Below are 57,671 nucleotides of genomic sequence, written 5' to 3'. Positions count from 1 at the left end.
ATCCTCAACGACATCACCAAGGAAACGCCCGCCTGCTTCGAGCCCACCCTGGACTACGTGGTGGTCAAGGCGCCGCGCTTCGCGTTCGAGAAGTTCCCCGGCGCCGATCCCACCCTGACCACCACCATGAAATCGGTCGGCGAGGCAATGTCGCTGGGCCGCAACTTCATTGAGGCGCTCGGCAAGGTGATGCGGTCGCTGGAGACCACCCGCGCCGGTTTCTGGACCAAGCCCGACGGCCCGGAGGGGACGCAAGAAAACGTAGCGGAGGTGCTGAGCCGGCTGCAGACGCCGACCGAGGGCCGCCTCTACGACATCGAACTGGCGCTGCGGCTGGGTGCGTCGGTGGACCAGGTCGCCGAGGCCAGCGGTGTGGACCCGTGGTTCGTCGCGCAGATCGGCGGGCTGATCGACCTGCGTGCCGAGCTGATCGCCGCCCCGGTGCTCGATGCCGACCTGTTGCGCCGCGGCAAGCACAGCGGGCTGTCGGATCGCCAGATCGCCGCGCTGCGACCCGAATTGGCCGGCGAGAACGGTGTGCGCTCGCTGCGCGAGCGCCTGGGTGTGCACCCGGTGTACAAGACCGTCGACACCTGCGCGGCGGAGTTCGAGGCCAAGACGCCGTACCACTACAGCAGCTACGAGCTGGATCCCGCGGCCGAGACCGAGGTGGCGCCGCAGACCGAGAGGCCCAAGGTGCTGATCCTGGGGTCGGGACCCAACCGCATCGGCCAGGGCATCGAATTCGACTACAGCTGTGTGCACGCGGCAACGACGTTGTCGCAGGCGGGTTTTGAGACCGTGATGGTCAACTGCAACCCGGAGACGGTGTCCACCGACTACGACACCGCCGACCGGCTCTATTTCGAGCCGCTGACCTTCGAGGACGTCCTGGAGGTGTTTCGCGCCGAGCGACAGTCCGCGGGCGACGGCCCGGGCGTGGCGGGAGTGATCGTGCAGCTGGGCGGCCAGACCCCGCTGGGGCTGGCCCAGCGCCTGGCCGATGCGGGGGTGCCGATCGTCGGAACCCCGCCCGAGGCGATCGACCTGGCCGAGGACCGCGGCGCATTCGGCGACGTGCTCACCGCGGCCGGCCTGCCGGCGCCGAAGTACGGCACCGCAACCACTTTCGCGCAGGCCCGGCGGATCGCCGAGGACATCGGCTACCCGGTGCTGGTGCGGCCGTCGTACGTGCTGGGCGGCCGGGGCATGGAGATCGTCTACGACGAGGAGACGCTGCGCGACTACATCGCCCGCGCCACCGAGCTCTCACCCGAGCACCCGGTGCTCGTCGACCGCTTCCTCGAGGACGCGGTGGAGATCGACGTGGACGCGCTGTGCGATGGCACCGAGGTGTACATCGGCGGCATTATGGAACACATCGAGGAAGCCGGCATCCACTCCGGTGACTCGGCGTGCGCACTGCCGCCGGTCACGCTGGGCCGCAGCGACATCGAGAAGGTGCGTCGCGCGACCGAGGCCATCGCCCACGGCATCGGCGTGGTGGGCCTGCTCAACGTGCAGTATGCGCTCAAGGACGACGTGCTCTACGTCCTGGAGGCCAACCCGCGCGCCAGTCGCACGGTGCCGTTCGTCTCGAAGGCCACCGCGATCCCGCTCGCCAAGGCGTGTGCCCGGGTCATGTTGGGCGCCAGCATCTCCCGGCTTCGCGAGGAGGGAATATTGTCGGCGTCCGGCGACGGCGCGCATGCCGCGCTGGACGCCCCCATCGCGGTCAAGGAGGCCGTGCTGCCCTTCCATCGCTTCCGCCGCGTCGACGGCGCCGCCATCGACTCGCTGCTGGGTCCGGAGATGAAATCCACCGGCGAGGTGATGGGCATCGACCGCGACTTCGGCAGCGCCTTCGCCAAGAGCCAGACCGCCGCCTACGGATCGCTGCCCGCGGAAGGCACCATCTTCGTGTCGGTGGCCAACCGGGACAAGCGCTCGCTGGTGTTCCCCGTCAAGCGGCTGGCCGACCTGGGATTCCGCGTGCTGGCCACCGAGGGCACCGCGGAGATGTTGCGCCGCAACGGAATTCCCTGCGACGAGGTGCGCAAGCACTTCGAGGATCCGCAGCCCGGCCGCCCCGCGATGTCGGCGGTCGACGCGATCAGGGCCGGCGAGGTCGACCTGGTGATCAATACGCCCTACGGCAACTCCGGGCCGCGCATCGACGGATATGAGATCCGTTCGGCCGCGGTGTCGGTCAACATCCCCTGTGTCACCACGGTGCAGGGCGCCGCTGCCGCCGTGCAGGGGATCGAAGCCGGGATCCGCGGCGACATCGGCGTGCGCAGCCTGCAGGAACTGCACAGCCAGATCGGCCAGGGCGGACCGGAAAAGGCACGGCGATGACAGGGTTCGGCGTCCGGCTGGCGGGCGCGAAAGCCGAACGCGGGCCGCTGTGCGTGGGCATCGACCCCCACCCGGAGCTGCTGCGGGCCTGGGACCTGCCCACCACCGCCGAGGGGCTGGCCAGGTTCAGTGACATCTGCGTCGAGGCGTTCTCCGGACTGGCCGTCGTCAAACCTCAGGTCGCGTTCTTCGAGGCCTACGGCAGCGCGGGATTCGCGGTGCTGGAACGCACCATCGCGGCGCTGCGCGAGGCCGGGGTGCTGGTGCTGGCCGACGCCAAACGCGGCGACATCGGCACCACGATGGCGGCCTACGCCGCCGCCTGGGCCGGTGACTCGCCGCTGGCCGCCGACGCCGTGACGGCGACCCCGTACCTCGGCTTCGGCTCGCTGCGGCCGCTGCTGGAGGCCGCCGCGGCGCACGACCGCGGGGTGTTCGTGCTGGCGGCCACCTCCAACCCCGAGGGCGCCACCGTGCAGCGTGCCGCCTTCGACGGCCGCACGGTGGCCCAGCTGGTCGTCGACCAGGCGGCGGTGGTGAACCGGTCGACGACCCCGTCCGGGCCCGGGTACGTCGGCGTGGTGGTCGGCGCGACGGTGTTGCAGGCTCCCGACCTCGGCGCGCTGGGCGGTCCCGTCCTGGTGCCCGGGCTCGGCGTACAGGGTGGGCGGCCCGAGGCGCTCGGCGGGCTGGGCGGTGCGGAACCCGGGCAGCTGTTGCCGGCGGTGGCCCGTGAGGTGCTGCGGGCCGGGCCCGGCGTGACGGAGCTGCGCGCGGCGGCCGACCGCATGCTGGACGCGGTCGCCTACCTGGCGGTGTGAGCCGGCGCCTAGTCGGATGGTGGCGACCCGCTGCGATCGCCGCGGCCGCGCTTGCGACCGCCCCTAGTCCGACGCCAGCGCGTTGCTGGGCCGCGCGGTTTCGACGATGACGGTGGTGGCCTTGACGACGGCCACCGCGACGCTGCCGGGACGCAGCTGCAATTCCTCGGCGGCCTCGGTGCTCATCAGCGACACGACGGTGAACGGACCGCACTGCATCTCCACCTGGGTCATCACCTTGTCGCTGACCACCGACGTGACCAGACCGACGAAGCGGTTCCGCGCCGAGCTGCCGATGCTCAGTGGGTCCGCCGGCGGGGCGGGCGCATTGGTGCGGGAGAAGTGCGCCAGGTCCTCGCTGGCGACCACCTTGCGCCCCGCGGCGTCTTGACTGACCGCCAAAGTGCCCTGGTTGATCCAGCGCCGCACGGTGTCGTCACTGACCCCAAGCAACTCGGCTGCCTGGCGAATTCGCAGGTAGGACACCCGTCGATGGTATCGGATTCCATCACACCGACTAGCTGAAACAACGCCGCGCGGGACCTGCCTCCCGCAACTACGGAAGCACACGAATTTTCGGTCCGCTTCTGCGGAGAATCGTGCGGCGCTCACCCGGATCTCGGTGACAACGCATCCTCGTCATCAGCCCTGCGGGTCCGCCGCAGCGGCGGGCTCCGGCGGTCAACGACGCTGGGCCCCTTTGTGGTTGGTGACGTTGCGCCACGTTCACCGGTGGCGCGCCGCCGATAGCGGACCTCGCGGCGGCTCGATCGGTTGCTGGACGGCGCCCGACCGTGCGGGGCTGCGGGTCAACGCGGGCGCCCGAACCTGCCCGCGGGCCCGTGCGCCGCGATGAACGCGGCGTTGGCCTGGCCTTTGACCGGCGCGCGACACGCGCGACACGCCGCGACAAATCCGTGATCCCTCGCACTGGGCCCCGGGGCCGCCCGGCGGGGCGTCCCGCGACCGCACGGCCGGCGCCGCCCGCGTCGCCGCCACGGGCTGAAGCTGCAGCTAGAGGCCCTGAAGAAGCAATGAAATGGGGCCGGTGCCGACACCCGGACGGCGCCGCACGCGATCGTCGTCAACACCTGTCGAGGCGCCGGTTCGGCCGGCCACACGCGGGTCCATGCTGGGACTTTGCCCCCGCAACCAGGGGGTCGGGTTAGATTTCGTCAGAAGGCCTGAGTACGGTCGTCTGCGCTGGCAGAAGTGCCGGCGAGACACAATGAGATCGATTGAAATTGATTGATCAGATACGGAGGAATCGTGGCCCTTCCCCAGTTGACCGACGAGCAGCGCGCGGCCGCGTTGGAGAAGGCGGCTGCCGCACGTCGAGCGCGAGCAGAGCTCAAGGACCGGCTCAAGCGCGGCGGCACCAACCTCACGCAGGTGCTCAAGGACGCCGAGACCGACGAAGTCCTCGGCAAGATGAAGGTTTCCGCGCTTCTCGAGGCGTTGCCCAAGGTGGGCAAGGTCAAGGCGCAGGAAATCATGACTGAGCTGGAGATCGCACCCACCCGCCGGCTGCGCGGTCTCGGCGATCGCCAGCGCAAGGCCCTGCTGGAAAAGTTCGGCTCCTAACCCACCCGCCGACGATGCAGGCCGAACGGCCTGAGCAGACGGCGGGCAACCCGATCCCAGTCGTGGGCTCACCGGCCCGGGAGCGCCGGTGAGCACCGGCGGGGGACCGGACATCCGGCACGGCACACGTCCCGAACCATCAGGTAACGGACGTGTGGTCGTGCTGTCCGGTCCCTCAGCGGTGGGCAAGTCGACTGTGGTCCGGTGCCTGCGCGAGCGGGTCCCGGACCTGCATTTCAGCGTCTCCGCCACCACGCGGGCGCCGCGGCCCGGCGAGGTCGACGGCGTCGACTACCACTTCGTCACCGCCGCCCGCTTCCAGCAACTCATCGACGAAGGCGAGCTGCTGGAGTGGGCCGAGATCCACGGGGGACTGCACCGATCGGGCACCCTCGCCGAGCCGGTCCGGGCCGCCACCGCGCACGGAACCCCCGTCCTGATCGAGGTCGACCTGGCCGGGGCCAGGGCCGTCAAGCGGGCGATGCCCGAGGCCCTGGCGGTCTTTTTGGCCCCGCCCAGCTGGGAGGATCTCGAGGCCAGGCTGATCGGCCGCGGCACCGAGACGCCCGAGGACATGCGGCGACGTCTGGAGACCGCGCGCATCGAGATGGCGGCCCGAAACGACTTCGACCGGGTGGTCGTGAACAGCGAATTGGAGTCAGCGTGCTCCGAATTGGTATCCTTGCTGGTGGGAACTGCGCCGGACCGGCATGACCCATCGAGCCACACCACATCGCAGCACGATTAGCACCGAGTTTTCGAACACCTTCCAGCGGCTTTGCAGCAAACCAGAGCCGCTCCAATCCGCCAGGAGATCGACCTAAGTGAGTATTCCGCAGTCCGACGCGACTCTGGCCGCCGTCCCCGACCGGTTCGACCCGTCCGCCGGGGCACCGGGCGCCTACGACACCCCGCTGGGCATCACCAACCCACCCATCGACGAGCTGCTGGACCGCGTTTCGAGCAAGTACGCCCTGGTGATCTACGCCGCCAAGCGGGCCCGCCAGATCAATGACTACTACAACCAGCTCGGTGAGGGCATCCTCGAATACGTCGGTCCGCTGGTCGAGCCGGGGCTGCAGGAAAAGCCGCTGTCGATCGCGATGCGCGAGATCCACGGCGATCTGCTCGAGCACACCGAGGGCGAGTAACCGGGCCGGGCCGGGCGCGCTGTGGACAACCGCGAGCGGGTGGCGAAAAGAGTCATCGTCGGCGTGTCCGGCGGCATCGCCGCCTATAAGGCGTGCACCGTCGTCCGTCAGCTCGCCGAGGCCGGTCATTCGGTCCGCGTCATCCCGACCGAGTCCGCGCTGCGGTTCGTCGGGGCCGCCACGTTCGAGGCGCTCTCCGGCCAGCCGGTGCACACCGGCGTCTTCGACGACGTGCCCGAGGTTCCGCACGTCCAGCTCGGTAAGCAGGCCGACCTGGTGGTCGTGGCGCCGGCCACGGCGGACCTGCTGGCCCGCGCGGTGCACGGTCGGGCCGACGACCTGCTGACCGCCACCCTGCTCACCGCGCGATGTCCGGTGCTGTTCGCCCCGGCAATGCACACCGAGATGTGGTTACACCCGGCCACCGTGGACAACGTGGCCACCCTGCGCCGCCGGGGAGCCATCGTGCTCGAACCCGCCGCCGGGCGGCTCACCGGAACGGACAGCGGGGCCGGCCGGCTCCCCGAAGCCGAGGAGATCACCACCCTGGCTCATCTGCTGCTGGAACGCCAGGATGCGCTGCCTTACGACCTGGCCGGCTGCAAAGTGCTGGTGACGGCCGGCGGCACTCGCGAACCGGTCGACCCGGTGCGCTTCATCGGCAACCGCAGCAGCGGCAAGCAGGGCTACGCGGTGGCGCGGGTGGCCGCCCAGCGCGGCGCGGAGGTCACGCTGATCGCGGGGCATACCGCCGGGCTGATCGACCCGGCCGGCGTGGAGGTGGTCCACGTCAGTTCGGCCGAGCAACTGGGCGACGCCGTCGCCAAGCACGCGGCCGAGGTGGACGTGCTGGTGATGGCCGCCGCGGTCGCCGACTTCCGGCCGGCCCGGGTTGCGGCCGCCAAGATCAAAAAGGGTGTCGAGGGCCCGCCCACGATCGAACTGGTCCGCAACGACGACGTGCTGGCCGGCGCGGTGCGTGCCCGCGCCAACGGCGAGCTGCCCAATATGCGTGCCATCGTCGGATTCGCCGCCGAGACCGGCGACGCCAACGGTGACGTGCTGTTTCACGCCCGGGCGAAGCTACGCAACAAGGGTTGTGATCTGCTGGTGGTCAATGCGGTGGGCGACGGCAGGGCTTTCGAGGTGGACAACAACGACGGCTGGCTGCTGGCGGCCGACGGCACCGAGTCGGCGCTGCAGCACGGCTCCAAGACGTTGATGGCCAGTCGTATCGTGGATGCGATCGCCGCCTTCCTGCACGGCGGCGGGTAATACGGTTCGGCTTTCCTGTGGCGTCCGGTCAGGTGCCGGCTCGTCCGATGCGGACCGATATAATTCGGCTAACTAACTATTCGGAAGGATTGGCATTGTGAGCGAAAAGGGTCGCCTGTTTACCAGTGAGTCGGTGACGGAGGGGCATCCCGACAAGATCTGTGACGCGATCAGCGACTCGGTCCTCGACGCCTTGCTGGCGCAGGACCCCGGCTCACGTGTGGCGGTCGAGACGCTGGTCACCACCGGGCAGGTGCACGTGGTCGGCGAGGTGACGACGACGGCCAAAGAGGCGTTCGCCGACATCACCAACACCGTGCGTGCGCGCATCCTCGACATCGGGTACGACTCGTCGGACAAGGGCTTCGACGGGGCGTCGTGCGGGGTGAACATCGGGATCGGCGCACAGTCGCCCGACATCGCTCAGGGGGTGGACACCGCCCATGAGGCGCGGGTGGAGGGTGCCGCGGACCCGCTGGACGCCCAGGGCGCCGGCGATCAGGGTCTGATGTTCGGCTACGCGATCAACGACACCCCGGAGTTGATGCCGCTGCCGATCGCGTTGGCCCACCGGCTGTCCCGCAAGCTGACCGAGGTCCGCAAGAACGGGACCCTGCCCTACCTGCGCCCGGACGGCAAGACGCAGGTCACCATCGCCTACGAGGACGACGTTCCGGTCCGGCTGGACACCGTGGTGGTCTCCACCCAGCACGCCGACGGCATCGACCTGGACAAGACGCTGGACCCCGACATCCGCCGGCACGTGCTGGACACGGTGCTCGACGAGCTCGCGCACGACACCCTGGACTCCTCGTCGACGCGGGTGCTGGTCAACCCGACCGGCAAGTTCGTGCTCGGTGGCCCGATGGGCGACGCGGGCCTGACCGGCCGCAAGATCATCGTCGACACCTACGGCGGGTGGGCCCGCCACGGCGGTGGCGCGTTTTCGGGCAAGGATCCTTCCAAGGTGGACCGGTCGGCGGCCTACGCGATGCGTTGGGTGGCCAAGAACATCGTCGCGGCCGGGCTCGCGGAGCGAGTCGAGGTGCAGGTGGCCTACGCCATTGGCAAGGCGGCCCCGGTCGGACTGTTCATCGAGACGTTCGGCACAGCGACGGTCGACCCGGTCAAAATCGAAAAGATCGTCCCTGAGGTGTTCGACCTGCGGCCCGGCGCGATCATCCGCGACCTCGACCTGCTGCGCCCGATCTACGCGCAGACCGCCGCGTACGGGCACTTCGGCCGCACCGATGTCGAACTGCCCTGGGAGCAGCTGAACAAGGTCGACGACCTCAAACGCGCGATCTAGGGGCCGGGTGGTCGGGATCCAGCGCGGGTAATCCGTCGATGCTGCGCTGGTTGCGATCGAGCAGCCGGCCGTACTGGTCATCGGTGGCCTTACGGTGCGCGGCGTCGAGCACCGGCCGTTCGTCCACCAGATCGTAGTAGGGCACCGCGAATCCGCAGGCGTCGGCGATCCGCTCCACAGCCACCACGATGATGGTGCGGATTCCCACATGCTGGTCGCCGAAACGCCATATCAGCTCGGGGAATTCGTCGTCGTCCGGGCGGACGACGCGGCCGGTGCCGAACAGGCGCAGGATCCGCGAGTTGCGGGTGAACGAGCAGAACATCACGGTGATGCGGCCGTCGTCACGCAGATGAGCGATGGTCTCCGCCCCGCTGCCGAACAGATCCAGATAGGCGACGGTGTGCTCGTCAAGGACCGCGAATGTATCGCGATACCCCTTGGGGGACAGATTGATCCGGCCGCCATCGGACGGGGCCGTGGCGACGAAGAACACGGCCTGCTCGGCAATGAAGTCGCGCAGCGACTCGTCGATGCCCGGAAATTCCTTCGCCACGTGTGCAGCGTAGCCGCTAACCGGTGAACCGGTAGTCGTCCAGGTTGAACCGGCGGCTGCGCCAGTACACCTCCGGGGTGGTGCCCGGCCGCAGCGGAACGTCGCCGTTCTTGTCGAAGTAGTAGCTGTTGGCCTGCCTGCAGCTGTCCTGCCAGAAGATCTGCCGGTGCCTGCGGCGCATCATCTCGGCGAAGTAGCGGTCGTTGGCTTCCTCGCTGACCTCGACGCGGGATGCGCCGACGCGCTCGGCCCGCTTGAGGCAGCGCACGATGTGGTGGGTCTGCGCCTCGATCAGCGCGAAGTACGAAGAGCCGACGTAACCGTACGGGCCGAACACGGTGAACAGGTTGGGGAAGCCGGGCACGGTGACGCCCTCGTAGGCCTGTAGCCGGTGCTCGTCCCAGAACCGGCTCAACGACTTGCCACCGCTTCCGGTCACGGCGAAAGTGGGCACGTTGTCGGTATCCATCACCTTGAAGCCGGTCGCCAGGATCAGCACGTCGATCTCGTGGTTCTCGCCGTCGGTGGTGGCCACCGTGTCGGGCGTGATCTTGTCGATCGGCTCGGTGACCAGTCGCACGTTGTCGCGGTTGAACGTGGCGAGGTACCCGTTGTGGAAACCGGGCCGTTTGCAGCCGACGGCATACTTCGGCGTGAGCTGCTCGCGCACAGCCGGGTCCTGAACCTGTTGGCGCAGATAGGATTTCCCCAATGACGCCATCCTCTTGGCCAGCGGGATCACCGTGAAGTAGTGCGCCGAGATGGGGAACGTGAGCTCCACGTAGGCCTGGCTGAGCAGGCGCTGCACGAACGTGCCGCCGGGGACGCGCATCGCCCAGCGCGCCGCAGCGGGCAGCGGGACGTCGAACTTCGGGAAACACCAGATCGGTGTGCGCTGAAATACGGTGAGCGAGGCCACGATTGGTGCGATCTCAGGAATCACCTGAACTGCCGACGCGCCGGTGCCGATCACCGCGACCCGCTTGCCGCGCAAGTCCTGCGTGTGATCCCACCGGGCGGTGTGCATGGTGATGCCGGAGAACGAGTCCACGCCGTCGATGTCGGGCAGGTTGGGCACCGTCAGCACGCCGCAGGCGCTGATCAGGAACCGCGCCGTGATCGTTCCCCCCGGGTCGGTGTGCACGCGCCACAGGCCGCACTCGTCGTCGAACTCGGCGGCCTGCACCTTGGTGTTGAAGCGGATCCGCGACCGGATGCCGTACTTGTCGGCGCAGCATTCGGCGTAGGCCTTGAGCTCCCGGCCCGGCGCGTAGGTGCGCGACCAGTGCCGGCTCTGCTCGAAGGAGAACTGGTAGGAGAACGACGGAATATCCACGGCGATACCGGGATACGTATTCCAGTGCCAGGTGCCACCGACCCCGTCGCCCGCCTCGATCACCAGATAGTCCGCCAGCCCGGCCCGATCGAGGTTGATGGCCGCGCCGATGCCGGAGAATCCGGCGCCGATGATCAGCGTGTGATAGTCGGGGGTTTCGTCGTCGTGCGTGACCATCGTTGCCTGTCTAGGGTGCCGCCAGGCCGCGCGCGGTGGCCTCGGCGGGAAGGGTGGGCTCGCTCATGCGTTTACCGTACGCCGGGGGTCACCGGTGCAGGGCGCCGCGCAGCGCGGTCAGCCCGCGCTCGAGCGCCGCGGTGGCGGCGGGCACCACGCCGGCATATCCCAGGTAGCCGTGCACCAGCGTCTGGGCGTTGTGCACCTCGGCGGCGACGCCCGCGGCGCTCAGCAGTTCCCCGTAGCGGATGCCGTCGTCGCGCAGGGGGTCGTGGCCGGCGACGGCGATGTAGGCCGGCGCCAGGTTGCTCAGGTCCTTCGCGCGCCCCGGCGCCATGCCCGATGGCGGATCGGACATGTCGACTTCGCCCGCGTACCAGCGGGAGAACGCCGCGACGGCCTTGGCGTCCAGGACCGGCGCGGCGGCGTTCTCGGCGAACGACCGCAGCGACGCGTCCCACATGGTCGACGGATACCACAACAGCTGGAACGCGAGTCGCGGAGCGCCGTCGTCGCGCGCCCGCTGTGCCACCGCCGCCGAAATGGTGCCGCCGGCCGAATCCCCGGCCACCGCGATCCGGCCCGGGTCGCCGTGCAGTTCTTCCTCCGCGTGGTCGGCCACCCAACGCATTGCGGCCCAAGCGTCTTCGACGGCGGCGGGGTAGGGGTGCTCGGGGGCGAGCCGGTAGTCGACGTTCACCACGATCGCCTCGGCGCCCACCGCATGCTGGCGCGCCGTGCCGTCGTGGGTGTCGAGGTCGCCGATGACGAAGCCGCCGCCGTGGAAATACAGCACCACGGGCACCGCGTTGTGACGCCGCTGACTGTCGGAATAGCTTGGCGGCCAATAGATCCGAATCGCGATAGATCCCGCGGGCCCGGGAATCGTACGGTCCTCGACCCGCAGCTCGGGATGCAGCGGCCGGCGCGGCAGATCGCGGAACCGCTGGCGTGCGGCGCCGATTCCGTCCTCGGCGGATAGCCGGAACGGAACCGCATCCAGTACCTTCTGCAGGATGGGGTCGATAGCGGGTTTCTCGTCGGCTGTGTTGTCCAAGCTGGGCATGGACGTACCGTACGCACCTCGTCTGGTGGCCGGCGCGTGGGTGGTGGCGGGCTGGCTGGCCCTCGGCTACGGCATCTTCCTGACCGTGCTGGCGCTGCGCTCCCCGCCGGGGATGGAACTGACCGGTCACTGGGTGCTGCAGCCGGCGTTCAAGGCCTCGATGGCGTTGCTGCTGATGCTGGCCGCGGCGGCGCACGCCAAGGTCGGTGAGCGTCGGTGGCTGATGCTGGCGCTGCTGCTCTCGGCGGTCGGCGACTGGGTGCTGGCGATCCCGTGGTGGTCGTTGTCCTTCGAGGTGGGTCTAGGGGCATTCCTGTTGGCGCACATGTGTTTTGTGCTCGCGCTGCTGCCGCTGGTTCCGGCTTACGCCGGCGGCTCGCAGGACGCGCGCCCGTCGACGGTGCGCATCGTCGCGGTCGCCCTGATGTGTGCGGCGTCGATCGGGTTGCTGGTCTGGTTCTGGCCCCACCTGGGCGCGCAGCGGCTGACGTTTCCGGTGACCCTCTACATCGTGGTGCTGACCGCGATGGTGTGCACCGCCCTGCTGGCCAAGCTGCCGACGATCTGGACGGCGGTCGGGGCGCTGTGTTTTGCGGCCTCGGACTCGATGATCGCGATCGGGCGTTTCATCCTGGGCAACGAGGCTCTCGCGGTGCCGGTCTGGTGGTCCTACGCGGCGGCCCAGATACTGATCACGGCCGGCTTCTTCTTCGGCCGCGACCTTCCCGCCGACCCCGCTGAGCCCGCCGACCCCGGCGATCTAGACGGGGACGCGGCACCGCCCGTCGGGAACTGATTGTCACCGCTGCCCGCTACACTGCGGCCCGGACGGTAAGGCATTGGATGACAACATGATTCGGCGGTCGCGGTGAGCACCGGCGCGCGCACGCCCGTCGAGGTGGAGCCCATCGCCCGGGTGCTGCCGATGCTGTCGGTGCCACATCTGGACCGGGAATTCGACTACCTGGTGTCGGCCGAGCAGTCCGACGACGCCCAGCCCGGGGTGCGGGTGCGGGTGCGCTTCCACGGCCGCCTGGTCGACGGGTTCGTACTGGAGCGCCGCAACGACACCGACCATCCCGGCAAGCTGGGCTGGCTGGATCGCGTCGTGTCGGCCGAACCGGTGCTCACCCCGGAAATCCGCCGGCTGGTCGACGCGGTGGCCGCGCACTACGCCGGCACGCGCCCCGACGTGTTGCGGCTGGCGGTGCCGGCCCGCCACGCCAGGGTGGAGCGGGAACCCCCGGTGGGCCGGGATGCCGCGGTCCCGGGGCCCGTCGATCCGTCGGCCTGGGAGGGCTACGGCCGGGGCGCTCAGTTCCTGGCCGCCCTGGCCGAGTCGCGGGCCGCGCGGGCCGTCTGGCAGGCACTTCCCGGCGAGTCGTGGACGGACCGCTTCGCCGAGGCCGCCGCGCAAACGGTGCGCAGCGGCCGCTCGGCGCTGGCCATCGTCCCCGACCAACGCGACCTCGACGCGCTGCGGCGGGCCGCGACGGCGCGGATCGACGAGGCCAGCGTGGTGGCCCTGTCGGCCGGCCTGGGGCCGGCGGCCCGGTACCGGCGCTGGCTGGCGGCGTTGCGCGGCTCCGCGCGGTTGGTGATCGGCACCCGCAGCGCGGTGTTCGCGCCGCTGAGCGATCTGGGCCTGGTGATGGTGTGGGCCGACGCCGACGACAGCCTGGCCGAGCCGCGCGCGCCGTATCCGCACGCCCGCGAGGTGGCGATGCTGCGCGCGCACCAGGCCCGGTGTGCGGCGCTGATCGGCGGCTATGCGCGCACGGCCGAGGCCCATGCGCTGGTGCGCAGCGGCTGGGCGCACGACATCGTCGCGCCCCGGCCGGTGGTGCGCGCCCGCACGCCACGGGTGACCGCCCTCGACGACACCGGCTACGCCGACGAGCGCGACCCGGCGGCGCGCACGGCGCGCATCCCGTCCATCGCGCTGCGCGCGGCCCGCTCGGCGCTGCAGGCGGGGTCGGCGGTGCTGGTGCAGGTGCCGCGCCGGGGGTATGTCCCGTCGCTGGCCTGCGCGCGGTGCCGCGCGATCGCCCGTTGCCGGCACTGCACCGGCCCGTTGTCGTTGCAGGAGGGTGGCGCCGCGCTGCTGTGCCGCTGGTGCGGCCGCGTCGACCCGACGCGACGGTGCGTGCGCTGCGGGTCCGACGCGGTGCGCGCCGTCGTCGTCGGTGCGCGCCGCACCGCGGAGGAGCTCGGCCGCGCGTTTCCGGGCACGGCGGTGATCGTGTCGTCGGGCGACGGCGTGGTCCCCGAGGTCGGCGCAGGCCCGACCCTGGTGGTGGCCACGCCGGGCGCCGAGCCGGAGGCGTCCGGCGGCTACGGGGCGGCGCTGCTGCTGGACACCTGGGCGCTGCTGGGCCGCCAAGACCTGCGCGCGGCGGAGGACGCGTTGTGGCGCTGGATGACCGCCGCGGCGCTGGTGCGGGCCCGGGGCGATGGCGGCGTGGTGCTGGTGGTCGCCGAGTCGTCCCTTCCGACGGTGCAATCGCTGATCCGCTGGGATCCCGTGGGGCATGCGGAGGCCGAGCTGATTGCCCGGGCTGAGGTCGGTCTGCCGCCCAGCGTGCACATTGCGGCCGTCGACGGGACGGCCGGTGCCGTGACGGCGCTGCTCGACGAGGCCCGGCTGACCGACCGGGAATCCTTGCACGCGGATTTGCTTGGGCCGGTTGATCTTCCGGTCGGCGTGCGCCGCCCGGCCGGAACGCCGGCCGACGCCGCGGTGACGCGAATGCTGGTGCGCGTGCCCCGGCAACAGGGTCTGGCGCTGGCGGCGGCGCTGCGGCGTGGCATCGGTGTGCTCAGTGCCCGGCAAACCCATGAACCGGCCCGGGTGCAGATTGACCCGCTGCACATCGGGTGACCCCTGACCATTACCATAGGAGATAATATTCGCGTGCAATAATCCCGTGGTACGACATTAGAGTGTTGCTACACTTTCTAATCCTTGGCCGCCAACAGGCCGGGAACATCCGGGGAGGGGCGATATGGCAGCGGACCACACCTCGGTTGACGAGTCCTTGGACGCCATCACCGACGCGCTACTGACGGCGTCGCGTTTGCTGATGGCCATCTCGGCTCGCTCCGTCGGTCAGGTCGACGAGACCATCACCATCCCGCAGTTCCGGACGCTGGTGATCCTGTCCAACCGCGGCCCCGTCAACCTGGCAACCTTGGCCGGTCTTCTGGGCGTGCAGCCGTCGGCCACCGGTCGGATGGTCGACCGGTTGGTCGCCGCAGGACTGATCGACCGACTGCCGCACCCGACGTCGCGGCGCGAGCTGCTCGCCGCGCTCACCGCCCGCGGCCGCGACGTCGTCCATCAGGTCACCACGCACCGGCGCACCGAGATCGCGGCCATCGTGGCGAAGATGCCGCCGCCGGAGCGGCACGGGCTGGTGCGGGCCCTGACGGCCTTTACCGCTGCCGGCGGCGAGCCCGACGTCCACCTGGACGCCGACCTCGACCTGTAGGGCTAGCTAGGCGGCCCGCTTCTCGGCCGTCAGCAGCAGGTACTCCCAGCCCATGGTGCCTTCGGTCAGGTGTTGCTGCGCGAGTTCGACGAGCTGGGCATCGAGCTCGGCGGCCAGCACCCGGTTGTGGCCGATGTTCGCGTATGCCTCGATGGTCGGGCCGTAGTGCTCTTTGAAGTACGCGTGCACCGCCTCGGCGCTGTCAAAACGGCTGACCGGCAACAGGCGTCGCGACGTGGTGATGTCGCCGATCTGGTCGCCGAGCAGCGCGCCGACGTAGCGGGGGCGTCCCCAGAGCGCCGCCGGCGGCACGGGGTGCGACAGGCTCGGGCGGTAGGGCCGGATGGTGGCGAGCATGCGGCCGAAGAACCCTTCGGGGGTCCAGCTGATCAAGCCGATCTTGCCGCCTGGCCGGCAGACCCGGACCAGCTCGTTGGCGGCGCGCTGCTGGTCGGGTGCGAACTGCACGCCGATCGCGGAGATGACGACGTCGAACTCGCCGTCGCTGAACGGCAGGGCGTGCGCGTTGGCTTCGCGGTAGTCGAGCGTCAAGCCACGCTGGTCGGCCCTGGCCTTCGACCGCTGCAACAGCTCCGGGGTGAGGTCGCTGGAGACCACGGTGGCGCCGGTCGCGGCGGCCGGCAGCGAGATGTTGCCCGAGCCGGCCGCGATGTCCAGGACACGCAGGCCGGGGCCGATGCCGGTGGCTTCGACCAGGATGGGGCCCAGGGGAGCCATCACTTCCTCGGCCATCAGGGCGTAGTCTCCCAGCGCCCATACGGTGCGATGCGTTGCGGATACCGAGGCGTCGCTGATCTTGGTGTCGATTCTCATCTGGATCTCCTTGGGAGGGGAGGCGTTGGTCTCTTCGACCTCGTCGTCGAAATGAAGCGGGCACTCCGGTTGTGACCACCGTTAGTGGCTGCCAGAAATAATAGCCCTAGGAAATAGTGTACGCACGCATCTCACGCCGGTTCGGGTGGGTCCGGCCCGCGCCCGGCGCTTCCTAGACTGGGCCGGTGCGTCTTGTCTTCGCCGGAACCCCCGAACCCGCGCTGCCCGCACTGCGCCGCCTCATCGATTCGCCGCGGCACGAGGTGATCGCGGTGCTGACCCGGCCCGACGCACCCGTCGGGCGGCGCGGCACGCCGGAGCCGTCATCGGTGGCCCGCGAGGCACTCGCCCGGGGCATTCCGGTGCTGCGGCCGTCGCGGCCCAACTCGGACGAGTTCGTCGCGGAGCTCTCGCAGCTGGCACCGGACTGCTGTGCGGTCGTGGCCTACGGCGCGCTGCTGCGCGACTCCCTGCTGGCGGTGCCCCCGCGGGGCTGGATCAATCTGCACTTCTCGCTGCTGCCCGCCTGGCGCGGCGCCGCGCCGGTGCAGGCGGCCATCGCGGCGGGCGACAACATCACGGGCGCGTCGACGTTTCGGATCGAGCCGAGCCTGGACTCGGGCCCGATCTACGGGGTGGTGACCGAGACGATCCGGCCGACCGACACGGCGGGGGAACTGCTTGAGCGACTGGCTGTTTCGGGAGCGGAGCTGTTGTCGACCACAATGGACGGCATCGCCGACGCGACGCTGACGCCGGTGCCGCAACCCGCCGACGGGGTCAGCATCGCGCCCAAGATCGCCGTCGAGCAGGCCCGAGTGCGCTGGGACCTGCCTGCGCTGGTCGTCGATCGCCGCATTCGCGCGGTCACACCCAGTCCCGGCGCCTGGACGTTGGTCGGCAACCTGCGCCTCAAGCTGGGTCCGGTGCGGCTGTTGCAGGACTCCGCCGCGTCCGTGCCGCCAGAACCGTTGCCGCCCGGAGCTATTCACGTCGATCGCAAGAGCGTCTGGATCGGCACGGGTTCCGATCCGGTGTGCCTGGACCAAATCCAGCCGCCCGGAAAGAAATTCATGAATGCGATCGACTGGGCGCGGGGCGCCCGGCTTGATTCGGCGGTGAGGGCGACATGAGCCCCGGACGCGACAGGCCGCAGCGCGGGCGGCCCGAGCGCGGGCGGCCGGAGGGCAAGCCGCCGCGCCCCCAGCAGCGCGACCGCCGGCCCCCGCGCCGTCCGCTGGACCCGGCCCGTGCCGCCGCGTTCGACGTGCTGCGGGCGGTTAGCGAGCGCGATGCCTACGCGAACCTGGCGCTGCCCGCGCTGCTGCGCGAACGCGGAGTCACCGGGCGCGACGCGGCATTCGCCACGGAGCTCACCTACGGAACCTGCCGCACCCGCGGCCTGCTGGACGCCGTCATCGGCGCGGCCGCGGGGCGCGCACCGCAAGCCATCGACCCGGTACTGCTCGACCTGCTGCGCATCGGCGCGTATCAGCTGTTGCGCACCCGGGTCGACGCGCACGCCGCCGTGTCCACCACCGTCGAGCAGGCGGGAATCGAATTCGACTCCGCGCGAGCGGGTTTCGTCAACGGAGTGCTGCGCACCATCTCCGGGCGCGACGAGCGGTGCTGGGTCGCCGAGCTGGCCCCGGACCCCGCGCGGGATCCGATTGGGCACGCGGCGTTCGTCCATGCTCACCCCCGGTGGATCGCCCAGGCCTTCGCCGATGCGCTTGGTGCCGCCGCGACCGAACTCGATGCGCTGCTGGCCAGCGACGACGAGCGGCCTCAGGTGCATCTGGCCGCCCGCCCCGGCGCACGGACCGCCGCCGAGCTGGCGGAGGCGGTCGACGGGGCGGTCGGCCGCTATTCGCCGTACGCGGTGTACCTGGGGGGCGGTGATCCCGGGCGGCTGACGCCGGTGCGCGAGGGCGTCGCGCTGGTCCAGGACGAGGGCAGCCAGCTGGTGGCCCGGGCGCTGACACTGGCGCCGGTGACCGACGACCGCGGCCGGTGGCTGGACCTGTGCGCCGGGCCGGGTGGCAAGACGGCGCTGCTGGCCTCGCTGGGCGTGCAGCAGCACCCGGGGTTCCGGCTCATTGCGGTGGAGCCCGCGCCGCGGCGCGCCGACCTGGTGGCCGAGAACACGCGCGGGCTGCCGGTGGATGTGCTGCGGGTCGACGGGCGGCAGACGGATCTGGAATCGACGTTCGACCGGGTGCTCGTCGACGCGCCGTGCACCGGGCTGGGGGCACTGCGCCGTCGGCCGGAGGCCCGGTGGCGGCGCCAGCCCGCCGACGTGCCCACGCTGACCAAGCTGCAGCGCGAGCTGCTGGGCGCCGCGATCGCGCTGACCCGCCCCGGCGGGGTGGTGCTGTATGCCACCTGCTCGCCGCACCTGGCCGAAACCGTCGGCGTGGTCGCCGACGCATTGCGCCGCCACCCGGTGAGCGCGCTGGACACCCGTCCGCTGTTCGAGCCGGTCGCCGACCTGGGGGACGGGCCGCATGTCCAGCTGTGGCCCCACCGGCACGGCACCGACGCGATGTTCGCGGCCGCGCTGCGCCGCGAAGCGGGGTAGCGGGGTCGCAACGCGAAGGACCCGGCCGCGGCCGCGCTGCGCCGCGGAGCGGGGTAGCGGGGTCGCGACGCGAAGGACCCGGCCGCGCCGGATGTGTGGCGGGCCGCGCGGCTCAGTAGTCTGGCGCTCATGGCTCGCCATTCGGAACCGTTGCAGGGGCCTCTGATCGCGCCGTCGATCCTTGCCGCTGACTTCTCCCGGCTCGCCGACGAAGCCGCCGCAGTGAGCGGCGCCGACTGGCTGCACGTCGATGTGATGGACAACCACTTCGTGCCGAATCTCACCCTCGGGCTGCCGGTGGTGGAAAGCCTGCTGGCCGCCACCACCATCCCGATGGACTGCCATCTGATGATCGAGGACCCCGACCGGTGGGCGCCGCCCTACGCCGAGGCGGGGGCGTACAACGTCACGTTCCACGCTGAGGCCACTCAGAATCCGATCGCGGTGGCCCGCGATATCCGCGCGGCCGGCGCCAAAGCGGGGATCAGCGTCAAGCCCGGAACCCCGCTGGAGCCCTATCTGGACATCCTGCCCCAGTTCGACACCCTGCTGATCATGTCGGTGGAGCCGGGCTTCGGCGGCCAGGGCTTCATCCCCGAGGTGCTCAGCAAGGTGCGCACCGCGCGCAAGCTCATCGAGGCGGGCGAGTTGACGATCCTGGTCGAAATCGACGGTGGCATCAACGCGGACACCATCGAACAGGCCGCCGAGGCGGGCGTCGATTGCTTCGTTGCCGGGTCGGCCGTTTACGGCGCCGACAATCCGGAGGACGCGGTCGAGGCGTTGCGGCGCCAGGCCGCCGCCGCCTCCCCGCACCTGCGTCGATGACGGTTCTTCCGGGCGACGGCCTTGACGCGGCCATGCGCTTGGCGATCGAGCAGTCCAATCGGGTCAAGGGAACGACGTACCCGAACCCCCCGGTGGGGGCGGTTATCCTGGACACCGGTGGCGAGGTGGTCGGTGTCGGCGCCACCGAACCCACCGGCGGCGATCACGCCGAGATCCGCGCGCTGCGCCGCGCCGGTGATCTGGCGGTCGGGGGCACCGTCGTCGTCACGCTCGAGCCGTGCAACCACTACGGCAGAACTCCACCGTGCGTGAACGCCTTGTTGGACGCGAAGGTGGGCACCGTCGTGTACGCCGTGGCCGACCCGAACCCGGAGGCCGCCGGTGGGGCGGGCCGGCTCCGGGACGCCGGGGTGGAGGTGCGCTCGGGTGTGCTGGCCGACGAGGTCGCCGGTGGCCCGCTGCGGGAGTGGCTGCACAAGCAACGGACCGGGCTGCCGCACGTGACCTGGAAATACGCCAGCAGCGTCGATGGCCGCAGCGCGGCCGCGGACGGCTCCAGCCAGTGGATTTCCAGCGAGGCCTCGCGGCTGGATCTGCATCGACGCCGCGCGGCCGCCGACGCGATCGTGGTGGGAACCGGCACCGTGCTGGCCGACGACCCGGCGTTGACGGCGCGGCGACCCGACGGCTCGCTGGCCGACCGGCAACCGCTGCGGGTGGTCGTCGGGATGCGTGAAATACCCTCGGAGGCAAAGGTTCTCAACGACGATTCGCGGACCATGCTGATCCGCACCCACGACCCCCTGGAAGTGCTCAAGGCGGTGTCGGACCGCACCGATGTGCTGTTGGAGGGCGGGCCGACCCTGGCGGGCGCCTTCGTCCGGGCCGGGGTGGTCGACCGGATCGTGGCCTACGTGGCGCCGACCCTGCTGGGTGGGCCCGTCACCGCGGTCGACGACGTGGGGGTGACCACCATCACGCGGGCGCTGCGCTGGCAGTTCGACCGCATCGACCGGGTCGGACCCGACGTGGTGCTCAGCCTGGTGCCGCGCAGCGGTTAGCGCTCACCCAACGAAACCGCTTGCGGCTCAGGGATTTCCGGCTCTTCGGCGTGCTCTTTACGCCCGCCGATCAACAGACCCAGCAGCGCACCCGCGATACAGATCACCACGGTGGCCGAGAAGATGTCGCCGTACATCTGGGCGAAGGCCTTGAGGTACATGGTGCCCTGCGCGGCGACGCGCTCCAGCAGGGTGGCGTCGGGCGGAATCGCGGCCGTCAAGCCGGCCACGATCTGATTGAACCGGTACAGGCCCCACGCGCTGAGCGCGGCCACACCGATGAGCATGCCGGTCATCCGGGCCACCACCACCGCGGCCGAGGCGATGCCGTGTTGGGCGGACGGGACCACGCGCAGTGCGGCGGAGGTCAGCGGCCCGATCACCAGGCCGAGGCCGATGCCGGCCACCAGGAGGTCGGCGTGCAGCGCGGGCACGCTGAACACGCCGAAAATGTTGTGCTTCTGGCTCATCACGTCCTGGCGCCAGAAATGAATCAGCCAGTATCCGTAGGCCGCGATGAGCAGCCCGACGAAGGCCATGATCCGGTCGCCGACTCGGGTGGCGATCCACCCGCCCAGCACCGCCCCGATCGGCAGCGCGATCAGGAACCACAGCAACAGCCCGGCGGCCTGCGTCTGGTTCTGTCCGAGCACACCCTGGCCGAACAGTTCGACGTCGACCAGCGTCACCATCAGCGCGGCACCGGCGAACAGCGAGGCGCCCAGCGCGGCCAGGAACGGACGGAAATGCACTCCCGCCGGCTCGATCAGGCGGGTGCGTGCGAAACGTTCCCAGAGCAGGAACAGCACCGCCACCACGACCGCGCCGATCACCAGCGGCAGCCCGTAGCTCGGCAGAATCTGCTTGCCATCGGGTTGCGGGTTGTACAGACCGATCACGGCCAGGCCCAAAGCGACCGCCAGCAGCACACCACCGACCAGGTCGACCTTCTCGGGGTTCTCGACTCGTTCATGCGACGGCAGGCTGAACTGGATCATCACCATCGCGATGAGGGTCAGCGGCACGTTGATCCAGAACACGTAGCGCCAGTCGTGGAACAAGAACACGATGAAGATTCCATATAGCGGGCCCAGCACGCTGCCGAGCTCCTGCGCGGCGCCGATACCGCCGAGCACACCGGCGCGGTTGCGCTGCGCCCACAAGTCGGCTCCCAGCGCGAGGGTGACGGGCAGCAGCGCGCCGCTGGCCACGCCCTGGATGGTGCGGCCACCGACCAACAGGTGGAAATCGCCCCAGTGACCGGCCAGCGCGGTGACCACGGAGCCGACCATGAACAGAGCCAGGCTGACCTGCAGCACCAGCTTGCGGCCGAACCGGTCGGAAGCGCGGCCGAGCAGTGGCATGGCGGCGATGTAGCCGAGCAGGTACATCGTGATGATCCAGGTGATGCGCTGCAGCTGATTGATCGGGATGTGAACGTCGCTCATGATGTCGCGCATGATCGTCACGACAACGTAGGCGTCCAGGGCGCCCAGCAGGACCGCGAGGCTGCCCGCGCTGATCGCTACCCGGCGCCCGGCCTGGTGACCGGCTTGGACGGCGGTTTCCGCGCTCACTGGCTCACCGGCGGCTTGGTGACCTGAACCTGCTCGCCCCAGTTGGACAGGGTGATCTGGGCCGAGTTGCCCGAACTCTTCTGCAGCGTGGCCTGGACCAGCTGGTGGTCGCCGGTCTCCTGGATCCACACCGTGCTCGGCACCGGCTGCGTCGCGTTGAACTGCGGCACGATCTTGCTCACCGCGTCCGGCGAGACGTTTCCGCTGATCCGAACGGTGTTCTGCCCGTTGATGGTGTCGCGGCCCTCGGCCTTGGCGTTGCTGAAGTTCGCCAGGACGTTGCCCAGCCCGGTGTCGGGGTTGAGCAGCACCGAGACGTCGTAAATGTCGGAGGCCTTGCCGAAGTCGCTCCACTTGTTCGGGGTGAGGGCGGCGTACAGCGTCCCGTCGACCACCACGAAGTTGGCGTCGATGTCGGACCCGCCCAAGGTGATCGTCGCGTTGCCCGATGCGGCGGTGGCGGGTGCGGTGGTCAGGTCACCGGTCAGCGTCTTGAGCGGTAGCCCGGGGACCTTGCCCTGAATGCTGAGCACGATGTGCGCGCTCTTCACATTCTTGGTGGCGTCGGCCGACTGCTTGACCAAGGTCGTGGCGTCGGGGAGCGGACCGCCGCTCTGCTTCGAGCCCGACGAACAGCCGGCGATCAAGGCGGTGGCGAGGGTCAGGGATGCGATGACGGCAGATATACGGCGGCGGGTCTGCATACCCTGCATCGTAAAGGGTGCCGGTGACTGCCCCGGTGAACGCCGGGTGGCGGTGTCGGTCGGGCGCGCTGTTTGCCCTGCTCATCAGCCTGTGCACCGGGCAATTAGCCTTAGAGGATGTTTACCGGGATTGTCGAGGAACTCGGCGAGGTGACGGCTCGCGACGTCCTTTCCGACGCGGCACGGCTGACCATCCGCGGCGCCGTCGTGACCGCCGATGCGGGCCATGGCGATTCGATTGCCGTCAACGGCGTGTGCCTGACCGTCGCCGAGTTGTTGCCCGGGGGGCAGTTCACCGCCGACGTGATGGCCGAATCGCTGAACCGGTCCAACTTGGGCGAGCTGCGGGTGGGCAGCCGGGTGAACCTGGAGCGGGCCGCGGCGGTCAACAGCCGGCTGGGTGGGCACATCGTGCAGGGGCACGTCGACGGGACGGGGCGCATCGTGGCCCGGACACCCTCCGAGCACTGGGAGGTGGTGCGCATCGAGATGCCCGCCGAGGTGGCCCGCTACGTCGTGGAGAAGGGGTCGATCACCGTCGACGGGATTTCGCTGACGGTGTCAGGGCTGGGCGGTGAGCCGGGGGACTGGTTCGAGGTCTCGCTCATCCCCACCACCCGGGAACTGACCACGCTGGGCCGCGCTCCGGTCGGCACGCAGGTGAACCTCGAGGTCGATGTCATCGCCAAGTATGTTGAACGGCTGCTGGACCGCCGCGGCACAACGTGATCCGGGGACCGTCCCACTGAGCAAGCCGCGGCAATAACCGCGGCGCCGCCGTGGTTCATACTGAATGCAACACGTGGGCTTCTCGTGTGGGCCGTTTCGACAGTGTTCCCGCCGCGCGGCGGGAACGGCGAGGTAGCAAAGATGACGAGGTTGGACTCCGTCGAGAGGGCGGTTGCCGACATTGCGGCCGGCAAGGCCGTCATCGTCATCGACGACGAGGACCGCGAGAACGAAGGCGATCTGATCTTCGCCGCCGAGAAGGCGACACCGGAAATGGTGGCCTTCATGGTGCGCTACACCTCGGGATACCTGTGTGTGCCGCTCGACGGCGCGATCTGCGACCGGCTGGGCCTGTTGCCGATGTACGCCGTCAACCAGGACAAGCACGGCACCGCCTACACCGTCACGGTCGACGCGCGACGGGGCGTGGGCACCGGGATCTCCGCCTCGGACCGGGCCACCACGATGCGCCTGCTGTCCGATCCCGCCAGTATCGCCGAAGACTTCACCCGGCCGGGTCACGTGGTTCCGTTGCGCGCCAAGGACGGTGGTGTGTTGCGCCGTCCCGGTCATACCGAGGCCGCCGTCGACCTCGCCCGGCTGGCCGGGCTGCAGCCCGCCGGCGCCATCTGCGAGATCGTCAGCCAAAAGGACGAGGGCTCGATGGCGCAGACCGACGAGCTGCGGGTGTTCGCCGACGAACACGACCTCGCGATGATCACCATCGCGGACCTGATCGAGTGGCGGCGCAAGCACGAGAAGCACATCGAACGGATCGCCGAGGCCCGGATACCCACGCGGCACGGCGAATTCCGCGCCATCGGCTACGCCAGCATCTACGAAGAGGTCGAACACGTCGCACTGGTGCGTGGCGACATCGCCGGGCCCGACTCCGAGGGTGACGACGTGCTGGTGCGCGTGCACTCCGAATGCCTGACCGGTGACGTGTTCGGTTCGCGCCGCTGCGATTGCGGGCCCCAGCTGGATGCCGCGATGGCGATGGTGGCGCGCGAGGGACGCGGCATCGTGCTCTACATGCGCGGCCACGAGGGCCGCGGCATCGGACTGATGCACAAACTGCAGGCCTATCAGCTACAGGACGCCGGTGAGGACACCGTCGATGCCAATCTCAAGCTCGGATTGCCCGCCGACGCAAGGGATTACGGTATCGGCGCGCAAATACTCGTGGATCTCGGGGTGCGCTCGATGCGGCTGCTGACCAACAACCCCGCCAAGCGGGTCGGGCTGGACGGGTACGGTCTGCACATCATCGAACGGGTGCCGCTGCCGGTGCGCGCCAACGCGGAGAACATCCGTTATCTGATGACCAAGCGGGACAAGATGGGCCACGACCTGGTCGGGCTCGACGACTTTCACGAATCCGTCCATCTGCCAGGAGAATTCGGCGGTGCTCTGTGACCGCCGGCGACGATTCAGAGCGAAGCGATGAGGAGCGGCGACAGTGAGTGGTGGCGCCGGCGTGCCGGAGGTGCCGACGCTTGACGCATCCGGACTTCGGCTCGGCATCGTGGCGAGCACCTGGCACGGCGAGATCTGCGACGCGCTGCTCGAGGGCGCGCGCAAAGTCGCCGCCGCGTCCGGTGTCGCGGATCCCACGGTGGTCCGCGTGCTTGGCGCGATCGAAATCCCGGTGGTGGCACAGGAACTCGCGCACACCCACGATGCCGTCGTGGCGCTGGGCGTAGTGATCCGCGGTCAGACACCGCACTTCGAATATGTCTGCGATGCGGTCACCCAGGGGCTGACCCGGGTCTCGCTGGACGCCTCGACGCCGGTCGCCAACGGCGTGCTGACCACCGACAACGAGCAGCAGGCCCTGGATCGGGCCGGGCTTCCGGCGTCGGCCGAGGATAAGGGGGCCCAGGCGGCCGGGGCGGCTCTGTCCGCCGCGCTCACCCTGCGTGAGTTGCGCGCCCGGTCGTGACGCCGCCGCCCGACCGCCAGACCTGGGACGCGGTGTTGCGTCCGCACCGCACACCGTTATTCGCCTACGGCGCGGCGTTTCTCATCGCCGCGGCGCACATCGCAGTGGGGCTGCTGCTCAAGGTGGGCTCCACCGGGGTGGTCTTTCAGACCGCCGACCAGGTAGCGATCGCGGTGCTGGGCCTGGTCATCGCCGGCGTCGTGCTGTTGTGGGCGCGGCCGCGGCTGCGCGTGGGGCCGTCGGGCGTTTCGGTAAGAAATCTGTTGGGCGACAAGCTGATCCATTGGTCAGATGTTGCCGGCGTGTCGTTCCCGGTGGGTCACCGCTGGGCGCGACTCGACCTGCCCGACGACGAGTACATCCCGGTGATGGCCATCCAGGCCGTCGACAAGGGTCGCGCGGTGGCGGCCATGGACACGGTGCGGGCGCTGCTGGCGCGCTATCGACCGGACCTGCAGGCGCACTGAGCGCCCGGCCGTCTCAAGGCACTCAGTACTGAGAGCAATCCGTCAGCATCTGTCGGAGAACCGGCAGGGCCTGCTGGCCCTCCTGGCTGTGCTCGATCGCGTGCAGCATGTCCAGCCGCTGGTCGGGCGACGACGCCAGGTACTGCTGCAGGAACTGCTGGTTCTGCGGTGACTGGTCGAGGTACTGGGCGGCGGCCGGGTTTTGCGCGTGCACCGCCCGCATCACCTGGTCGTAGCTGCACGCGGTGTTGATCATCGGGCCGTAATCGGGGCCGGCCGACGCGATCCCGACCGCGGCGGCCGACGCCCACGCCACGGAGCCGACGATGGCCAGGGCGGCCAACCAGCGCTTCGTCATTTTCGATGTGCCTCCATCGCTTTGTGCCCACTCTACGTCGGGCGAGCGGCCCGGTTCCCGGATTGGTGGCGCCCGCTCACCCCGGCCGGGGCGCGGGGCCGCCGTGTGTCCCGGCGTCGCGGGGGCGGCTACTAGCCTGGATCTGTGCCCGATCCCGCCACCTACCGCCCCGCGCCCGGGTCCATCCCGGTCGAGCCCGGCGTCTACCGATTCCGGGATCCGCACGGGCGAGTCATCTACGTCGGCAAGGCCAAGAGCCTGCGCAGCCGGCTGACGTCATACTTCGCCGACATCTCGAGCCTGCACCCGCGCACCCGGCAGATGGTGACTACCGCGGCCAAAGTCGAGTGGACGGTGGTCAACACCGAAGTCGAGGCACTGCAGCTCGAATACAACTGGATCAAAGAGTTCGACCCGCGGTTCAACGTCCGCTACCGCGACGACAAGACCTATCCGGTGCTGGCGGTGACCCTGAACGAGGAGTTCCCGCGGCTGATGGTCTATCGCGGCCCCCGCCGCAAAGGCGTGCGGTATTTCGGGCCGTACTCGCACGCATGGGCCATCCGTGAGACGTTGGATCTGCTCACCCGGGTGTTTCCGGCACGCACCTGCTCGGCGGGAGTGTTCAAGCGGCACAAGCAGATCGACCGTCCGTGCCTGCTCGGCTACATCGACAAGTGCTCGGCGCCGTGTATCGGCAGGGTCAGCGCGGAGCAGCACCGCCAGATCGTGGACGACTTCTGCGACTTCCTCTCCGGCAAGACCGATCGATTCGCCCGGGAGCTGGAACAGCAGATGAACGCAGCGGCCGAGCGACTCGATTTCGAGCGGGCCGCGCGACTGCGCGACGACCTGGGCGCGGTGAAGAGGGCGATGGAGAAGCAGGCTGTCGTCCTCGGCGATGGCACCGACGCCGACGTGGTGGCCTTCGCCGACGACGAACTCGAGGCCGCGGTGCAGGTGTTCCACGTCCGCGGTGGCCGGGTCCGCGGCCAGCGCGGCTGGATCGTCGAAAAGTCCGCCGATCCCGGCGATTCCGGCGAGGAGCAGCTCGTCGAACAGTTCCTGACGCAGTTCTACGGAGACCAGGCCGAATTAGGTGGCGCCGCAGACGAATCGGCGAACCCGGTGCCGCGCGAGGTGCTGGTGCCCTGCCTGCCGTCCAATGCCGGCGAGCTGACCAGCTGGCTGTCCGCCCTGCGCGGATCCCGGGTAGCGCTGCGGGTGCCGCAGCGCGGCGACAAGCGGGCGCTGGCCGAAACCGTGCAGCGCAACGCGAAAGAGGCGCTGCAGCAGCACAAGCTCAGGCGTGCCGGCGACTTCAACGCCAGATCCGCTGCGCTACAGAACATCCAGGAGGCACTCGGATTGTCCGACGCGCCGCTGCGCATCGAATGCGTGGACATCAGCCATGTGCAGGGCACCGACGTGGTGGGCTCGCTGGTGGTGTTCGAGGACGGTTTGCCGCGCAAATCGGACTACCGGCACTTCGCCATCCGGGAAGCCGCCGGCCAGGGGCGCTCCGACGACGTCGCCTCCATCGCCGAGGTCACCCGCCGCCGCTTCGCGCGGCACCTGAGCGAGCAGCAGGATCCGAATATGCTTTCGCCCGAAGGAAAGTCTCGCCGGTTCGCCTACCCGCCGAATCTGTACGTCGTCGACGGCGGCGCGCCGCAAGTCAACGCGGCCAGCGCGGTGCTTGAGGAGCTCGGCATCACCGACGTCGCGGTGATCGGACTGGCCAAGCGGCTGGAAGAGGTGTGGGTGCCCGCGGAGCCCGATCCGGTCATCATGCCGCGCAACAGCGAGGGCCTGTATCTGCTGCAGCGCGTGCGTGACGAAGCGCATCGGTTCGCGATCACCTACCATCGCAGCAAGCGTTCCAAGCGAATGACGGCATCGGTGCTCGACTCGGTGCCAGGATTGGGAGAACATCGCCGCAAGGCCCTGGTAAGCCATTTCGGATCGATAGCCCGCCTCAAGGAGGCCACCGTCGACCAGATCACCGCAGTCCCCGGCATCGGGGTGGCGACCGCCACCGCCGTCCTGGAGGCGCTGCGACCCGATCAGTCCGAGGCCGCCCGATGACCGGACCGGGTGAGTTCGCGGGCAGCCACTCGGTGGACGCCGCGGCCGGGATCGATGTCGTCCTGGTGACCGGATTGTCCGGCGCCGGGCGGGGTACCGCGGCCAAGGTGCTCGAAGACCTCGGCTGGTACGTGGCCGACAACCTGCCCCCGCAGCTGATCACCCGGATGGTCGATTTCGGTCTGGCCGCCGGCTCGCGGATCACCCAGTTGGCGGTGGTGATGGACGTTCGCTCGCGTGGCTTCACCGGCGACCTGGACTCGGTGCGCACGGAGTTGGCAACCCGAAACATCGCCCCGCGCGTGGTGTTCATGGAAGCATCCGACGACATGTTGGTGCGCCGCTACGAACAGAACCGCCGTAGCCACCCGCTGCAGGGCGACCAGACGCTGGCCGAGGGTATCGCCGCCGAGCGCCGGATGTTGGCATCGGTGCGCGCCACCGCCGACCTGATCATCGACACCTCGACGCTGTCGGTGCGCGGCCTGCGCGAGACCATCGAGCGGGCGTTCGGCGGTGCCGCCAGCGCGACCACCAGCGTCACGGTCGAGTCGTTCGGCTTCAAATACGGCCTGCCGATGGACGCCGACATGGTGATGGACGTGCGCTTCCTGCCGAACCCGCACTGGGTCGACGAATTGCGCCCACGCACCGGGCAGGACCCGGCGGTGCGCGAATACGTGTTGAGCCAGCCCGGCGCGGCGGAATTCCTCGACGCCTACCATCGATTGCTGTCTCTGGTCCTCGACGGCTACCGCAGGGAGGGCAAGCGTTACATGACGGTCGCCATCGGCTGCACCGGCGGCAAGCACCGCAGCGTCGCGATCGCCGAGGCGTTGATGCAGCTGCTGAACGCCCAGCAAGGCGACGCGCAACTGTCGGTACGGGTGCTGCACCGGGATCTGGGCCGCGAATGACCGAGCCGACGAACCGGGGCATCGTCGCGATGGGCGGCGGACACGGCCTGTACGCGACGCTGTCGGCGGCCCGCCGGCTGACACCCCATGTCACCGCGGTGGTGACCGTCGCCGACGACGGCGGCTCGTCGGGCCGGTTGCGCGGCGAACTGGGTGTGGTGCCCCCGGGTGACCTGCGAATGGCGTTGGCGGCCTTGGCATCTGACAGTCCGCACGGGCGGCTGTGGGCGACAATCCTGCAGCATCGGTTCGGCGGCAGCGGTGCGCTGGCCGGGCACCCGATCGGCAACCTGTTGCTGGCCGGCCTGTCCGAGGTGCTGGCCGACCCGGTGGCCGCCCTCGACGAACTGGGACGCATCCTCGGCGTCAAGGGGCGGGTGCTGCCGATGTGCCCGATCGCGCTGCAGATCGAGGCCGACGTCTCCGGTCTGGAAAGCGACCCGCGGATGTTCCGGCTGATCCGCGGCCAGGTGGCGATCGCGACCACACCGGGCAAGGTGCGCCGCGTGCGGCTGCTGCCCGACAACCCCCCGGCGACCCGGCAGGCCGTCGACGCCATCATGGCCGCCGATTTGGTGGTGCTCGGGCCCGGCTCCTGGTTCACCAGCGTGATCCCGCACGTGCTGGTGCCGGGGCTGGCGGCGGCGCTGCGGGCGACCACCGCGCGGCGCGCCCTGGTGCTCAACCTGGTGGCAGAGCCGGGGGAGACGGCCGGCTTCTCCGTCGAACGTCATCTGCATGTGCTGGCGCAGCACGCACCGGAATTCAGCGTGCACGACATCATCATCGACGCCGAACGGGTGCCCAGTGAGCGCGAGCGCGATCAACTGCGCCGCACCGCCACATTGCTTTCGGCCGAGGTCCACTTCGCCGACGTGGCCAGACCTGGTACACCTTTACATGATCCAGGCAAACTTGCGGCGGCCCTGGAGGGGGTCCGGGCGGCCCGCAGGGCTCCGGGAGCGCCTCCGGTCACGGCCACCGCGGATATTCGGGTCGACAGGGCAAGCCCACAAGCCGGCGGAAGCGGACCGGCAGGCAGCGGACCAAGGGGTGACGACGCGTGGCGATGACGACCGAAGTCAAGGACGAACTGAGCCGCCTCATTGTGAAATCGGTCAGCGCGCGCCGGGCGGAAGTCACGTCCCTGCTGAGGTTCGCCGGCGGGCTGCACATCGTCGGTGGCCGCGTCGTGGTCGAGGCCGAGGTGGATCTGGGCAACGTCGCGCGGCGGTTGCGCAAAGACATTTTCGAGCTCTACGGGTACAACGCCGTCGTGCATGTGTTGTCGGCCAGCGGGATTCGCAAGAGCACCCGCTACGTGTTGCGGGTGGCCAATGACGGTGAGGCGCTGGCCCGCCAGACCGGCTTGCTCGACAATCGTGGCCGCCCGGTGCGCGGTCTGCCCGCGCAGGTGGTGGGCGGCAGCGTCGGCGACGCCGAGGCCGCGTGGCGCGGAGCCTTCCTGGCGCACGGGTCGCTGACCGAGCCCGGACGTTCGTCGGCGCTGGAGGTGAGCTGCCCCGGCCCGGAGGCGGCGCTGGCGTTGGTGGGCGCCGCGCGCCGGCTCGGCGTCAGCGCGAAGGCCCGCGAGGTGCGTGGTGCCGACCGGGTGGTGGTGCGCGACGGCGAGGCGATCGGTGCGCTGCTGACCCGGATGGGCGCGCAGGACACCCGGCTGGTGTGGGAGGAGCGCCGGATGCGGCGGGAGGTCCGGGCCACCGCCAACCGGCTGGCGAACTTCGACGACGCCAACCTGCGTCGTTCGGCGCGGGCGGCGGTCGCGGCGGCGGCCCGGGTGGAGCGGGCGCTGGAGATCCTGGGCGACACCGTGCCGGACCATCTGGCCTCGGCCGGGAAGCTGCGCGTCGAGCACCGGCAGGCATCGCTGGAGGAGCTCGGCCGGCTGGCCGACCCTCCGATGACGAAAGATGCTGTGGCGGGCCGAATTCGGCGGCTGCTGTCGATGGCCGACCGCAAGGCGAAGGTAGAGGGCATTCCCGACACCGAGTCGGCGGTCACGCCGGACCTGCTGGAAGACGCCTGACGACGATGCGCGCCGCGTAGCGGCGGGCTGAGGAGTCGGCGTGTCAAGACCAGCCTGACGACGATGCGCGCCGCGTAGCGGCGGGCTGAGGAGTCGGCGTGTCAAGACCAGCCTGACGACGCCCGGCTAATTGCTCGCATTGCTGGTGGGGCGGGCGTCAGGGGGTTACGGTCGGGTGATGAAGCGGCTTTCGAGTGTTGACGCGGCGTTTTGGTCGGCAGAAACTGCGGGCTGGCATATGCATGTGGGGGCGTTGGCGATCTGCGACCCGAAGGAGTCTGCCGGATACAGCTTTCAACGGCTCCGTCAATTACTGATCGAGCGCCTGCCGGAGGTACCGCAGTTGCGGTGGCGGGTCACCGGCGCGCCGCTGGGCCTGGACCGGCCGTGGTTCGTCGAAGACGAGGACCTGGATGTCGACTTCCACGTCCGCCGCATCGGTGTCCCCGCGCCGGGCGGTCGCCGCGAGCTCGAGGAGCTGGTGGGCAGGCTGATGTCCTACAAGCTGGACCGCTCTCGCCCGCTGTGGGAAATGTGGGTGATCGAGGGTGTCGAGGGCGGGCGGATGGCCACGCTGACCAAGATGCACCACGCCGTCGTCGACGGGGTCTCGGGCGCCGGGCTGGGCGAAATCCTGCTGGATGCCACACCGGAACCGCGTGCGCCGCAACAGGAAACGGTCGGATCGCTGGTGGGGTTCCGGCTGCCGGGCCTGGAGCGGCGCGCCGTGGGCGCGCTGATCAACGTCGGTGTCAAGACGCCGTTTCGCATCGCGCGGCTGATGGAGCAGACCGTGCGCCAGCAGGTCGCCACGCTGGGTGTGCGCAGCAGGCCGCCCCGCTACTTCGAGGCGCCCAAAACCCGGTTCAACGCGTCGGTCTCGCCGCACCGGCGTATCACCGCCTGCCGCGTCGAACTCACCCGCGCCAAGGCGGTCAAGGACGCGTACGGGGTCAAGCTCAACGACGTCGTGCTCGCGTTGGTGGCCGGCGCGGCGCGCGACTACTTGCAGAAGCGCGGCGAGCTACCGGCCAAACCGCTGATCGCGCAGATCCCGGTCTCCACCCGTACCGACGAGAATAAGGACGAAATCGGCAACAAGGTGGGCTCGATGACCGTCTCGATGGCCACCGACATCGAAGACCCCGGCGAGCGGCTGCGGGCTATCCACGAAAGCACCCAGTCCGCCAAGCTGATGGCCAAGGCGTTGTCGGCGCATCAGATCATGGGGTTGACCGAGACCACGCCGCCCGGGCTACTAGGGCTGGCCGCACGGGCCTACACCGCCAGCGGGCTGTCGCGAAACCTGGCTCCTATCAACCTGGTTGTCTCCAACGTCCCGGGACCGCCGTTCCCGCTGTATATGGCCGGCGCCAAACTCGATTCGCTGGTGCCGCTGGGGCCGCCGGTGATGGATGTCGCGCTGAACATCACTTGCTTCTCCTACACCGACTACCTGGACTTCGGTTTCGTGACGACGCCCGAGGTGGCCGGCGACATCGACGACATGGCCGATCGGATCGAGCCGGCCCTGACCGACCTGGAGAAGGCCGCCGCGCGGGAGAGCGGTTAGCCTGCCCGGGGTTCTCTGGCGAGCGTCACGCCAGCGTGACTGCCGCAAGCGAGCGTCACGCTAGTGTGACTGCCGTAAGGCCAAGGCAGCTCGTACCCGGCTGACGATGTCTGCGGGGCGATCCCCCGCGATCACTCGAATAACCATCCAGCCCAGGCGCTCCAGCGTTTCGCGCCGCCTGATGTCCCACGTGTATTGCCAGCGGTCCCGACGATGTTGCTCACCGTCGTACTCGGCAGCGACTTTGAAATCCTCCCACCCCATGTCGAGGTAGTAAGTCAAGTCGCCGAATTCGTCACTGACCGGGATCTGCGTTTGTGGTCGGGGGAGCCCCGCCCGTATCAGCAACAGCCGCACCCACGTTTCCTTGGGCGACTGCGCGCCGGCATCCGCGAGATCAATTGCATGACGTGCCGACTGAATGCCGCGGCGGCCCGGATACCGTTCGGCCAGTATCTGAAACTCAGTTACTTTGCAGTTGGTTGCGCGAAGCAGGTCGTCGATCACGGCCACGGCGTCGTTTATCGGGTGCCAGCATCCCAGGTCGACAGCGGTCCGCGCCGGCGTCGTCACCGGAACACCGTCAATCAGCGTAAATTCGTCGTCTTCTAGTCGGTCACTGTGAATCCGCAATCCTGGCAACGGGTTTCTGTTGCTATGGAGAATCTCAAGCGGAGCCGTGGCGTCCACCCACTGGGCACCATGAACAGCGGCGGCCGATAGCCCCGCGATAATGCCTCGCCGACGCGACCACAGCCATGCCGCGCGGGCTTGAATCAGCGGAGTGAGCTCGGCGCCAGGGTCGACGTACACATCGCGGTGCAACCTCCTGTACTGCGTTCGCAAAGCGCTCTTGACGAGTTCTCCGTTCGCGACGGCCTCACTTCCGATGAATGGCTCCGCCATGGCGGCAGCGTCGCATAAACCGCGACGGACGTCAGGTCAGTGCGGCCTGACTATCCACATCCAGCCACGCCAGCGTGACGCTCGCGCCCCCGAGTCACGCCAGCGTGACGCTCGCGCCTGGCGTGTGCACGCCAGCGTGACGCTCGCGCCCCGGAGTCACGCCAGCGTGACGCTCGCGCCAAGCGCCAAGCGCCAAGCGCCAAGCGCCAAGCGCCAAGCGCTAGTCGCGCTCGGGCGGATTCGTCGCGTACACCCACGACAGGAATCGCGCCACGGCCTCCGCGGACCGATGCGCCCGCGGGGAACTGAAGATGTCGAAAGCGTGTTGGGCGTGCGGCAATTCGGCGTAGGCGACCGGATTTTTGGATACCGCGCGCAGCTCCTCGACGAACTCTGCGGCCTCGCCGACCGGGATCAGCGAATCGTCGTGGCCGTGCAGGACGAAGAAGGGCGGCGCATCGGCGCGCAGCCGCCGGATGGGCGACGCGTCGACGTAGATGTCGCGGTGCGTGGCGAATTTCCGTTTGACAACCAGCTTTTCGAGTATCGCGACGAATTCGCGCCGGCCCTCACCCTCGGTGGAGAACCAGTCATAGCGTCCGTACACCGGCACCGCGGCGACCACCGAGGTGTCGGCATCCTCGAAGCCGGGCTGGAATTTCGGGTCGTTGGGCGTCAGCGCCGCGAGCGAACACAGGTGGCCGCCGGCCGATCCGCCGGTGATCGCCACGAAGTTCGGGTCCCCGCCGTAGCGGGCGATGTTCTCCTTGACCCAGGCCAGCGCGCGTTTGACGTCGACGATGTGGTCGGGCCAGGTGTGGCGCGGCGACACCCGGTAGCCGATCGACACGCACACCCACCCGCGCGCCGCCAGGTGGCTCATCAGCGGATAGGCCTGGGGGCGACGCATTCCGATCATCCAGGCGCCGCCGGGCACCTGCAGCAGCACCGGCGCCTTGCCGTCGCGCGGCAGATCGCGGCGCCGCCAGATGTCGGCGAGATTCGCGCGGCCATGCGGACCGTAGGACACCACACTCGTCTTCTCGACATAGCGGCGACGCGCCACCGTGTTGCCCAGCGGCAGGGTGCGCCGCCCGCTGCGTGTCGGTGTGGTGTGCGGCAGCTTGTTCAGCGCCTCTTCGTAGTCGTCGCCCAGTTGGTCGCGCAGCCCCGCCTCCAGCACCGGGCCGGGAGTGGTGACGCCGCGGTAGCGGATCACACCCAGGATGGCCCAGGACGTCATCGTCAGCGCCAGCGCGGCCTTTCCGCGCCGTCCGGCGAAGTCGCCGCGTCGACCCCGTCGCACCGCGTCGAGCAGCGAGGCGAAGAAGTAGACGCCGGGCACCTCGGAGGCCGGCCAGCCGAACCAGAAGACCAGCACGGTGCTGTAGCCCTTGCGGGCCAGCGGTCGTAATCCGTTGGCGGCGTTGGTCAATTCGAGCGCGGCCCGGGCGATCGGCCGGGGTTTCCTGATCGTTTGGGAGAGCCGCATCAGCCGTTCACCCGCGCCTGCAGGTCGGCGCGCAGGATCTTGCCGGTGCTGCTGCGCGGAAGTTGGTCCAGCACGGTGATCTCGCGGGGGATCTTGTAGTTGGCGAGGTTCTCGCGCACATGCTGCTTGAGGGCCTCGGGGGCGGCGGCCGCATCAAGTGCGGCGCCGGGCTCCAGCACGACGAACGCCGCCAGCCGTTGCCCGTACTGCGCGTCGTCCACGCCGATCACCGATGCTTCCGCCACGTCGGGGTGTGCCGCCAGGGTCTTCTCCACTTCGATCGGGTACACGTTCTCGCCGCCGGAGACGATCATTTCGTCGTCGCGGCCGACGACGAACAGACGCCCCGCCTCGTCGAGATAGCCCACGTCGCCCGACGACATGAATCCGGCGTGGAAGTCCTTCCCCTTGCCGGCGGAGCCCTCGGTGTAGCCGTCGAACTGCGTGTTGTTGCGCACGTAGATGCTGCCGACTCCACCGGTGGACAGTTCATTGAATTCCGGGTCCAGGATTCGGATTTCGGTTCCCCCCGCGGGCCGGCCCGCGGTGTCGGGTGCCGCGCGCAGGTCCTGCGGGGTGGCCGTCGCGATCATGCCGGCTTCGGTGGCGTTGTAGTTGTTGTAGATCACGTCGCCGAACGCGTCCATGAACGCGACCACCACGTCGGGGCGCATGCGCGATCCCGATGCCGCGGCGAACCGCAACGAACGTCCGCTGTAGCGGCGTCGCACCTCGGCGGGCAGCTCCATGATGCGGTCGAACATCACCGGCACCACGGCGAGCCCGGTGGCCCGATGGCGGTCGATGAGATCCAGCGTGGCCTCGGGGTCGAATTTGCGCCGCGTGATCACCGTGCAGGCCATGGACGCGGCGAAGATCAGTTGGGAGAAGCCCCACGCGTGGAACATCGGCGCGACGATCACGACGTTTTCTTCGGCGCGCCACGGCGTGCGGTCCAGGATCGCCTTGAGGGTGCCCATTCCGGCGTTGCCGCCGCTTTGGTTGGCGCCCTTGGGTGTTCCGGTGGTGCCGGAGGTGAGCAGGATCATCCTGCCTTTGCGGCCGGACCGCCGGGGCTGTTGGCCGGCGTGATCGGCGATCAGCTTCTCGACGGTCAGCTCGTGCTGCCCGTCGGCCCAGGCCACGATGCGGCCGGCGTCGGGCCTGTCCGCCAGCGCGCGGTCCACCGTCGGGGTGAACTCCTCGTCGTACACCACGGCGTCGACGCGCTCGCGGTTGACCACCTCGGCCAGCGCAGGCCCGGCGAACGACGTGTTCAGCAGCACGACGTCGGAGCCGATCCGGTTGACGGCCACCAGCGCCTCGACGAAGCCGCGGTGGTTGCGGCACATGATGCCGACGACCTTCGGCTGACCCGCCGGCAGGTCTTGTAACGCGGCGCCGAACGCGTTGATCCGTTCGTCGAGCTCCCGCCAGGTCAGCGTGCCGACTTCGTCGATCAGCCCGGGACGGTCGGGGCAGCGCTGCGCCGCGCTGGCGAAGCCTACGGTCATGCCCATGCCCTCGCGGCGCATCGCCGCGGCCATCTTGAGGTAGCGGTCGGGCCGCATCGGCGCGATCATGCCGGAGCGGCTCAGCGTGGTGACCAGGCCGAGGGCCTCGCTCAACGGATTCGGCACGGCTCAGCCCACGATCGGGAAGCGACGCTTGGCGGCGAGCTCGGTCAGGCCCTGCTGCATCACCGACCGCACATACTCGTCGACTTCATCGACATCGGGGTCGTCGCCGAACTGCTTGGCGATGTCGATCGGCTCGAGCACCTGGGTCACGATCTTGGCGGGCAGCGGCAGATTCGGCGGGATCGCGGCGCTGAAGCCGAACGGAAATCCGAACGACAGCGGGAGGATGTCGCTGCGGATGAGGCGCTTGAGTTGCAACGTGCGTGCCAGCCAGGTGCCGCGGGACAGGTAGAGCTGGGTCTCTTGGCCCCCGACGGAAACCGCGGGCACGATCGGCACGCCCGCTTCGATCGCGGTGCTGACGTACCCCTTGCGCCCGTTGAAGTCGATGACGTTCTCCGACAACGTCGGCCGGTACACGTCGTAGTCGCCGCCGGGAAAGACGACCACGACGCCGCCGGACTGCAATGCCTTGGCCGCGTTCTCCCGATTAGCCCGGATGTAGCCGAGTCGTCGGAAGAAGTTGCCCGTGGGGCCCAAGAAGATGAAGTCGTGGCTCAGCGTGTAGACCGGCCGGTCGTATCCGAACTTGTCGTAGAAGTCGATGCTGAAGATCGGGACATCCATGGGGAGCTGGCCGCCCGAGTGGTTGGCCACGACCAGTGCGCCGCCGGGCGGGAAGGACTCCAGCCCGTGCACCTCGGAACGGAAATACGTCTTGAGGGCCATGCGCGTCACCGCCATGAGGCGCTGGGTCAAGCCGGGATCGAATTTGCCGATATCCCCGCCGTCGGGGTTGCCGTTGTCGGTCACGTTCCTCCCTTGACGCTCGCGCCGGGCCGCTTCGCCGGGGTCGATTCCCTCGATGGTAGCGACCGGGGCCGCGCCGCTGTCACGGTGTTTCATCTTTCGACCCACGGGTTGGTTGGGCAGGCCCGGGGCCGCTATTGTTACGCCAACCTAACTAATCTTCGAGCAAAGGGAATCCGATGGACGTAGCCGGTCTGTCGCCCGAACGCGGCGCGCGTTCGGGCGCCGCTCGCAGATCGGCTGCCGTCGCGGTCCGGCCCGTGCGGCGCTCCCAACCCGCCGCGGTCCGCGCGGAGACCACCCGCCCGGGTGACCACTTGTCCCGCCCCGCGCCGGCCGTCGAGCGGGCCGCCGGTGCGCTCGCCGCGGCCGCCCCGGGTACCGCGGATCAGCTGCAGGCCGACTACTTCGTCCGTTTGCTCGTCGGGCGGCGCGACCTCATCGACGAGCGCGTCGACGACTATCTGCGCACAATCGTCGCCGCGGAAGCCCGCGGCGACCTCGATGCCATCGCTCACTTCCGCTGCCTGGGGGCATCGCCGAGCAGGATCGGCGGGTCCTGGACGTCCTTATCGACAAGTTGCGCCGGCGATTTGTGGGCTCGGGGGCGAGACCGCGGGTCCGCCGGGGAATGCCGCACTGAATCACCCGTTGCCGCAGCGGTTTTCGTCGTCATATCGTCGGCGGGATGCTGGCCCGGAAGCGTTGACGCGCAAATCGGCGCGCGGCAGCGGCGGGGCCGATACATTCTATGAGCCAGCTGGTTTCTCGAGAGAAACGAGGCCGCCCATGGGATTCATGACTCCGGAGTTTCCCGACGTCGACCCGCAGACGTGGCTCGATCTGCCGCGCCCGACCCGGCGCCAGATCATGACCCGGCACTGGGTCGAACACGGATTCGGTTCCCCGTACGCGGTCTACCTGTTCTACGTCTTCAAGATCGCCGGGTACGCCGCCGGCGCGGCCGCGGTGATCTCGCTGACGCCGGGCCTGGGCGGCCTCGGCCACATCACCGACTGGTGGACGCAGCCGATCGTGTACCAGAAGCTGGTCGTCTTCACGCTGCTGTTCGAGATCCTGGGCCTGGGCTGCGGATCGGGGCCACTGACCGCGCGGTTCTGGCCGCCGTTCGGCGGCTTCCTGTACTGGTTGCGGCCCAACACCATTCGGCTGCCGCCCTGGCCCGACAAGGTGCCGTTCACCCGTGGTGACAGCCGCACCGTCGTCGACGTGGCGCTGTATCTGGTGATCCTGGGCTCCGGCGTCTGGGCGCTGCTGTCACCGGGCCGGGGCGGTCCGGTCACCCCGGCGCATGACGTCGGCCTGATCGACCCCCTACTGGTGGTGCCCGCCATCGTCGCGCTCGCGCTGCTGGGGCTGCGGGACAAGACCGTGTTCCTGGCGGCGCGCGGTGAGCACTACGGGCTGACTCTGGTGGTGTTCTTCTTCGGGTTCACCGACCAGATCGCCGCTTTCAAGATCATCATGCTGGCGCTGTGGTGGGGCGCGGCGACCTCCAAGCTCAACCACCACTTCCCGTACGTCGTCGCGGTGATGATGAGCAACAACCCGTTGCTGCGCAGCCGGGCGTTCAACTGGTTCAAGCGCCGGCTCTACCTCGACCCGGTCGACGACCTGCGGCCCTCGTGGATACCGAAGGTGATGGCCCACGTCGGCGGGACCACCGCGGAGTTCCTGGTGCCGCTGGTTCTGGTGTTCGTCGCCGACGGCCACCAGTGGGCGTGGTTCCTGATCGCCTTCATGGTGCTGTTCCACCTCAACATCACGTCCACCATCCCGATGGGAGTCCCGTTGGAGTGGAACGTCTTCTTCATCTTTTCGCTGTTCTATCTGTTCGGGCACTACGCCGGCGTCACCGCCGCCGGGCTGAGCTCGCCGCTGCTGCTGATCATCCTGATTGTCGCGCTCGCGGTGGTGCCGATCGTGGGAAACCTCTACCCGCAACAGGTTTCATTCCTGCCGGCGATGCGCTACTACGCCGGAAACTGGGCTACCAGTACCTGGTGCCTGCGCAAGGGCGTCGAGGACAAACTCGAGGCGAATATCACCAAGTCCTCGGCGCTGGCACCCAATCAGCTTGCCGGGCTTTACGATCCGCAGACCGCCGAACTCATGATCGACAAGCTGATGGCGTGGCGATCCATGCACACCCACGGCCGGGCGCTGGGCGGGCTGGTGGCGCGCGCGTTACCCGACGGCGCCGACGAGGCCGACTACCTGCTGCGCGACGGCGAGATCATCGCCGGGCCGCTGATCGGGTGGAACTTTGGCGAGGGCCACCTGCACAACGAACAGCTGCTGGCCGCCGTGCAGCGGCGCTGCGACTTCGACGAGGGTCAGGTGCGGGTGATCATCTTGGAGGCCCAGCCGATCCAGCGCCGGACGCAGGCCTATCGCATCGTCGACGCCAGGAGCGGCCTGATCGAAGCGGGGTACGTCGACGTCGCGGACATGCTGAGCCGCCAGCCCTGGCCCGAGCCCGGTGACGACTATCCGGTCCACGTCATCGATGGCGGCGACCCGCCGCGAAGCGATGGCGGCGACCCGCTGCGGACGACCCGGCGCGGCGATCGGTGACCACCGCGGTCGTCGCGTGTGGCCGACGTCACGGGTGATGTACCAGCGCGGCAACGCCAGGCGTCCCTGATCTAGGCTGGCGAACAGCGCAAGTCAGCGGACACAGGAAAGAAAGACAGGGAGAGACAAGTGACGGTCCGAGTAGGTATCAACGGCTTCGGTCGAATCGGCCGCAACTTCTACCGGGCCTTGTTGGCTCAACAGGAGCAGGGCAGCGCCGATATCGAGGTGGTCGCGGTCAACGACCTCACCGACAATGCCAGCCTGGCGCACCTGCTGAAATTCGACTCCATCCTGGGCCGCCTGCCCCACGACGTCAGCCTCGAGGGTGACGACACCATCGTCGTCGGCGACAAGAAGATCAAGGCGCTCGAGGTCAAGGAAGGCCCGGCGGCGCTGCCCTGGGGCGACCTCGGCGTCGACGTCGTCGTCGAGTCCACCGGCATCTTCACCAACGCCGCCAAGGCCAAGGGCCATCTGGACGCCGGCGCCAAGAAGGTCATCATCTCAGCGCCCGCCACCGACGAGGACATCACCATCGTGCTGGGCGTCAACGACGACAAGTACGACGGCAGCCAGAACATCATCTCCAACGCCTCGTGCACCACGAACTGCCTCGGCCCCATCGCGAAGGTCCTCAACGACGAGTTCGGCATCGTCAAGGGCCTGATGACCACGATCCACGCCTACACCCAGGATCAGAACCTGCAGGACGGCCCGCACAAGGATCTGCGGCGCGCCCGCGCCGCCGCGCTGAACATCGTGCCGACCTCCACCGGCGCGGCCAAGGCGATCGGCCTGGTGCTGCCCGAGCTCAAGGGCAAGCTGGACGGCTACGCGCTGCGGGTGCCGATCCCCACCGGCTCGGTCACCGACCTGACCGCCGAGTTGAAGAAGTCCGCCCCCGCCGACCAGATCAACGCCGCGATGAAGGCGGCCGCCGACGGCCCGATGAAGGGCATCCTGAAGTACTACGACGCACCGATCGTATCCAGCGACATCGTCACCGACCCACACAGCTCGATCTTCGACTCCGGTCTGACCAAGGTGATCGACAACCAGGCCAAGGTGGTGTCCTGGTACGACAACGAATGGGGCTACTCCAACCGCCTCGTCGACCTGGTCGCCTTGGTCGGCAAGTCACTGTAGACCGTGAGCGTCCACAATCTTAAAGACCTTCTCGCCGAAGGGGTTTCTGCGCGCGGCGTGCTGGTGCGCTCTGATCTGAACGTGCCGCTGGATGACGGCAGGATCACCGACCCCGGCCGTATCACCGCCTCGGTGCCGACTCTGCGGGCGTTGGTCGATGCGGGCGCCAAGGTGGTGATCACCGCGCACCTGGGGCGGCCCAAGGATGGGCCCGACCCGGCGCTGTCGCTGGCGCCCGTCGCGGCGGCGCTGTCCGAGCAGCTGGGCCGCCACGTGCAGCTGGCGGGTGACGTCGTCGGCACGGACGCGCTGGCGCGCGCCGAAGGTCTCACCGACGGTGACGTGCTGCTGCTGGAGAACATCCGCTTCGACGCCCGCGAAACCAGCAAGGACGACGGCCAGCGGCTGGCGCTGGCCCGCCAGCTGGCCGAATTGGTCGGGCCAACAGGCGCTTTCGTCTCCGACGGGTTTGGCGTAGTGCACCGCAGACAGGCCTCGGTGTACGACATCGCCACCCTGCTGCCGCACTACGCGGGCACGCTGGTGGCCGAGGAGATCCAGGTCCTCGAGCAGTTGACCAGCTCCACCAGGCGCCCCTACGCGGTGGTGCTCGGCGGCTCGAAGGTGTCCGACAAGCTCGGCGTCATCGAGTCGCTGGCCACCAAGGCCGACAGCATCGTCATCGGCGGCGGCATGTGCTTCACTTTCCTTGCTGCGCAAGGTTTCTCGGTTGGCAAGTCGCTGCTCGAGACCGAGATGGTGGACACCTGCCGCCGGCTCCTGGACACCTACGTCGACGTGCTGCGGCTGCCGGTGGACATCGTGGTGGCCGACAAGTTCGCCGCCGACGCCACCCCGCGGACCGTCGCGGCCGAGGCCATCCCGGACGACCTGATGGGCCTGGACATCGGGCCGGGATCGGTCAAGCGGTTCACCACGCTGCTGTCCAACGCCGAGACGGTCTTCTGGAACGGGCCGATGGGGGTGTTCGAGTTCCCGGCGTTCGCCGCGGGCACCAAGGGCGTGGCCGAGGCGATCGCCGCGGCCACCGGCAAGGGCGCGTTCAGCGTGGTCGGCGGCGGGGACTCGGCGGCCGCGGTGCGCGCGCTGGGCATCCCGGAGGGTGACTTCTCGCATATCTCCACCGGCGGCGGAGCGTCGCTGGAATACCTTGAGGGCAAGACGCTTCCCGGTATCGAGGTGTTGAGCCGACCGCAGCCCGACCACAACTAGGGAGGCCCGAAGTCGTGAGCCGCAAACCGTTGATCGCCGGCAACTGGAAGATGAACCTCAATCATTTCGAGGCCATCGCGCTGGTGCAAAAGATCGCGTTCGCGTTGCCGGACAAGTACTACGACAGGGTGGACGTCACCGTCCTGCCGCCGTTCACCGATCTGCGCAGCGTGCAGACCCTGGTCGACGGCGACAAGCTGCGGCTGACCTACGGCGGGCAGGACCTGTCGCAGCACGACGCGGGCGCCTACACCGGCGAGATCAGCGGGGCCTTTCTGGCCAAGCTGGGTTGCACGTTCGTCGTCGTCGGACATTCCGAGCGGCGGACCTACCACCACGAGGACGACGCGGTGGTGGCCGCCAAGGCCGCCGCGGCGCTCAAGCACGAACTGACCCCGATCGTCTGCATCGGCGAGCATCTCGAGGTCCGCGAGGCGGGCGATCACGTCGCCCACAACGTCGAGCAGCTGCGCGGCTCGCTGGCCGGGCTGTCCGCCGAACAGATCGGCAAGACCGTCATCGCCTACGAGCCGGTGTGGGCCATCGGCACCGGGCGCGTGGCCAGCGCGGGCGACGCCCAAGAGGTGTGCGCGGCGATCCGCGAGGAGTTGGCGTCCCTGGCTTCCGGGCAGGTCGCCGAGGACATGCGGGTGCTCTACGGCGGCTCGGTGAACGCCAAGAACATCGGCGAGCTGATCGCCCGCGACGACATCGACGGCGGTCTGGTCGGCGGCGCGTCCCTGGACGGGGAGCAGTTCGCCACCCTGGCGGCGATCGCCGCCGGCGGGCCTCTTCCCTAGGGTGCTGCCCTGAGACCGGCGCCGCCCCGGTAGGCTGGCCGTCATGCAGTTGGCTTTGCAGATCACCCTGGTCGTCACCAGCATCCTGGTGGTGCTGCTGGTGCTGCTGCACCGCGCCAAGGGTGGCGGCCTGTCAACGCTGTTCGGCGGGGGCGTGCAGTCCAGCCTGTCCGGCTCCACGGTGGTGGAGAAGAACCTGGACCGGCTGACGTATTTCATCACCGGCATCTGGCTGGTGTGCATCGTCGGCATGGCGCTGCTGATCAAGTACCGCTGACTGTTTCGACGGGCGGAGGCTGCCCTCCGCGTCGATACTGGGTCCCATGGTTGAGGCTTCCGACAGCACGCTGGAACCGATCGGCGCCGTACAGCGCACCCTGGTTGGCCGTGAGGCGACCGAGCCGATGCGGGCCGACATCAGGCTGCTGGGCGCCATCCTGGGTGACACGGTCCGTGAGCAGAACGGGCACGAGGTGTTCGAGCTCGTTGAGCGCGCCCGGGTGGAATCGTTTCGGGTTCGGCGCTCCGAGATCGACCGCGCCGAGCTGGCGCGGATGTTCAACGGCATCGACATTCACCAGGCCGTCCCGGTCATCCGGGCGTTCAGCCACTTCGCGTTGCTCGCCAACGTCGCCGAAGACATCCACCGCGAACGCCGCCGGGCGATTCACGTCGCCGCAGGCGAACCGCCGCAGGACAGCAGCCTGGCCGCGACGTACGCCAAACTCGATCGGGCGCAATTGGATTCGACCACCGTCGCCGATGCGCTGCGGGGCGCGGTGGTGGCCCCGGTAATCACCGCGCACCCCACCGAGACCCGCAGGCGCACCGTCTTCGTCACCCAGCACCGGATCACCGAACTGATGCGGCTGCACGCCGGGGGGCACACGCAGACCGAAGAGGGCCGCGACGTGGAACTCGAGCTGCGCCGCCAGGTGCTCACGCTGTGGCAGACCGCGCTGATCCGGTTGTCCCGGCTGCAGATCACCGACGAGATCGAGGTGGGGCTGCGCTACTACGCCGCCGCGTTTTTCAGAGTGATTCCGCAGGTCAACGCCCAGGTGCGGGACGCGCTGCGGACACGCTGGCCCGACGCCGACCTGCTCGATCAGCCGATCCTGCAACCCGGGTCGTGGATCGGCGGTGACCGCGACGGCAACCCCAACGTGACGGCCGACGTGGTGCGCCAGGCCACCGGCCACGCCGCGTTCACCGCCCTGGCGCATTACCTGGCCGAATTGACTGCGTGCGAGCAGGAGCTGTCGCTCTCGGCGCGCCTGGTCGCGGTCACCCCCGAGCTGGCCCGGCTGGCCGAGGGCTGCGGAGAGAAGGCCCGCGCCGACGAGCCCTACCGGCGCGCAGTGCGGGTGATCCGCGCGCGTCTCACCGCGACGGGCGCAAAGATCCTGGACCGGCGGCCGCAGCACGAGCTGGACCTGGGCTTGCCGCCGTACGCCGCCCCGGGCGAACTGCAGGCCGAGCTGGACACCATCGATGCGTCGCTGCGCGCGCACGGCAGCGCGCTGCTGGCCGACGACCGCCTGGCCCTGCTGCGGGAAGGCGTGCGGGTCTTCGGGTTTCATCTCTGCGGCCTGGACATGCGGCAGAACTCCGACGTCCACGAGGAGGTGATCGCCGAGCTGCTGGCCTGGGCCGGAGTGCATCCCGACTATGGTTCGCTGCCCGAAGACGAGCGGGTCGAGCTGTTGGCCGCAGAGCTGAGCACCCGCCGTCCGCTGGTCGGCGACCGCGCGGAACTGTCCGAGCTGGCCGACAAGGAGCTGGGCGTGGTCCGCGCGGCCGCGAACGCGATCGAGCGTTATGGGCCGTCCGTCGTGCCGAATTACGTCATCTCCATGTGCCGTTCGGTCTCTGACGTCCTGGAGGCCGCGATCCTCCTCAAGGAGGCGGGCCTGATCGACGCGTCCGGGGATGCGCCCTACTGCCCGGTGGGCATCTCACCGCTGTTCGAGACCATCGACGATCTGCGCAACGGCGCAACCATCCTGCACGCCATGCTCGAACTCCCGATCTACCGCGCACTGGTGGCCGCGCGCGGCGACAGCCAGGAGGTGATGCTGGGCTATTCCGACTCCAACAAGGACGGCGGGTATCTGGCCTCCAGCTGGGCGGTGTACCGCGCCGAGCTGGCCCTGGTCGAGGTGGCGCGCAAGACCGGGATCCGGTTGCGGCTCTTCCACGGCCGCGGCGGCACCGTCGGCCGTGGCGGCGGGCCGAGCTACGAAGCAATCCTGGCGCAGCCCCCCGGGGCGGTGAACGGTTCACTGCGGCTCACCGAGCAGGGTGAGGTGATCGCCGCGAAATACGCCGAACCGCAAGCGGCGCAACGTAATTTAGAGAGTCTGCTGGCCGCCACGCTGGAATCCACGCTGCTGGACGTGGAGGGTTTGGGCGACGCCGCGGAACCCGCGTACGGGGTGCTCGACGAGGTGGCCGGCCTGGCCCAGCGCGCCTACGCCGAATTGGTGCACGAGACACCGGGTTTCGTCGACTACTTCATGGCCTCCACGCCGGTCAGCGAGATCGGGTCACTGAACATCGGCAGCAGGCCCACCTCCCGCAAACCCACCCAGTCCATCTCGGACCTGCGCGCCATCCCGTGGGTTCTGGCCTGGAGCCAGTCGCGGGTGATGCTGCCCGGCTGGTACGGCACCGGGTCGGCATTCGAGCAGTGGATCGCGGCCGGCCCGGAGAGCGAAAGCGAGCGGGTCGACATCCTGCACGACCTGTACCAGCGCTGGCCGTTTTTCCGCAGCGTGCTGTCGAACCTGGCCCAGGTGCTGGCCAAGAGCGACCTCGGCCTGGCTGCGCGCTACGCGGAATTGGTGGACGACGAGGAATTGCGCGACCGCGTCTTCGGCAAGATCCTCGACGAGCACCGGCGGACCATCGCCATGCACAAGCTCATCACCGGCCAGGACAACCTGCTCGCCGACAACCCGGCGCTGGCACGCTCGGTGTTCAACCGGTTCCCGTACCTCGAGCCGCTCAACCACCTGCAGGTGGAGTTGCTCCGCCGCTACCGTTCCGGCGATGACGACGAGCTGGTGCAGCGCGGGATCCTGTTGACGATGAACGGGCTGGCCAGCGCGTTGCGTAACAGCGGCTAGCTGCTCGGCGTGGCGCCGAACGGGGTTCAGCCCTTCAGCAGCTCGCCGACATGCGCGGTAACCGAATCGGCGAGGGCCTGCAGGTCATAACCGCCCTCGAGCACCGCCACCAACCGGCCGTCGCACAGCCTCTCTGCTGATGCCATCAATTCCCTGGTGACCCAGGCGAAGTCGGCAGTCGTCATGGTGAGCGAGCCCAGCGGATCACGCTGGTGGGCGTCGAAACCGGCGGACACGATGATCAGCTCGGGCGAAAATGCCTGCAGCGCAGGAAGAATACGGTCCTGGAAGGCCGCCCGCAGCTCGGCGCCGCCGTCGCCGGGCGCCAGCGGCGAGTTGAAGATGTTGCCGGCACCGGTTTCTCGCGCCGCGCCGGTTCCGGGGAACAGCGGCATCTGATGCGTGGACGCATAGAGCACGCTCGGGTCTGAATAGAAGATCTGCTGGGTGCCGTTGCCGTGATGAACGTCGAAATCGACGATCGCGACCTTCGCCAGCCCGTGCTTGCGCTGCGCATGACGGGCCCCGATGCTGATGTTGTTGAACAGGCAGAAGCCCATGGCGCGCTCGGTCTCGGCGTGATGGCCGGGCGGGCGACACGCGACGAACGCGTTCTGCGCGTCACCGGCCAGCACCCTGTCCACGGCCTGCAGGGTGGCGCCCACTCCGCGCAGCGCCGCCTCCCAGGTCGACGGCTCCATCATGGTGTCGCCGCCGTCGAGGTAGACGTAACCGTCGTCGGGCCGCGCGGCTTCCAGCGCGTCCACATAGCGATTGGAATGCACGTAACGCGTCGCCGCGAGGTCGGCCGGCTGCGCCTCCTCACGCACCAGCGCGTCGAACCGCGGCGCGCCGAGCGCCGCCTCGACCGCGCGGTAGCGGTCCGGCCGCTCGGGATGACCGGGTGCGGTCCGATGGGCGGCGAACGCGACGTGATGCAGCAGCAGCGTGGCCATATCCCGCCGACCTAGGTGGTTGTCCGGTTGCGCAGTCTGTCCAGGACGCCGCGCACCGCATGCTCGGTGACCGACAGCGGGGACAACATCGTCTCGCCCACCCTCACCATGTCGTCGACCCGCGCAACGATGGCTTCCACCGGTTCGACCAGCACGATCAGCCGCTTGGCCAGATCGTCCAGGCTGGCCAGGGTGCCGTCCAGGTGATCCAGGCCGGCTTCCAGGCGCTCGACCGTGGCGTTGAGGGCCGACAGGGAACTGCCGAGCTCCTTCACCGTGCTGCTCAGGCCGTCGAGCACGTCTTCGACCTGCTCCACCGTCTTGTCGGCATTCAGCGCGGCCTGGGTGAGCGTCTTGATGCGGCTGCGCTCTTGCCCGCCGCGCACGGTTCTGTCTGCCATGACCGTCATTATTACCCCGCCGGGGCCGGCGGGAAGCCGAAGGCGGGCACCAGGCGGACCTGAGGCGGCGCTCAGCCGTGTTATGCGGACCGCGACGGCAGCTTGGCCGCGGCGTCCTGGTCGAGCAGCCACCGCGTGGTGTCATGCCCGACGGCCCCGGCCGCCGGCACGGAGACGGGCGCGGCACCACCGATGGCGGCGGCCACCGCGTCGGCCTTGCCGGCGCCGGAGACCATCAGCCAGACTTCGCGGGAACGGGCGATCGCGGGCAATGTCAACGTGATTCGCTGCGGAGGCGGCTTGGGGGAGTCGTCGACCGGCACCACCATACGGGTGGTTTCGAGCACCGCCGGAGTGTCGGGGAACAGCGAGTTGATGTGGCCCTCGGGCCCCATGCCCAGTAGGTGCACGTCGAAATTCGGCGCCGGCTCGCCGGGTGCGGCGTTGGCTGCCAGCAGCTGCTCGTACGCCAGCGCCGCCGCGGCGAGATCGGTGCCGAATTCCCCGTCACTGGCCGGCATCGGATGCACCTGGCTGGACGGGATGTCGACGTGGGAGAGCAACGCGGCCCGCGCCTGCTTGTCGTTGCGCTCGTCGTCGTCCTCGGGGACGTAGCGCTCGTCACCCCAGAACAGATGCACGCGTGCCCAGTCGATCTCTCGTCCCACCAACGACCGCAGCAGGCCGATGCCGCTGCCGCCGCCGGTCAGCACGACGAGCGCTCGGTCCCGCGCCGCCACCGCGTTCGCGATGGTGTCGGTCAGTCGCGCGGCGGCGGCGTCGACCAAGGTCTCGCTGTCCGGGAAAACCTCGATGCTGGTGCTCACGCGTATTGCACTTTCTCAATGCCTTCCAGCGCTGATTGGTAGATCTCGTCGGGATCCAGCCGGCGCAGGTCTTCGGCGAGGCACTCACCGGTTTCCCTGCGCGCCAAGGGGAGTAGGGCGTCCGGACGGGACGTGCGGCTCAAGGTGGCCGTGCGTCCCTCCTGCGGCCGGCTCAGCACGATGGTCTCGCTCTTGCGCACCAGCTCGATCTTGAGTTCGCCGACCGCCCGGCGCACCGGGCCGTCGATCCGACTGGCCAGCCACCCCGCCAGGATGTCCAGGGCGGGTTCGGTTCTCAGCCCGGACACCAGCGCCGACTCGATCGGTTCGTGCGGCGTCAGGTCGACGGCCGAGGTGAGCAGCGCGCGCCAGTAGGTGATGCGTGGCCAGGCGAGGTCGGTGTCACCCGCGGTGTATCCCGGCAGCCGGCTCCTGATGGCCGCCAGCGGGTCGGCCCCGTTGGTCGCGTCGGTGATACGGCGAATGGCCAAGCGGCCCAACGGGTCCTGCGCCGGGACCGCTGGCGCGACGTCGGGCCACCACACCACCACCGGGATGTCGGGTAACAGGAATGGGGTGACCACGCTGGAGGCGTGGCCGGACAGCTGCCCGGACAACCGCAACACCACGACTTCGCCGGCGCCGGTGTCACCGCCGGCGCGCAGCTGCGCATCCAGGCGCGGCGTGTCGGCGTACGGGTTGCCCCTCATCGTCACGATGATCCGGCTGGGGTGCTCGTGGCTGGCGTCGTTGGCGGCCACCAGCGACTCCTCGAGGATTTCGTCGCTGTCGGGCGCGATGATCAGGGTCAGCACGCGGCCCATCGTTACGGCGCCGACCCTTTCCCGCAGCTCGTCGAGCTTCTTGTTGATCGCCGTGGTGGTGGTGTCCGGCATGTCAATGATCATTGGCGCCGCTCCTCCTCATCGCTGCGCTCTGCATCGTCACGGCGCGGATCATTGGCGCCGCTCCTCCTCATCGCTGCGCTCTGCATCGTCACGGCGCGGATCACGGGCGCCGCCATTCCCGGCCGGTGCGGCGCAGCATCTCGAACGCCGAGTCCGGGCCCCAGGTGCCCGCCTCGTACGGTTCGGGCTTACCGCCGGCCGCCCAGTTGTTGAGCACGGGATCGAGTATCTCCCAAGCCAATTCGACCTCTTCGTTGACCGGAAACAGAGACGGCTCGCCCAACAGCACATCCAGGATCAGCTGTTCGTAGGCTTCCGGCGATTCCTCGGCGAACGCCGAACCGTACGAGAAGTCCATGTTGACGTCGCGGACTTCCATCGCCGTGCCGGGTACCTTGGACCCGAACCGCAGCGTGATCCCCTCGTCGGGCTGCACCCGGATCACCATGGCGTTGGTGCCCAGCTCGTCGGTCATGGTCGCGTCGAACGGCAGGTGCGGCGCCCGCTTGAACACCAGCGCTATCTCGGTCACCCTACGGCCCAAGCGTTTTCCGGTGCGCAGGTAGAAGGGGACGCCCGCCCAGCGGCGTGTGTCCACCTCGAGCGTGATGGCGGCGAAGGTCTCGGTGGTCGAGTCCTTGGCGAACCCCTCCTCGTCGAGCAGCCCGAGGACCTTCTCGCCGCCCTGCCAGCCCGCCGTGTACTGGCCGCGGCTGGTGGTCTCGTCGAGGGGCTCGGCGAGCTGGGTGGCCGAGAGCACCTTGATCTTCTCGGCCTGCAGCGCCGACGGGCTGAAGCTGACCGGCTCCTCCATCGCGGTCAGCGCCAGCAGCTGCATCAGGTGGTTCTGGATCACATCGCGTGCGGCGCCGATGCCGTCGTAGTAGCCGGCCCGCCCGCCCAGACCAATGTCTTCGGCCATGGTGATCTGCACGTGGTCGACGTAGTGCGCGTTCCAGATCGGATCGAATAACTGATTGGCGAACCGCAGCGCCAGGATGTTCCGGACGGTCTCCTTGCCCAGGTAATGGTCGATCCGGAACACCGCCTCCTCCGGAAAGACCGCGTTGACAGCCTTATTCAGCGCCTGCGCGCTTTCCAGGTCGTGACCGAACGGCTTCTCGATGACCACCCGGCTCCACCGCTCGCCCTGCGGGCGCGCCAGACCCGACCTGTGCAACTGCGCGCACACCACTGGAAAGGACCTGGGCGGGATCGCCAGATAGAAGGCGTGGTTGCCGCCCGTGCCGCGCTCGGCATCCAGCTTGTCCAGCGTTTCGGCCAGCCGGCCGAACGACTCGTCGTCATCGAAAGCGCCTGGCACGAAACGGAATCCCTCGGCCAGCCGATCCCAGTTCTCCTGCCGGAAGGGGGTGCGGCAGTGCTCCTTGACGGCGTCGTGCACCACCTCGCCGAAATCCTGGGTGCTCCAGTCCCGGCGGGCGAAACCCACCAGCGAGAAGCTCGGCGGCAGCAGGCCGCGATTGGCCAGGTCGTAGATCGCCGGCATGACCTTCTTGCGGGCCAGGTCGCCGGTAACGCCGAATATCACCATCCCGCACGGCCCCGCGATCCGCGGCAGCCGCTTATCGCGCTTGTCCCGTAACGGGTTATGCCAGTGCTGCTCGGTGCGGGCCGGGCTCATTTGGAGGCGGAGTCCAGCTGTTTCTGCGTTTCCTCCAGCAACTCGGTCCACGAATCCGCGAACTTCTCCACGCCCTCGTTCTCCAGCACTTGGAAGACGTCGGTGAGGTCGACGCCGATCTCGGAGAGCTTGTCGAACACCTCCTGCGCGTCGTCTGCGGTGCCGGTGACGGTGTCGCCCTTGATCTCGCCGTGCTCGGCGACGGCGTCAATTGTCTTCTCCGGCATGGTGTTCACCGTGTTCGGCGCGACCAGCTCGGTGACATAGAGCGTGTCGGGGTAGTCGGGGTTCTTGACGCCCGTCGAGGCCCACAGCGGACGCTGGACCCGGGCCCCGTCGCCCTTGAGCGCAGCGAAGCGATCCCCGCCCTCGAACACCTCTTGGTAGGCCGCGTACGCCAGGCGGGCGTTGGCCACACCGGCCCGACCCGCCAGCGCTTTCGCATCGTCCGAGCCGATCTTCTCCAGCCGCTTGTCCACCTCGGAGTCCACCCGCGACACGAAGAACGAAGCGACGGAATGGATCTTGGACAGGTCGTGACCGGCCTCGCGCGCCTTCTCCAGCCCGGCCAGGTAGGCGTCCATCACCTGGCGGTGCCGTTCGACCGAGAAGATGAGTGTGACGTTGACCGAAATCCCTTCGGCCAGAACGGTGGTGATAGCCGGGATGCCGGCCTTGGTGGCCGGGATCTTGATGAACAGGTTCGGCCGGTCGACGATCTTCCACAGCTCGACGGCTTGCGCTGCGGTCTTGTCGGTCTCGGCCGCCAGGCGCGGGTCGACCTCGATGGACACCCGGCCGTCCACGCCGTCGGACGCCTCCCATTCCCGCTTCAAGACGTCGCAGGCGTTGCGGACGTCATCGGTGGTGACCGTGCGGATCGTCGCCTCGACGTCGGCGCCGCGCGCGGCGAGCTCGGCGATCTGGCCGTCGTAGGAATCGCCCTCCGCCAATGCTTTCTGGAAGATCGACGGGTTGGTGGTCACGCCGACGACGCTCTTGGTGTCGATCAACTCCTGCAGGTTGCCCGACTCCAGACGCTGCCGTGACAGGTCGTCGAGCCAGACGGATACGCCGGCGGCGGACAGTGCCGCCAGATTCGGGTTCTGAGCGGTCATGTGAATTACCCTTTCCTAGTTGTCCACGACTTGTTCCGCGGCGGCCGCGACGGCCTCGGCGGTGAAGCCGAATTCGCGGAATAAGGTCTCGTAGTCGGCGGATTCGCCGTAGTGCTCGATCGACACGATCTTGCCGGTGTCGCCGACCAGCTTGTGCCAGCTCTGTGCGACGCCTGCCTCGACGGCCACCCGGGCTGACACGGTCGGCGGCAGCACGCTGTCGCGGTAGTCGTCGGGCTGTGACTCGAACCATTCGACGCACGGCATGGAGACCACTCGCGCGACGATGTCCTTGTCCGCCAACAACTTCTGCGCCTCGACCGCGAGCTGCACCTCCGAGCCGGTGGCGATCAGCACCACGTCCGGGTCCTGGCCGGGGTCTTCGCCGTCGGAGTCCAGGATGTAGCCGCCGCGGGCGACGCCGTCGGCGTTGGTGCCCTCCAGCACCGGCACGCCCTGGCGGGTCAGGATCAGCCCGACCGGGCCGCTGCCGTTGCCGCGGGCCAGGATCGTGCGCCAGGCGAAGGCGGTCTCGTTGGCGTCGGCCGGGCGCACCACCGAGAGATTCGGGATGGCGCGCAACGCCGCGAGGTGCTCGATCGGCTGGTGCGTCGGGCCGTCCTCGCCCAGCCCAATGGAATCGTGCGTCCACACGTAGATGGTGTCGATGTCCATCAGCGAGGCCAGCCGCACCGCCGGGCGCATGTAGTCGGAGAACTGCAGGAACGTGCCGCCGTAGGCGCGGGTGGGGCCGTGCAGCACGATGCCGGACAGGATGGCGCCCATCGCGTGTTCGCGCACACCGAAGTGCAGCGTGCGCCCGTACCAGTCCGCCGTGTAGTCTTTTGTCGAAATAGAAGGCGGCCCAAAGGATTTGACGTTGTCCATGGTGGTGTTGTTACTGCCCGCCAGGTCCGCCGAGCCACCCCACAACTCGGGAAGCTTCGGTCCGATCGCGTTGAGCACCTTGCCGGACGCGGCGCGGGTCGCCAGCGCCTTGTCGCCGGGGTTCCAGACCGGGACGTCGGCGTCCCAGCCGTCGGGCAGCTCCTCGGCGGTCAACCGGTCCAGTAGCGCCTTGCGTTCGGGTTGGCCCTGCGCCCAGGCGTCGAAATCCGCCTGCCACTTCTCGTGCGCTTCCTTGCCGCGGTCCACCAGCTTGCGGGTGTGCGCGATCACGTCGTCGCGCACCTCGAACTTCTTGTCCGGGTCGAAGCCGAGGATCTTCTTGACGGCGGCCACTTCCTCGTCGCCCAGGGCGGCGCCGTGCGCCTTGCCCGTGTTCATCAGCTTGGGCGCGGGATAGCCGATGATGGTGCGCAGCGAGATGAACGACGGCCGGTCGGTGGCCGCCCTGGCGTTGGCGATGGCTTCCTCGATCGCGACGACGTTCTCGCCGCCCTCGATCTCCTGCACGTGCCAGCCGTAGGCCCGGTAGCGCGCGGCGGTGTCCTCGCACAGGGCGATGTCGGTGTCGTCCTCGATCGAGATCTCGTTGTGGTCGTAGAAGACGATGAGGTTGCCCAATTGCTGGACGGCCGCCAGCGACGAGGCCTCCGAGGTGACGCCCTCTTCGATGTCGCCGTCGGAGGCGATCACGTAGATGAAGTGGTCGAACGGGCTGGTGCCGGGGGCGGCGTCGGGATCGAACAGGCCGCGCTCGTAGCGGGCGGCCATCGCCATGCCCACGGCCGATGCCAGGCCCTGCCCAAGCGGGCCGGTGGTGATCTCAACGCCCTTGGTATGCCGGAACTCCGGGTGCCCGGGCGTCTTGGATCCCCAGGTGCGCAGCGACTCGATGTCGGACAATTCCAGGCCGAAACCGCCCAGGTACAGCTGCAGGTACAGCGTCAGGCTGCTGTGCCCGCAGGACAGGATGAACCGGTCGCGGCCCAGCCAGTGGGTGTCGCTCGGGTCGTGGCGCATCGCCCGCTGGAAGAGGGTGTAGGCCAGGGGCGCCAGGCTCATCGCCGTCCCGGGATGGCCGTTGCCGACCTTTTGCACGGCGTCCGCGGCCAGCACCCGGATGGTGTCGACGGCGGCCGAGTCGAGTTCGGACCAGTCGTCGGGGAGATGCGGTCGGGTCAGCGTGGAGATCTCTTCGAGTGTCGTCACAGACTCAGTCCTTGGGTCATCGAGCTGATCGTTTCCACCCTAGTGCGGGAGGGCCGGCTGGTGCAGCGCAGGATTTCGGGTACCCACGGTCGGCAGATGTGAAAATTACGCGCCCGTCGGAAGCGCTTAACATTCAGTTCGGGAATCTGGGAAAAGACTGCGGGAATGGACCCACGGGCGGGCCGTCACAACGCCGCGGTCTACCATCGTGCGTAGTAGATGCTGCGCCCCGCTGCGACCCCGAGGAGTTATTGCGTGAGCGTTCGCGGGCGCGTCGCGCCGAGCCAAGTGCCACGCCGAATACACGGCACGGTGCTGGCCTATCTGGCGCTGACCAAGCCGCGGGTCATCGAATTGCTGCTCGTCACCGCGATCCCGGCGATGTTGCTGGCCCAGCGCGGCACCGTGAATCCGTTGCTCATCGTCAACACGCTGATCGGCGGGATGCTGGCCGCCGGGGGCGCCAACACGCTCAACTGCGTGGCCGACGCCGACATCGACAAGGTGATGAAGCGCACGGCCCGCCGGCCGCTGGCCCGCGCAGCGGTGCCCACCCGCAATGCCCTGGCGCTGGGCGTGGTGCTGACGGTGGCCTCGTTCTTCTGGCTGTGGTGGACGACGAACCTGCTGTCCGGGCTGCTGGCGTTGGCGACGATCGCGTTCTATGTGTTCGTCTACACGCTGCTGCTCAAGCGCCGCACTTCGCAGAACGTGGTGTGGGGCGGTGCGGCGGGCTGCATGCCGGTGATGATCGGCTGGTCGGCCGTCACCGGCACCATCGGCTGGCCCGCGCTGGTGATGTTCGCCATCATCTTCTTCTGGACGCCGCCGCACACCTGGGCGCTGGCGATGCGTTATAAGGACGACTACAAGGCGGCGGGCGTGCCCATGCTGCCGGCCGTGGCGACCGAGCGTCAGGTGACCAAGCAGATCCTGATCTACACCTGGCTGACGGTGCTGGCCACGCTGGCGCTGGCGCTGGCGACGGGCTGGCTGTATGCGGCCGTCGCCGTGGTGGCCGGGGTGTGGTTCCTGGCGATGGCCCACCAGCTGTATGCGGGGGTTCGGGCCGGCGAGCCGGTCAAGCCGCTGCGGTTGTTCCTGCAATCGAACAACTATCTGGCCGTGGTGTTCTGCGCGCTGGCCGTGGACTCGGCCATCGGACTGCCGCACTTGTTCTGACGGACGTCTTGGTCTGACCGACGACCGTCTGATGCCACACCTTTCCCGGGCGGTCACACTGGCCACTTTGGCCTCTCCGGGAGACTGGACCGTGACTGCCCGCCTCTGAGCGACAACGGTCGGCCGCCACGCGTTGTCGCTCAGAGGCGGGCAATTCGCCATATGCCTCCGCCGCCGTGACCGGCGTGGCCGCTGTGACTCACCTCAGGGCAGCAGCACCACCGAGCCCGCCGTCTTGCGGCCCTGCAGGTCCCGGTGGGCGCGGGCCGCTTCGGCCAGCGGGTAACGCCCGCCCACCTCGACGCTGATGTCCGCGCCGGCGATCGCGGCGAACAATTCCTCTGCCCGCCAACTGAATTCCTGCCCGGTACGAACGAAATGCGCCAGCGACGGCCGGGTCAAGAACACCGAGCCGGCCGCGTTGAGGCGCTGCGGGTCGAACGGCGGAACGGGTCCGCTGGCCGCGCCGAACAGCGCCAGCGTGCCCCGGATGTCCAGGCTGGCCAGGCTGGCGTCGAAGGTCGTGGCGCCCACGCCGTCATACACCACGGCGACCCCGGCGCCGTCGGTCAGCGAGCGGATGCGCCGGCCGAACGCTTCGGCGTCGTCGGGGTAGGGCAGCACCTCGGCGGCGCCCGCCTGCCGGGACAGCCGCTCCTTCTCCGGGGTCGACACCGTGGTGATCACCCGCGCCCCGAGCAGGTGAGCCCACTGCGTCAGGATCAGCCCCACCCCGCCCGCACCGGCGTGCACCAGCACCGTCTCGCCCGCCTGCACCGGGTACACCGACTTCAGCAGGTAGTGGGCGGTCAGCCCCTTCAGCAGGGCCGAGGCCGCCACCTCGGCGCTCACGCCGTCGGGCACCTCAGCGGTCAAATGCGCTGGGGCCGTTGCATACTCGGCATATCCGCCGGAGGCCGCCGCGCTGACCACGCGGTCACCCACGCCCAACCCGTCGACGCCGTCGCTGAGGGCCTCCACGGTGCCGGCCAGCTCCGAGCCGAGGATGAACGGCAACTCCCGCGGATAGTGCCCGGAGCGGAAATACGTGTCGATGTAATTGACGCCGATGGCCTCGGCCTTGATCAGCACCTCGCCCGGCCCGGGGGTGGGCACGGGCGCATCGACGTAGCGCAGCACCTCGGGGCCACCGGTCTCGCCGACTTCGATTGCGTGCATCTGCTTATCATGCCCAGGCAATGAAACTTGCTCGCCCGGACCTCTTCCACCCCCGCATCGTGCTGGCGGGGTCGGACGGTGACGCCGCCGCGACGGCGGACGACGCCGGTCTGGTGGGCGCGCTGCGTCGGCGCGGTCTGCACGCGCGCCGGCTGCCCTGGGACGACCCGGACACCGCCGGCGCGGATCTGGTGATACTGCGAAGCGACGCCGGCACCCGGGATCGGCGCGATGAGTTCCTGGCCTGGACCCGGCGCGTCAGCCACCTGCTCAACCCGCCCGCCGCGGTGGCCTGGAACCTCGATGAGCGGTACCTGCGCGACCTCGACGACGCCGGCGTGCCGACGACCCCGCGCGGCACAGCGCCGGAGGCGTCGTTGATCTTTCTGGGCGGCGAGCAGTCGCACGCCTGGCCGGTCGAGCCTGAGTTCGAATCGTGGGACCTCGGCTACGCCGCGATCGCCGCGGCGGCCGGGCGCGCCGGCATCGCCGCGGGGGAGTTGCTCTACGCGCGCGCCGACGTGGCCGGCGACCGGCTGCTGGCGCTGGACCTGGTCGCGCCGTCGTTGGGCTGGCGGCGGCTGGACACCGCGGCGCGCGACCTCGCCCAGCGCCGGTTCGCGCTGGCGGTGGAGTCAGCCTGCGACCGGCTCGGGCTCGGCCCGCTCTCGCATCGAGGCCCATAGCGCCGCGGTGGCCGCCGTGCACGCCGCGGCCCCCGCCACGTGCAGCGCGACCAGCGCGGCAGGAACGCCGGTGTAGTACTGCGCCGTCCCGACGGCGGCCT

The 57,671-nt window shown here is 69.1% G+C and carries 53 protein-coding genes (2 of these 53 cut by a window edge); 31 read left to right on the top strand and 22 right to left on the bottom strand.

The window, feature by feature from the left end:
- Together carB and pyrF are read left to right on the top strand one after the other, a co-directional pair.
- Positions 1–2,358: the 3' portion of a carbamoyl-phosphate synthase large subunit gene (gene carB, locus OQ789_RS15550; protein ID WP_324686858.1), read on the top strand. It extends 1,017 nt beyond the left edge of the window; the window shows 2,358 of its 3,375 coding nt (coding positions 1,018–3,375); its start codon lies beyond the left edge, outside the window; its stop codon occupies positions 2,356–2,358.
- Positions 2,355–3,179, top strand: coding sequence for an orotidine-5'-phosphate decarboxylase (gene pyrF / locus OQ789_RS15545; RefSeq protein WP_324686857.1), 825 nt, complete (start codon positions 2,355–2,357; stop codon positions 3,177–3,179). Before carB ends, pyrF begins: the two co-directional genes overlap by 4 nt.
- 63 nt (positions 3,180–3,242) lie before the next feature.
- On the opposite strand, the gene OQ789_RS15540 is transcribed toward pyrF, so the two are convergent.
- Entirely contained in the window at positions 3,243–3,665 is a 423-nt protein-coding gene (locus tag OQ789_RS15540) for a TOBE domain-containing protein (protein ID WP_324686856.1), read from the bottom strand.
- A 783-nt stretch (positions 3,666–4,448) separates the two neighbouring features.
- Here OQ789_RS15540 and mihF point away from each other — a divergent pair.
- From mihF to metK, 5 genes are all read left to right on the top strand, one after another.
- A complete protein-coding gene (gene mihF / locus OQ789_RS15535) occupies positions 4,449–4,763 on the top strand; it encodes an integration host factor, actinobacterial type (RefSeq protein WP_007171927.1) in 315 nt (104 codons plus the stop codon).
- Positions 4,764–4,851: 88 nt separating this feature from the next.
- A complete protein-coding gene (gmk, locus tag OQ789_RS15530; RefSeq protein ID WP_420716124.1) occupies positions 4,852–5,511 on the top strand; it encodes a guanylate kinase in 660 nt (219 codons plus the stop codon).
- A 76-nt stretch (positions 5,512–5,587) separates the two neighbouring features.
- Positions 5,588–5,914, top strand: coding sequence for a DNA-directed RNA polymerase subunit omega (gene rpoZ, locus OQ789_RS15525; protein ID WP_324686852.1), 327 nt, complete (start codon positions 5,588–5,590; stop codon positions 5,912–5,914).
- A gap of 21 nt (positions 5,915–5,935) precedes the next feature.
- Positions 5,936–7,189, top strand: coding sequence for a bifunctional phosphopantothenoylcysteine decarboxylase/phosphopantothenate--cysteine ligase CoaBC (gene coaBC / locus OQ789_RS15520; protein ID WP_324686851.1), 1,254 nt, complete (start codon positions 5,936–5,938; stop codon positions 7,187–7,189).
- Between the two features lie 97 nt (positions 7,190–7,286).
- Complete coding sequence (gene metK, locus OQ789_RS15515) at positions 7,287–8,498, top strand: methionine adenosyltransferase (protein WP_324686850.1); 1,212 nt, start codon at positions 7,287–7,289, stop codon at positions 8,496–8,498.
- Here metK and OQ789_RS15510 read toward each other — a convergent pair.
- From OQ789_RS15510 to OQ789_RS15500, 3 genes are all read right to left on the bottom strand, one after another.
- Positions 8,482–9,054, bottom strand: coding sequence for a pyridoxamine 5'-phosphate oxidase family protein (locus tag OQ789_RS15510; protein WP_324686849.1), 573 nt, complete (start codon positions 9,052–9,054; stop codon positions 8,482–8,484). The genes metK and OQ789_RS15510 overlap by 17 nt on opposite strands.
- 16 nt (positions 9,055–9,070) lie before the next feature.
- Entirely contained in the window at positions 9,071–10,567 is a 1,497-nt protein-coding gene (locus OQ789_RS15505; protein WP_324686847.1) for an NAD(P)/FAD-dependent oxidoreductase, read from the bottom strand.
- Positions 10,568–10,655: 88 nt separating this feature from the next.
- Positions 10,656–11,633 (bottom strand): alpha/beta hydrolase, encoded by a 978-nt coding sequence (locus OQ789_RS15500; protein WP_324686846.1) that lies wholly within the window; start codon positions 11,631–11,633, stop codon positions 10,656–10,658.
- Between OQ789_RS15500 and OQ789_RS15495 the strand changes: the two genes are divergently transcribed.
- The 3 genes from OQ789_RS15495 (at position 11,632) to OQ789_RS15485 (ending at position 15,124) form a co-directional block, all read left to right on the top strand.
- Complete coding sequence (locus OQ789_RS15495; RefSeq protein ID WP_324686844.1) at positions 11,632–12,429, top strand: lysoplasmalogenase; 798 nt, start codon at positions 11,632–11,634, stop codon at positions 12,427–12,429. The two genes, OQ789_RS15500 and OQ789_RS15495, sit on opposite strands and share 2 nt — an antisense overlap.
- A 72-nt stretch (positions 12,430–12,501) precedes the next feature.
- Complete coding sequence (locus OQ789_RS15490) at positions 12,502–14,514, top strand: primosomal protein N' (RefSeq protein ID WP_324686843.1); 2,013 nt, start codon at positions 12,502–12,504, stop codon at positions 14,512–14,514.
- Positions 14,515–14,638: 124 nt separating this feature from the next.
- Positions 14,639–15,124, top strand: a complete 486-nt coding sequence (locus tag OQ789_RS15485; protein WP_324686842.1) for a MarR family transcriptional regulator — start codon at positions 14,639–14,641, stop codon at positions 15,122–15,124.
- A 6-nt stretch (positions 15,125–15,130) separates the two neighbouring features.
- On the opposite strand, the gene OQ789_RS15480 is transcribed toward OQ789_RS15485, so the two are convergent.
- Positions 15,131–15,958, bottom strand: coding sequence for a class I SAM-dependent methyltransferase (locus tag OQ789_RS15480; protein WP_324686840.1), 828 nt, complete (start codon positions 15,956–15,958; stop codon positions 15,131–15,133).
- Between the two features lie 185 nt (positions 15,959–16,143).
- On the opposite strand from OQ789_RS15480, the gene fmt reads away from it, so the two are divergent.
- The 4 genes from fmt (at position 16,144) to ribD (ending at position 20,389) form a co-directional block, all read left to right on the top strand.
- The gene (fmt, locus tag OQ789_RS15475; RefSeq protein ID WP_324686839.1) at positions 16,144–17,091 is read left to right on the top strand and encodes a methionyl-tRNA formyltransferase; all 948 of its coding nucleotides are present in this window, start codon (positions 16,144–16,146) and stop codon (positions 17,089–17,091) included.
- On the top strand, positions 17,088–18,539 hold the full coding sequence (locus tag OQ789_RS15470) for an RsmB/NOP family class I SAM-dependent RNA methyltransferase (RefSeq protein WP_324686838.1): 1,452 nt from the start codon (positions 17,088–17,090) through the stop codon (positions 18,537–18,539). Before fmt ends, OQ789_RS15470 begins: the two co-directional genes overlap by 4 nt.
- Before the next feature lie 129 nt (positions 18,540–18,668).
- Positions 18,669–19,367 carry a ribulose-phosphate 3-epimerase gene (rpe, locus tag OQ789_RS15465; RefSeq protein WP_420716123.1) on the top strand — a complete coding sequence of 233 codons (699 nt, stop codon included), beginning with the start codon at positions 18,669–18,671 and terminating at the stop codon, positions 19,365–19,367.
- A complete protein-coding gene (gene ribD / locus OQ789_RS15460; protein ID WP_324686837.1) occupies positions 19,364–20,389 on the top strand; it encodes a bifunctional diaminohydroxyphosphoribosylaminopyrimidine deaminase/5-amino-6-(5-phosphoribosylamino)uracil reductase RibD in 1,026 nt (341 codons plus the stop codon). The genes rpe and ribD overlap by 4 nt, the downstream gene beginning before the upstream one ends.
- Here the strand turns inward: ribD and OQ789_RS15455 are convergent.
- Together OQ789_RS15455 and OQ789_RS15450 are read right to left on the bottom strand one after the other, a co-directional pair.
- Positions 20,386–21,966 carry an MFS transporter gene (locus OQ789_RS15455; protein WP_324686835.1) on the bottom strand — a complete coding sequence of 527 codons (1,581 nt, stop codon included), beginning with the start codon at positions 21,964–21,966 and terminating at the stop codon, positions 20,386–20,388. The genes ribD and OQ789_RS15455 overlap by 4 nt on opposite strands.
- Complete coding sequence (locus OQ789_RS15450) at positions 21,963–22,670, bottom strand: LppX_LprAFG lipoprotein (protein ID WP_420716122.1); 708 nt, start codon at positions 22,668–22,670, stop codon at positions 21,963–21,965. Before OQ789_RS15450 ends, OQ789_RS15455 begins: the two co-directional genes overlap by 4 nt.
- Before the next feature lie 117 nt (positions 22,671–22,787).
- Between OQ789_RS15450 and OQ789_RS15445 the strand changes: the two genes are divergently transcribed.
- The 4 genes from OQ789_RS15445 (at position 22,788) to OQ789_RS15430 (ending at position 25,811) form a co-directional block, all read left to right on the top strand.
- Entirely contained in the window at positions 22,788–23,399 is a 612-nt protein-coding gene (locus OQ789_RS15445; RefSeq protein WP_324686833.1) for a riboflavin synthase, read from the top strand.
- 141 nt (positions 23,400–23,540) lie between these two features.
- Positions 23,541–24,818 carry a bifunctional 3,4-dihydroxy-2-butanone-4-phosphate synthase/GTP cyclohydrolase II gene (locus tag OQ789_RS15440; RefSeq protein WP_324686831.1) on the top strand — a complete coding sequence of 426 codons (1,278 nt, stop codon included), beginning with the start codon at positions 23,541–23,543 and terminating at the stop codon, positions 24,816–24,818.
- A gap of 43 nt (positions 24,819–24,861) precedes the next feature.
- Positions 24,862–25,344: a 6,7-dimethyl-8-ribityllumazine synthase gene (gene ribH / locus OQ789_RS15435; protein ID WP_324686829.1), complete on the top strand. Its 483-nt coding sequence runs from the start codon at positions 24,862–24,864 to the stop codon at positions 25,342–25,344.
- The gene (locus tag OQ789_RS15430; protein ID WP_324686828.1) at positions 25,341–25,811 is read left to right on the top strand and encodes a PH domain-containing protein; all 471 of its coding nucleotides are present in this window, start codon (positions 25,341–25,343) and stop codon (positions 25,809–25,811) included. Before ribH ends, OQ789_RS15430 begins: the two co-directional genes overlap by 4 nt.
- Before the next feature lie 22 nt (positions 25,812–25,833).
- On the opposite strand, the gene OQ789_RS15425 is transcribed toward OQ789_RS15430, so the two are convergent.
- A complete protein-coding gene (locus OQ789_RS15425) occupies positions 25,834–26,169 on the bottom strand; it encodes a hemophore-related protein (RefSeq protein ID WP_324686827.1) in 336 nt (111 codons plus the stop codon).
- A gap of 144 nt (positions 26,170–26,313) precedes the next feature.
- Here OQ789_RS15425 and uvrC point away from each other — a divergent pair, with 144 nt between their 5' ends.
- The 5 genes from uvrC to OQ789_RS15400 all read left to right on the top strand — a co-directional run bounded on the left by uvrC (position 26,314) and on the right by OQ789_RS15400 (position 32,794).
- Positions 26,314–28,257: an excinuclease ABC subunit UvrC gene (gene uvrC / locus OQ789_RS15420; RefSeq protein ID WP_324686826.1), complete on the top strand. Its 1,944-nt coding sequence runs from the start codon at positions 26,314–26,316 to the stop codon at positions 28,255–28,257.
- Entirely contained in the window at positions 28,254–29,174 is a 921-nt protein-coding gene (gene rapZ / locus OQ789_RS15415; RefSeq protein WP_324686825.1) for an RNase adapter RapZ, read from the top strand. The genes uvrC and rapZ overlap by 4 nt, the downstream gene beginning before the upstream one ends.
- The gene (gene yvcK / locus OQ789_RS15410; RefSeq protein WP_324686824.1) at positions 29,171–30,247 is read left to right on the top strand and encodes a uridine diphosphate-N-acetylglucosamine-binding protein YvcK; all 1,077 of its coding nucleotides are present in this window, start codon (positions 29,171–29,173) and stop codon (positions 30,245–30,247) included. The genes rapZ and yvcK overlap by 4 nt, the downstream gene beginning before the upstream one ends.
- A complete protein-coding gene (whiA, locus tag OQ789_RS15405) occupies positions 30,244–31,221 on the top strand; it encodes a DNA-binding protein WhiA (RefSeq protein ID WP_040631623.1) in 978 nt (325 codons plus the stop codon). The genes yvcK and whiA overlap by 4 nt, the downstream gene beginning before the upstream one ends.
- A 178-nt stretch (positions 31,222–31,399) precedes the next feature.
- Positions 31,400–32,794, top strand: coding sequence for a wax ester/triacylglycerol synthase family O-acyltransferase (locus tag OQ789_RS15400; protein ID WP_324686823.1), 1,395 nt, complete (start codon positions 31,400–31,402; stop codon positions 32,792–32,794).
- Positions 32,795–32,854: 60 nt separating this feature from the next.
- Here the strand turns inward: OQ789_RS15400 and OQ789_RS15395 are convergent, their stop codons facing one another.
- From OQ789_RS15395 to OQ789_RS15375, 5 genes are all read right to left on the bottom strand, one after another.
- Positions 32,855–33,700: a DUF559 domain-containing protein gene (locus OQ789_RS15395; protein WP_324686822.1), complete on the bottom strand. Its 846-nt coding sequence runs from the start codon at positions 33,698–33,700 to the stop codon at positions 32,855–32,857.
- Positions 33,701–33,920: 220 nt separating this feature from the next.
- Positions 33,921–35,192, bottom strand: a complete 1,272-nt coding sequence (locus OQ789_RS15390; protein ID WP_324686821.1) for an alpha/beta hydrolase — start codon at positions 35,190–35,192, stop codon at positions 33,921–33,923.
- Entirely contained in the window at positions 35,192–36,820 is a 1,629-nt protein-coding gene (gene fadD12, locus OQ789_RS15385) for an acyl-CoA ligase FadD12 (RefSeq protein WP_324686929.1), read from the bottom strand. The genes OQ789_RS15390 and fadD12 overlap by 1 nt, the downstream gene beginning before the upstream one ends.
- A 15-nt stretch (positions 36,821–36,835) precedes the next feature.
- Positions 36,836–37,576: a 1-acyl-sn-glycerol-3-phosphate acyltransferase gene (locus OQ789_RS15380; protein ID WP_324686928.1), complete on the bottom strand. Its 741-nt coding sequence runs from the start codon at positions 37,574–37,576 to the stop codon at positions 36,836–36,838.
- A gap of 206 nt (positions 37,577–37,782) precedes the next feature.
- Positions 37,783–38,160 carry a hypothetical protein gene (locus tag OQ789_RS15375; RefSeq protein WP_324686820.1) on the bottom strand — a complete coding sequence of 126 codons (378 nt, stop codon included), beginning with the start codon at positions 38,158–38,160 and terminating at the stop codon, positions 37,783–37,785.
- Between the two features lie 271 nt (positions 38,161–38,431).
- Between OQ789_RS15375 and OQ789_RS15370 the strand changes: the two genes are divergently transcribed.
- The 6 genes from OQ789_RS15370 (at position 38,432) to ppc (ending at position 46,553) form a co-directional block, all read left to right on the top strand.
- Entirely contained in the window at positions 38,432–40,240 is a 1,809-nt protein-coding gene (locus OQ789_RS15370) for a DUF3556 domain-containing protein (protein ID WP_324686819.1), read from the top strand.
- Positions 40,241–40,369: 129 nt separating this feature from the next.
- Positions 40,370–41,389: a type I glyceraldehyde-3-phosphate dehydrogenase gene (gene gap / locus OQ789_RS15365; RefSeq protein ID WP_324686817.1), complete on the top strand. Its 1,020-nt coding sequence runs from the start codon at positions 40,370–40,372 to the stop codon at positions 41,387–41,389.
- 3 nt (positions 41,390–41,392) lie between these two features.
- Positions 41,393–42,622, top strand: coding sequence for a phosphoglycerate kinase (locus OQ789_RS15360; protein ID WP_324686816.1), 1,230 nt, complete (start codon positions 41,393–41,395; stop codon positions 42,620–42,622).
- A 14-nt stretch (positions 42,623–42,636) separates the two neighbouring features.
- Positions 42,637–43,422, top strand: a complete 786-nt coding sequence (gene tpiA, locus OQ789_RS15355) for a triose-phosphate isomerase (RefSeq protein ID WP_324686815.1) — start codon at positions 42,637–42,639, stop codon at positions 43,420–43,422.
- Positions 43,423–43,465: 43 nt separating this feature from the next.
- On the top strand, positions 43,466–43,699 hold the full coding sequence (gene secG / locus OQ789_RS15350) for a preprotein translocase subunit SecG (protein WP_324686814.1): 234 nt from the start codon (positions 43,466–43,468) through the stop codon (positions 43,697–43,699).
- Positions 43,700–43,745: 46 nt separating this feature from the next.
- Entirely contained in the window at positions 43,746–46,553 is a 2,808-nt protein-coding gene (ppc, locus tag OQ789_RS15345) for a phosphoenolpyruvate carboxylase (protein ID WP_324686813.1), read from the top strand.
- 26 nt (positions 46,554–46,579) lie between these two features.
- On the opposite strand, the gene OQ789_RS15340 is transcribed toward ppc, so the two are convergent.
- The 7 genes from OQ789_RS15340 to tkt all read right to left on the bottom strand — a co-directional run bounded on the left by OQ789_RS15340 (position 46,580) and on the right by tkt (position 54,523).
- A complete protein-coding gene (locus tag OQ789_RS15340; RefSeq protein ID WP_324686812.1) occupies positions 46,580–47,509 on the bottom strand; it encodes a histone deacetylase family protein in 930 nt (309 codons plus the stop codon).
- A gap of 11 nt (positions 47,510–47,520) precedes the next feature.
- Complete coding sequence (locus tag OQ789_RS15335; RefSeq protein ID WP_324686811.1) at positions 47,521–47,919, bottom strand: ATPase; 399 nt, start codon at positions 47,917–47,919, stop codon at positions 47,521–47,523.
- Positions 47,920–47,990: 71 nt separating this feature from the next.
- Entirely contained in the window at positions 47,991–48,737 is a 747-nt protein-coding gene (gene pgl / locus OQ789_RS15330) for a 6-phosphogluconolactonase (RefSeq protein WP_324686810.1), read from the bottom strand.
- Positions 48,734–49,645, bottom strand: a complete 912-nt coding sequence (opcA, locus tag OQ789_RS15325; protein WP_324686809.1) for a glucose-6-phosphate dehydrogenase assembly protein OpcA — start codon at positions 49,643–49,645, stop codon at positions 48,734–48,736. Before opcA ends, pgl begins: the two co-directional genes overlap by 4 nt.
- Positions 49,646–49,745: 100 nt before the next feature.
- Positions 49,746–51,290: a glucose-6-phosphate dehydrogenase gene (gene zwf, locus OQ789_RS15320; protein WP_324686808.1), complete on the bottom strand. Its 1,545-nt coding sequence runs from the start codon at positions 51,288–51,290 to the stop codon at positions 49,746–49,748.
- Positions 51,287–52,408 carry a transaldolase gene (gene tal / locus OQ789_RS15315; RefSeq protein WP_324686807.1) on the bottom strand — a complete coding sequence of 374 codons (1,122 nt, stop codon included), beginning with the start codon at positions 52,406–52,408 and terminating at the stop codon, positions 51,287–51,289. Before tal ends, zwf begins: the two co-directional genes overlap by 4 nt.
- Positions 52,409–52,423: 15 nt before the next feature.
- Positions 52,424–54,523 (bottom strand): transketolase, encoded by a 2,100-nt coding sequence (gene tkt, locus OQ789_RS15310; protein WP_324686806.1) that lies wholly within the window; start codon positions 54,521–54,523, stop codon positions 52,424–52,426.
- Positions 54,524–54,778: 255 nt separating this feature from the next.
- On the opposite strand from tkt, the gene OQ789_RS15305 reads away from it, so the two are divergent.
- Complete coding sequence (locus tag OQ789_RS15305; protein ID WP_324686805.1) at positions 54,779–55,705, top strand: heme o synthase; 927 nt, start codon at positions 54,779–54,781, stop codon at positions 55,703–55,705.
- Between the two features lie 204 nt (positions 55,706–55,909).
- Here OQ789_RS15305 and OQ789_RS15300 read toward each other — a convergent pair whose 3' ends face one another.
- Positions 55,910–56,884 (bottom strand): quinone oxidoreductase, encoded by a 975-nt coding sequence (locus tag OQ789_RS15300; protein WP_324686804.1) that lies wholly within the window; start codon positions 56,882–56,884, stop codon positions 55,910–55,912.
- A gap of 20 nt (positions 56,885–56,904) precedes the next feature.
- On the opposite strand from OQ789_RS15300, the gene OQ789_RS15295 reads away from it, so the two are divergent.
- A complete protein-coding gene (locus tag OQ789_RS15295; RefSeq protein ID WP_324686802.1) occupies positions 56,905–57,570 on the top strand; it encodes a hypothetical protein in 666 nt (221 codons plus the stop codon).
- On the opposite strand, the gene OQ789_RS15290 is transcribed toward OQ789_RS15295, so the two are convergent.
- Positions 57,520–57,671, bottom strand: partial view of a COX15/CtaA family protein gene (locus tag OQ789_RS15290; protein ID WP_420716121.1) — the 3' portion only. Its footprint extends 823 nt past the window's final position; the window shows 152 of its 975 coding nt (coding positions 824–975); the start codon falls outside the window, past its right edge; it ends in the stop codon at positions 57,520–57,522. The two genes, OQ789_RS15295 and OQ789_RS15290, sit on opposite strands and share 51 nt — an antisense overlap.

The organism is Mycobacterium sp. 94-17, from assembly GCF_035617725.1.
GTDB lineage: Bacteria > Actinomycetota > Actinomycetes > Mycobacteriales > Mycobacteriaceae > Mycobacterium.
This window is presented reverse-complemented; position numbering and strand designations above follow the sequence as displayed.

Coding starts and splice junctions, on each gene's coding strand:
- pyrF (WP_324686857.1), top strand. CDS start 2,355: ATGACAGGGTTCGGCGTCCGGCTGGCGGGCGCGAAAGCCGAACGCGGG.
- OQ789_RS15505 (WP_324686847.1), bottom strand. CDS start 10,567: ATGGTCACGCACGACGACGAAACCCCCGACTATCACACGCTGATCATC.
- OQ789_RS15495 (WP_324686844.1), top strand. CDS start 11,632: ATGGACGTACCGTACGCACCTCGTCTGGTGGCCGGCGCGTGGGTGGTG.
- OQ789_RS15500 (WP_324686846.1), bottom strand. CDS start 11,633: ATGCCCAGCTTGGACAACACAGCCGACGAGAAACCCGCTATCGACCCC.
- OQ789_RS15485 (WP_324686842.1), top strand. CDS start 14,639: ATGGCAGCGGACCACACCTCGGTTGACGAGTCCTTGGACGCCATCACC.
- OQ789_RS15480 (WP_324686840.1), bottom strand. CDS start 15,958: ATGAGAATCGACACCAAGATCAGCGACGCCTCGGTATCCGCAACGCAT.
- OQ789_RS15470 (WP_324686838.1), top strand. CDS start 17,088: ATGAGCCCCGGACGCGACAGGCCGCAGCGCGGGCGGCCCGAGCGCGGG.
- rpe (WP_420716123.1), top strand. CDS start 18,669: ATGGCTCGCCATTCGGAACCGTTGCAGGGGCCTCTGATCGCGCCGTCG.
- ribD (WP_324686837.1), top strand. CDS start 19,364: ATGACGGTTCTTCCGGGCGACGGCCTTGACGCGGCCATGCGCTTGGCG.
- OQ789_RS15450 (WP_420716122.1), bottom strand. CDS start 22,670: ATGCAGACCCGCCGCCGTATATCTGCCGTCATCGCATCCCTGACCCTC.
- OQ789_RS15445 (WP_324686833.1), top strand. CDS start 22,788: ATGTTTACCGGGATTGTCGAGGAACTCGGCGAGGTGACGGCTCGCGAC.
- OQ789_RS15440 (WP_324686831.1), top strand. CDS start 23,541: ATGACGAGGTTGGACTCCGTCGAGAGGGCGGTTGCCGACATTGCGGCC.
- OQ789_RS15425 (WP_324686827.1), bottom strand. CDS start 26,169: ATGACGAAGCGCTGGTTGGCCGCCCTGGCCATCGTCGGCTCCGTGGCG.
- rapZ (WP_324686825.1), top strand. CDS start 28,254: ATGACCGGACCGGGTGAGTTCGCGGGCAGCCACTCGGTGGACGCCGCG.
- yvcK (WP_324686824.1), top strand. CDS start 29,171: ATGACCGAGCCGACGAACCGGGGCATCGTCGCGATGGGCGGCGGACAC.
- whiA (WP_040631623.1), top strand. CDS start 30,244: ATGACGACCGAAGTCAAGGACGAACTGAGCCGCCTCATTGTGAAATCG.
- OQ789_RS15400 (WP_324686823.1), top strand. CDS start 31,400: ATGAAGCGGCTTTCGAGTGTTGACGCGGCGTTTTGGTCGGCAGAAACT.
- OQ789_RS15395 (WP_324686822.1), bottom strand. CDS start 33,700: ATGGCGGAGCCATTCATCGGAAGTGAGGCCGTCGCGAACGGAGAACTC.
- OQ789_RS15390 (WP_324686821.1), bottom strand. CDS start 35,192: ATGCGGCTCTCCCAAACGATCAGGAAACCCCGGCCGATCGCCCGGGCC.
- OQ789_RS15380 (WP_324686928.1), bottom strand. CDS start 37,576: ATGGCGGTGACGCGCATGGCCCTCAAGACGTATTTCCGTTCCGAGGTG.
- OQ789_RS15370 (WP_324686819.1), top strand. CDS start 38,432: ATGGGATTCATGACTCCGGAGTTTCCCGACGTCGACCCGCAGACGTGG.
- secG (WP_324686814.1), top strand. CDS start 43,466: ATGCAGTTGGCTTTGCAGATCACCCTGGTCGTCACCAGCATCCTGGTG.
- ppc (WP_324686813.1), top strand. CDS start 43,746: ATGGTTGAGGCTTCCGACAGCACGCTGGAACCGATCGGCGCCGTACAG.
- OQ789_RS15340 (WP_324686812.1), bottom strand. CDS start 47,509: ATGGCCACGCTGCTGCTGCATCACGTCGCGTTCGCCGCCCATCGGACC.
- OQ789_RS15335 (WP_324686811.1), bottom strand. CDS start 47,919: ATGACGGTCATGGCAGACAGAACCGTGCGCGGCGGGCAAGAGCGCAGC.
- opcA (WP_324686809.1), bottom strand. CDS start 49,645: ATGATCATTGACATGCCGGACACCACCACCACGGCGATCAACAAGAAG.
- zwf (WP_324686808.1), bottom strand. CDS start 51,290: ATGAGCCCGGCCCGCACCGAGCAGCACTGGCATAACCCGTTACGGGAC.
- tal (WP_324686807.1), bottom strand. CDS start 52,408: ATGACCGCTCAGAACCCGAATCTGGCGGCACTGTCCGCCGCCGGCGTA.
- OQ789_RS15300 (WP_324686804.1), bottom strand. CDS start 56,884: ATGCACGCAATCGAAGTCGGCGAGACCGGTGGCCCCGAGGTGCTGCGC.
- OQ789_RS15295 (WP_324686802.1), top strand. CDS start 56,905: ATGAAACTTGCTCGCCCGGACCTCTTCCACCCCCGCATCGTGCTGGCG.